General features: G+C 71.3%; 49 protein-coding genes, 3 pseudogenes and 1 riboswitch (1 of these 53 only partly in view). Of the genes and pseudogenes, 31 read left to right on the top strand and 21 right to left on the bottom strand.

The genetic code is table 11. The features are described 5' to 3' along the window. Both AB0F15_RS13155 and AB0F15_RS13150 read left to right on the top strand, forming a co-directional pair. Positions 1–676, top strand: the 3' portion of a protein-coding gene (locus tag AB0F15_RS13155; RefSeq protein ID WP_360269554.1) for a BTAD domain-containing putative transcriptional regulator. 2,279 nt of this gene lie to the left of the window's left edge; the window shows 676 of its 2,955 coding nt (coding positions 2,280–2,955); its start codon lies off the left edge, out of view; its stop codon occupies positions 674–676. Between the two features lie 101 nt (positions 677–777). Next, on the top strand, positions 778–1,287 hold the full coding sequence (locus tag AB0F15_RS13150; RefSeq protein WP_360269552.1) for a hypothetical protein: 510 nt from the start codon (positions 778–780) through the stop codon (positions 1,285–1,287). A 169-nt stretch (positions 1,288–1,456) separates the two neighbouring features. Here the strand turns inward: AB0F15_RS13150 and AB0F15_RS13145 are convergent, their stop codons facing one another. Next, on the bottom strand, positions 1,457–2,446 hold the full coding sequence (locus AB0F15_RS13145) for a WYL domain-containing protein (RefSeq protein WP_360269550.1): 990 nt from the start codon (positions 2,444–2,446) through the stop codon (positions 1,457–1,459). A 113-nt stretch (positions 2,447–2,559) separates the two neighbouring features. On the opposite strand from AB0F15_RS13145, the gene AB0F15_RS13140 reads away from it, so the two are divergent. After that, positions 2,560–3,027, top strand: a complete 468-nt coding sequence (locus AB0F15_RS13140; protein WP_360269548.1) for a VOC family protein — start codon at positions 2,560–2,562, stop codon at positions 3,025–3,027. A 63-nt stretch (positions 3,028–3,090) separates the two neighbouring features. Beyond that, positions 3,091–4,143, top strand: coding sequence for an aldo/keto reductase (locus AB0F15_RS13135; protein WP_360269546.1), 1,053 nt, complete (start codon positions 3,091–3,093; stop codon positions 4,141–4,143). A gap of 81 nt (positions 4,144–4,224) precedes the next feature. Here AB0F15_RS13135 and AB0F15_RS13130 read toward each other — a convergent pair whose 3' ends face one another. Next, a complete protein-coding gene (locus tag AB0F15_RS13130; protein ID WP_360269544.1) occupies positions 4,225–5,382 on the bottom strand; it encodes a mandelate racemase/muconate lactonizing enzyme family protein in 1,158 nt (385 codons plus the stop codon). A gap of 72 nt (positions 5,383–5,454) precedes the next feature. On the opposite strand from AB0F15_RS13130, the gene AB0F15_RS13125 reads away from it, so the two are divergent. The 4 genes from AB0F15_RS13125 (at position 5,455) to AB0F15_RS13110 (ending at position 9,996) form a co-directional block, all read left to right on the top strand. Further along, the gene (locus AB0F15_RS13125; protein WP_360269543.1) at positions 5,455–6,204 is read left to right on the top strand and encodes an FCD domain-containing protein; all 750 of its coding nucleotides are present in this window, start codon (positions 5,455–5,457) and stop codon (positions 6,202–6,204) included. Between the two features lie 47 nt (positions 6,205–6,251). Further along, on the top strand, positions 6,252–6,467 hold the full coding sequence (locus AB0F15_RS13120) for a hypothetical protein (RefSeq protein ID WP_360269541.1): 216 nt from the start codon (positions 6,252–6,254) through the stop codon (positions 6,465–6,467). Positions 6,468–6,562: 95 nt separating this feature from the next. Then, entirely contained in the window at positions 6,563–7,987 is a 1,425-nt protein-coding gene (locus tag AB0F15_RS13115; RefSeq protein WP_360269540.1) for an extracellular solute-binding protein, read from the top strand. Then, the gene (locus AB0F15_RS13110) at positions 7,984–9,996 is read left to right on the top strand and encodes an ABC transporter permease subunit (RefSeq protein WP_360269539.1); all 2,013 of its coding nucleotides are present in this window, start codon (positions 7,984–7,986) and stop codon (positions 9,994–9,996) included. The genes AB0F15_RS13115 and AB0F15_RS13110 overlap by 4 nt, the downstream gene beginning before the upstream one ends. 9 nt (positions 9,997–10,005) lie before the next feature. Here AB0F15_RS13110 and AB0F15_RS13105 read toward each other — a convergent pair whose 3' ends face one another. The 4 genes from AB0F15_RS13105 to AB0F15_RS13090 all read right to left on the bottom strand — a co-directional run bounded on the left by AB0F15_RS13105 (position 10,006) and on the right by AB0F15_RS13090 (position 13,226). After that, positions 10,006–10,746, bottom strand: coding sequence for a ribonuclease activity regulator RraA (locus AB0F15_RS13105; protein WP_360269538.1), 741 nt, complete (start codon positions 10,744–10,746; stop codon positions 10,006–10,008). A 123-nt stretch (positions 10,747–10,869) separates the two neighbouring features. Further along, entirely contained in the window at positions 10,870–11,328 is a 459-nt protein-coding gene (locus AB0F15_RS13100; RefSeq protein ID WP_360269536.1) for an N-acetyltransferase, read from the bottom strand. Between the two features lie 762 nt (positions 11,329–12,090). Beyond that, complete coding sequence (locus AB0F15_RS13095) at positions 12,091–12,489, bottom strand: hypothetical protein (protein WP_360269534.1); 399 nt, start codon at positions 12,487–12,489, stop codon at positions 12,091–12,093. A 188-nt stretch (positions 12,490–12,677) separates the two neighbouring features. After that, a complete protein-coding gene (locus tag AB0F15_RS13090) occupies positions 12,678–13,226 on the bottom strand; it encodes a hypothetical protein (RefSeq protein WP_360269532.1) in 549 nt (182 codons plus the stop codon). Positions 13,227–13,292: 66 nt separating this feature from the next. Between AB0F15_RS13090 and AB0F15_RS13085 the strand changes: the two genes are divergently transcribed. Beyond that, entirely contained in the window at positions 13,293–16,037 is a 2,745-nt protein-coding gene (locus AB0F15_RS13085) for a BTAD domain-containing putative transcriptional regulator (protein WP_360269531.1), read from the top strand. A gap of 291 nt (positions 16,038–16,328) precedes the next feature. Further along, on the top strand, positions 16,329–17,780 hold the full coding sequence (locus AB0F15_RS13080; protein WP_360269530.1) for an MFS transporter: 1,452 nt from the start codon (positions 16,329–16,331) through the stop codon (positions 17,778–17,780). Between the two features lie 30 nt (positions 17,781–17,810). Here the strand turns inward: AB0F15_RS13080 and AB0F15_RS13075 are convergent, their stop codons facing one another. From AB0F15_RS13075 to AB0F15_RS13060, 4 genes are read right to left on the bottom strand one after another with little or no spacing between them, the layout of a single operon-like run. Further along, positions 17,811–18,875, bottom strand: coding sequence for a DNA polymerase ligase N-terminal domain-containing protein (locus AB0F15_RS13075; protein ID WP_360269529.1), 1,065 nt, complete (start codon positions 18,873–18,875; stop codon positions 17,811–17,813). Between the two features lie 55 nt (positions 18,876–18,930). Continuing rightward, entirely contained in the window at positions 18,931–20,943 is a 2,013-nt protein-coding gene (locus tag AB0F15_RS13070; RefSeq protein ID WP_360269528.1) for an ABC transporter ATP-binding protein, read from the bottom strand. Continuing rightward, complete coding sequence (locus AB0F15_RS13065) at positions 20,940–22,673, bottom strand: ABC transporter ATP-binding protein (RefSeq protein WP_360269526.1); 1,734 nt, start codon at positions 22,671–22,673, stop codon at positions 20,940–20,942. The genes AB0F15_RS13070 and AB0F15_RS13065 overlap by 4 nt, the downstream gene beginning before the upstream one ends. Continuing rightward, positions 22,667–23,329, bottom strand: a complete 663-nt coding sequence (locus AB0F15_RS13060; protein ID WP_360269525.1) for a TetR/AcrR family transcriptional regulator — start codon at positions 23,327–23,329, stop codon at positions 22,667–22,669. Before AB0F15_RS13060 ends, AB0F15_RS13065 begins: the two co-directional genes overlap by 7 nt. A 393-nt stretch (positions 23,330–23,722) precedes the next feature. Here AB0F15_RS13060 and AB0F15_RS13055 point away from each other — a divergent pair, with 393 nt between their 5' ends. From AB0F15_RS13055 to AB0F15_RS13020, 8 genes are all read left to right on the top strand, one after another. Then, positions 23,723–25,021 (top strand): ATP-binding protein, encoded by a 1,299-nt coding sequence (locus AB0F15_RS13055; RefSeq protein WP_360269523.1) that lies wholly within the window; start codon positions 23,723–23,725, stop codon positions 25,019–25,021. Further along, positions 25,018–25,455, top strand: coding sequence for a roadblock/LC7 domain-containing protein (locus AB0F15_RS13050; protein ID WP_360269522.1), 438 nt, complete (start codon positions 25,018–25,020; stop codon positions 25,453–25,455). Before AB0F15_RS13055 ends, AB0F15_RS13050 begins: the two co-directional genes overlap by 4 nt. 86 nt (positions 25,456–25,541) lie before the next feature. Further along, the gene (locus tag AB0F15_RS13045; protein WP_360269520.1) at positions 25,542–25,925 is read left to right on the top strand and encodes a DUF742 domain-containing protein; all 384 of its coding nucleotides are present in this window, start codon (positions 25,542–25,544) and stop codon (positions 25,923–25,925) included. Further along, entirely contained in the window at positions 25,900–26,526 is a 627-nt protein-coding gene (locus AB0F15_RS13040; RefSeq protein WP_360269518.1) for an ATP/GTP-binding protein, read from the top strand. The genes AB0F15_RS13045 and AB0F15_RS13040 overlap by 26 nt, the downstream gene beginning before the upstream one ends. Positions 26,527–26,549: 23 nt before the next feature. After that, positions 26,550–27,776, top strand: coding sequence for a styrene monooxygenase/indole monooxygenase family protein (locus AB0F15_RS13035; protein ID WP_360269517.1), 1,227 nt, complete (start codon positions 26,550–26,552; stop codon positions 27,774–27,776). Between the two features lie 95 nt (positions 27,777–27,871). After that, positions 27,872–28,756, top strand: a complete 885-nt coding sequence (locus AB0F15_RS13030) for a Ku protein (protein WP_360269515.1) — start codon at positions 27,872–27,874, stop codon at positions 28,754–28,756. Between the two features lie 181 nt (positions 28,757–28,937). Then, the gene (locus AB0F15_RS13025) at positions 28,938–29,270 is read left to right on the top strand and encodes a metalloregulator ArsR/SmtB family transcription factor (protein WP_360269513.1); all 333 of its coding nucleotides are present in this window, start codon (positions 28,938–28,940) and stop codon (positions 29,268–29,270) included. Further along, positions 29,267–29,920 carry a cation transporter gene (locus AB0F15_RS13020; protein WP_360269511.1) on the top strand — a complete coding sequence of 218 codons (654 nt, stop codon included), beginning with the start codon at positions 29,267–29,269 and terminating at the stop codon, positions 29,918–29,920. Before AB0F15_RS13025 ends, AB0F15_RS13020 begins: the two co-directional genes overlap by 4 nt. Positions 29,921–29,950: 30 nt before the next feature. On the opposite strand, the gene AB0F15_RS13015 is transcribed toward AB0F15_RS13020, so the two are convergent. The 5 genes from AB0F15_RS13015 to AB0F15_RS12995 all read right to left on the bottom strand — a co-directional run bounded on the left by AB0F15_RS13015 (position 29,951) and on the right by AB0F15_RS12995 (position 33,939). Further along, positions 29,951–30,106: a hypothetical protein gene (locus AB0F15_RS13015; RefSeq protein WP_004559113.1), complete on the bottom strand. Its 156-nt coding sequence runs from the start codon at positions 30,104–30,106 to the stop codon at positions 29,951–29,953. A gap of 121 nt (positions 30,107–30,227) precedes the next feature. After that, positions 30,228–31,688 carry an adenosylhomocysteinase gene (gene ahcY, locus AB0F15_RS13010; protein WP_360269509.1) on the bottom strand — a complete coding sequence of 487 codons (1,461 nt, stop codon included), beginning with the start codon at positions 31,686–31,688 and terminating at the stop codon, positions 30,228–30,230. A gap of 83 nt (positions 31,689–31,771) precedes the next feature. After that, positions 31,772–31,850: riboswitch (S-adenosyl-L-homocysteine riboswitch) on the bottom strand. A 31-nt stretch (positions 31,851–31,881) separates the two neighbouring features. After that, entirely contained in the window at positions 31,882–32,289 is a 408-nt protein-coding gene (locus tag AB0F15_RS13005) for a GNAT family N-acetyltransferase (protein WP_360269507.1), read from the bottom strand. Then, positions 32,286–32,993, bottom strand: coding sequence for a hypothetical protein (locus AB0F15_RS13000; protein ID WP_360269505.1), 708 nt, complete (start codon positions 32,991–32,993; stop codon positions 32,286–32,288). Before AB0F15_RS13000 ends, AB0F15_RS13005 begins: the two co-directional genes overlap by 4 nt. A gap of 55 nt (positions 32,994–33,048) precedes the next feature. Beyond that, positions 33,049–33,939: a diiron oxygenase gene (locus tag AB0F15_RS12995; protein ID WP_360269504.1), complete on the bottom strand. Its 891-nt coding sequence runs from the start codon at positions 33,937–33,939 to the stop codon at positions 33,049–33,051. Between the two features lie 86 nt (positions 33,940–34,025). On the opposite strand from AB0F15_RS12995, the gene AB0F15_RS12990 reads away from it, so the two are divergent. Then, positions 34,026–34,697, top strand: coding sequence for a TetR/AcrR family transcriptional regulator (locus AB0F15_RS12990; RefSeq protein WP_360269503.1), 672 nt, complete (start codon positions 34,026–34,028; stop codon positions 34,695–34,697). 32 nt (positions 34,698–34,729) lie between these two features. Here the strand turns inward: AB0F15_RS12990 and AB0F15_RS12985 are convergent, their stop codons facing one another. Together AB0F15_RS12985 and AB0F15_RS12980 are read right to left on the bottom strand one after the other, a co-directional pair. Next, a complete protein-coding gene (locus AB0F15_RS12985) occupies positions 34,730–35,758 on the bottom strand; it encodes a DNA polymerase IV (protein ID WP_360269501.1) in 1,029 nt (342 codons plus the stop codon). Positions 35,759–35,773: 15 nt separating this feature from the next. Then, positions 35,774–36,037, bottom strand: coding sequence for a DUF3040 domain-containing protein (locus tag AB0F15_RS12980; protein WP_360269499.1), 264 nt, complete (start codon positions 36,035–36,037; stop codon positions 35,774–35,776). Between the two features lie 295 nt (positions 36,038–36,332). Between AB0F15_RS12980 and AB0F15_RS12975 the strand changes: the two genes are divergently transcribed. Next, complete coding sequence (locus AB0F15_RS12975; RefSeq protein ID WP_360269497.1) at positions 36,333–37,394, top strand: cobalamin-independent methionine synthase II family protein; 1,062 nt, start codon at positions 36,333–36,335, stop codon at positions 37,392–37,394. A gap of 126 nt (positions 37,395–37,520) precedes the next feature. Then, positions 37,521–38,132: a GTP cyclohydrolase II gene (gene ribA / locus AB0F15_RS12970; protein WP_360269755.1), complete on the top strand. Its 612-nt coding sequence runs from the start codon at positions 37,521–37,523 to the stop codon at positions 38,130–38,132. On the opposite strand, the gene AB0F15_RS12965 is transcribed toward ribA, so the two are convergent. After that, positions 38,129–38,659, bottom strand: a complete 531-nt coding sequence (locus tag AB0F15_RS12965) for a MarR family transcriptional regulator (RefSeq protein ID WP_360269496.1) — start codon at positions 38,657–38,659, stop codon at positions 38,129–38,131. The genes ribA and AB0F15_RS12965 overlap by 4 nt on opposite strands. A gap of 85 nt (positions 38,660–38,744) precedes the next feature. Between AB0F15_RS12965 and AB0F15_RS12960 the strand changes: the two are divergent. Both AB0F15_RS12960 and AB0F15_RS12955 read left to right on the top strand, forming a co-directional pair. Next, a pseudogene (locus tag AB0F15_RS12960) lies at positions 38,745–39,614 on the top strand (MBL fold metallo-hydrolase); the annotation flags it as partial. Further along, positions 39,611–39,907: pseudogene (locus AB0F15_RS12955) on the top strand (FAD-dependent monooxygenase); the annotation flags it as partial. The pseudogenes AB0F15_RS12960 and AB0F15_RS12955, both read left to right, overlap by 4 nt. A 108-nt stretch (positions 39,908–40,015) precedes the next feature. On the opposite strand, the gene AB0F15_RS12950 reads toward AB0F15_RS12955, so the two are convergent. After that, complete coding sequence (locus tag AB0F15_RS12950; protein WP_360269494.1) at positions 40,016–42,229, bottom strand: discoidin domain-containing protein; 2,214 nt, start codon at positions 42,227–42,229, stop codon at positions 40,016–40,018. 476 nt (positions 42,230–42,705) lie between these two features. On the opposite strand from AB0F15_RS12950, the gene AB0F15_RS12945 reads away from it, so the two are divergent. Both AB0F15_RS12945 and AB0F15_RS12940 read left to right on the top strand, forming a co-directional pair. Continuing rightward, positions 42,706–44,412 (top strand): discoidin domain-containing protein, encoded by a 1,707-nt coding sequence (locus AB0F15_RS12945; protein WP_360269492.1) that lies wholly within the window; start codon positions 42,706–42,708, stop codon positions 44,410–44,412. Then, a complete protein-coding gene (locus AB0F15_RS12940) occupies positions 44,409–47,330 on the top strand; it encodes a glycoside hydrolase family 3 C-terminal domain-containing protein (RefSeq protein WP_360269490.1) in 2,922 nt (973 codons plus the stop codon). Before AB0F15_RS12945 ends, AB0F15_RS12940 begins: the two co-directional genes overlap by 4 nt. Here AB0F15_RS12940 and AB0F15_RS12935 read toward each other — a convergent pair. Next, positions 47,273–48,319, bottom strand: a complete 1,047-nt coding sequence (locus tag AB0F15_RS12935; protein ID WP_360269489.1) for a LacI family DNA-binding transcriptional regulator — start codon at positions 48,317–48,319, stop codon at positions 47,273–47,275. The two genes, AB0F15_RS12940 and AB0F15_RS12935, sit on opposite strands and share 58 nt — an antisense overlap. An 82-nt stretch (positions 48,320–48,401) precedes the next feature. Next, on the bottom strand, positions 48,402–51,467 hold the full coding sequence (locus tag AB0F15_RS12930; protein ID WP_360269488.1) for a discoidin domain-containing protein: 3,066 nt from the start codon (positions 51,465–51,467) through the stop codon (positions 48,402–48,404). Between the two features lie 277 nt (positions 51,468–51,744). Here AB0F15_RS12930 and AB0F15_RS12925 point away from each other — a divergent pair, with 277 nt between their 5' ends. The 6 genes and pseudogenes from AB0F15_RS12925 to AB0F15_RS12900 all read left to right on the top strand — a co-directional run. Beyond that, a complete protein-coding gene (locus AB0F15_RS12925; protein WP_360269486.1) occupies positions 51,745–52,500 on the top strand; it encodes a sulfite exporter TauE/SafE family protein in 756 nt (251 codons plus the stop codon). Positions 52,501–52,531: 31 nt separating this feature from the next. Next, positions 52,532–54,796, top strand: coding sequence for a xanthine dehydrogenase family protein molybdopterin-binding subunit (locus tag AB0F15_RS12920; RefSeq protein WP_360269485.1), 2,265 nt, complete (start codon positions 52,532–52,534; stop codon positions 54,794–54,796). Beyond that, a complete protein-coding gene (locus AB0F15_RS12915; RefSeq protein WP_360269483.1) occupies positions 54,793–55,263 on the top strand; it encodes a (2Fe-2S)-binding protein in 471 nt (156 codons plus the stop codon). Before AB0F15_RS12920 ends, AB0F15_RS12915 begins: the two co-directional genes overlap by 4 nt. Continuing rightward, on the top strand, positions 55,260–56,078 hold the full coding sequence (locus tag AB0F15_RS12910; RefSeq protein WP_360269481.1) for a xanthine dehydrogenase family protein subunit M: 819 nt from the start codon (positions 55,260–55,262) through the stop codon (positions 56,076–56,078). Before AB0F15_RS12915 ends, AB0F15_RS12910 begins: the two co-directional genes overlap by 4 nt. Positions 56,079–56,182: 104 nt before the next feature. Next, positions 56,183–56,860, top strand: a complete 678-nt coding sequence (locus AB0F15_RS12905) for a flavin reductase family protein (protein WP_360269479.1) — start codon at positions 56,183–56,185, stop codon at positions 56,858–56,860. Between the two features lie 87 nt (positions 56,861–56,947). After that, positions 56,948–57,144, top strand: a pseudogene (locus AB0F15_RS12900) (HNH endonuclease); the annotation flags it as partial.

Raw genomic sequence — 57,144 nt, 5'->3', positions numbered from 1 at the left:
GCAACTCGGCTCACTCGCCGAGGACGTCGGCGACGTGCGCGGCGCGGTCGAGAGCTTCGAGGTGAGCATCCTGCTCGCCCGGGAATGCGACGACGGCCGCTGGCACGACCAGGCCGCGAAGCGCTACGCCGACGTCCTGCGCCGCCACGGTGGCCACGACCAGGCGGCCGACCTGCTCACCGGCGCACTCGGCGGGGCCGTCCGCACCCGCGAGCGGCACTGGGAGGCCCACGTCCTGCGCAGCCTCGGCGACCTGCACACCGACGCCGGGGAACTCGCCGACGGACAGCGCTGCCTGACGCGGTCGCTGGCGCTGTTCGAGCAGATCGGGCACCGGCACGCCGCCGCCTACACCCACCGCAGCCTCGCCGAAGCCCGCCGCCGCGCGGGCGACCCGGCCGACGCCCGGCGGCACCTGCTGCTCGCGTTGGACGTGTTCCGCGAGCTGCGCGACCGCCGCGGCGCCGGGTACGCCCTGCTCAGCCTCGGGCGGACGCAGGCCGAAGACGGCGCCGCCGTCGAGGCGGCCCGGCTGCTGCACACCGCGGCCGGCTTGTTCCGGGAGCTCGGGTTCCCGCTGTGGGAACTGCGGGCGCTGCGCGAAATCAACGCCGTCACCAGCGAATCCCCGGACCGGGACCGGACCCGTGAAGTCTTGACGAAGATCAGGACCTGAGCGGCGCCCGGCCCGGCGCCCGCCCACGGCGTTTGGCGAAGTTATGGCCGTCCCGATTTGGCTCACCGGCGTTCGGATCGTCACAGGCGAGGAGGCAAGTCATGCCGGGACAACGGATGCTGGCGCGGGTGGCACTGGGGCTGGCCGCATCCGCCGCGACGGCGGTGTTCGCCACCATCGGCACCGCGTCGGCGAGCGTCGAGGTCACCAAGCTCACCCAGGCGCAGGCCGCGTCGCAGCTGTCGGCGGCGGGGGTGACGCACTCGTCGAGCGGCGGCTGCACCAACCGGAACGTCTCGACCTGCACGTCCTACGAGCAGATCAACCAGAGCACGGTCAGCGGGGTCATCACGCTGAAGCGGGCCAGCGGCTGCGCCGTCAACATCACCGGGGGCACCGAGACCGGGCACGCGTCCGGCACCTACAGCCACTGGAACGGCTACAAGGTGGACGTCGCGCACAACAGCTGCATCGACGCCTACATCAAGAACAGCTTCGGCTACATCGGCCTGCGCGGCGACGGCTACCCGCAGTGGAAGGCGGCGTCCGGCAACCTGTACTGCGACGAGGGCAACCACTGGGACATCACGTACTACACCTGCGGCTGTTGACCTGCGGGTTTTCACGGTTTCCGGGCTGATCCGGCGGTAGCGGACCGGCGTCATCCAGCGGCTTCCCGTAGGGCTGTGCCCCACGCTCTGCCCCACGGGAAGCACCGCCCTCGACCGCGCGGAGGGTGGTGTTGTTCTCGAACTCGTCCTGGCTCCCCGGACAGAACACCTAGCCGGTCCCCGCGGCGCGGCCGGCGCGACGGGACAGCTCCGCGAACGCCGCACGCAGCTCCGGCGGGGCGACCACCTCGATCTCGGTGCCGAAGCGGGCCAGCGCCGCCGCGAGGGCGGCCCAGGACCAGGACCCCGTCGTCAGCCTGGTCCGGGTGGCGCCGAGTTCCTCGACGACACCGTCGCCGGCGAACGGCGCCACCTCCGCCGCGGGCAGGTCGAGGATCACCTCACCGCGGCAGGGCCAGGCGTCCGCGCTCTCGGAGCCCTTGAACCGGGCCGCCAGGAAGGCGGCCACGTCGCCACCCGGCACTTCACGGGGAACGAACCGTGGCCCGGTCGGGACCCGCGGTGTCATCCGGTCGGCACGGTAAGTCCGCCAGCCGTCGCGGTCGGGGTCCCAGCCGATGACGTACCAGCGCCCGGCCCGCACCACGAGGTGGTGGGGCTGCACCCGGCGGGGCGGGCGCGGCTCGGCGTCCTCGGGACGCCCCGGCGAGCGGTAGTCGAACCGCAGCTCCTCCCCGGCGCGGACCGCGGCGCTCAGCGTGAGCAGGACACCGGTGTCGACCTGCGGATCGGCGCCGCGCCCGGCCGCGCTGATTTCGATGGCATCGACGCGCTGCCGCAACCGTGACGGCAACACCTGCCGCACAGTGGCCAGGGCCCGCGCGGCCGCCTCCTCGATGCCCGCCCCCGTCCCGACGGCGATCCGCAGCGCCACGGCCAGCGCGACCGCCTGCTCCTCGTCGAACAGCAGTGGCGGCAGCTGACTGCCCGCTTCGAGCCGGTAGCCGCCGTCGGGGCCCTTGACCGCCTGCACCGGGTAACCCAGCTCGCGCAGCCGGTCGACGTCGCGGCGCACCGTCCGCTCGCTGACGCCCAGCCGCTCGGCGAGCAGGCCGCCCGGCCAGTCACGGCGCGCCTGCAGCATCGACAGCAGTGACAGCAGCCGGCTGGAGGTCGTCGTCGAGGAGGCGATCGGCATGTCTTCACCCTGCCACAAGTAGCGGACGTTCCCTGACCGGTACTGCTGCCATCGTGGTTCTTGTCGCCGGAAGCCTCCGGCGACAAGAACCACTCGTGAAGGACCGGAACACCATGTCGCTCAACGCTGTCGCCCACCTGAACTTCCACGGCCAGGCCCGCGAAGCCCTGGAGTTCTACCAGTCGGTGTTCGGCGGGCAGCTCACCCTCGCCACCTACGCCGACTTCGGGATGCCCGCCGAACTGCCCGGCGCCACGAACGTCGTGTTCGGCCAGGTCGTCGCCGACAACGGCTTCCGGATCATGGCCTACGACGTGCCCGGCGAGCACGCACCGGCGGCCCCGGGCGCGCCCAGCACGCGTCGCGAAAACGGCACCACGATCACCAAAGAACAGTTCTTCCTCTCCGTGCGCGGCGAGAGCATCGACGAGGTCACCCCCGTGTGGGAGGGCCTCGCCACCGGGGCGACCGTGATCGAGGCGTTCGGCCCCGTCCAGTGGGCGCCCGCCTTCGGGATGCTCGCCGACCGCTTCGGCGTCACCTGGATCGTCGACGTCGCGGCCGAGTACGCCCAGGCCTGACCTTCCCCGCGAGGAGTGCGGCCGGTCCCGGCCGCACTCCTCCACCGCACAGGAGAAACCTCCATGCAGACCCGCCCGCTCGGCCGGACCGGCATCCAGGTCAGCGCCTACGCCCTGGGCACGATGATGTTCGGGCCGTACGGCAACCCCGATCCCGGCGACTGCGTGCGCATCGTCCACCGCGCCCTCGACGCCGGCATCAACGTCATCGACACCGCCGACGTCTACGGCGGCGACGGCGAATCCGAGAAGATCGTCGGGAAAGCCCTGCGCGGCCGCCGCGACGACGTCGTCCTGGCCACGAAGTTCAGCGGCCCGATGGGATCCGGCCCCAACCAGCGCGGCGGTTCCCGCCGGTGGATCGTTTCCGCCGTCGAAGGATCGCTGCGCCGCCTGGGCGTCGACCACATCGACCTCTACCAGGCCCACCACCCTGAACCCGGCACCGACGTCGAGGAAACCCTCGGCGCGCTGACCGACCTGCTGCGCGCGGGCAAGGTACGCGCGATCGGCCACTCCAACCTGCCGGCATCGGACATCGTCGAAGCCCAGTGGGTGGCCGAACAGCGCGGGTTGGCCCGCTTCCGCTCCGAGCAGCCGCACTACTCGATCCTCAACCGCGGGATCGAACGCGAGATCCTGCCGGTCTGCGAGCGCCACGGGCTGGGCGTCCTGGTGTGGAGCCCGCTGGCGATGGGCTTGCTCGCCGGTCGCCTCCGCAAGGGCAGCGCGGAAACGGCGTCGGCCGGCCGCCTGCACTGGGCGCGGCAGCACATGACCGACGAACGCAAGCACGACGCCGTCGAAGCACTCGCCCAGCTCGCCGAACAGGCCGGGCTGTCGCTGCCCCACCTCGGGCTGGCGTTCGTGACCGCCCACCCGGCGGTCACCTCGGCGATCATCGGCCCACGCACACCCGAGCAGCTCGACGACCTGCTCGCGGGAGCCGGCACGCTCCTCGACGACAGCTTGCTCGACCGCATCGACGAGATCGTGCCGCCGGGAACCGACGTCGGACCGGTCGATGTCGCCTACGTCGCTCCGGCGCTCGCGCAGCCGGAACTCCGCCGGCGCACTACCCGAACCCGGGCAGCGCGCCGAGAGACACCAGCTTGAGCGGAACCAGGCGTCGCTCGGAGACGCCCAGAGTGATTCGACGGCGACCTCGCCGTCCGCCTCCTCGCCGCGACTGCTCCGCTACTCGAACACTCCGTAGCCCGCGACGGCGTGGGCCCGGACGCCGTCCATGTCGAGTTCCACGCCGATGCCAGGGGTGTCGGGCAGCGTGATGTAGCCGTCCTTGACGATCGAGCCGCTTCCGTCGGGGGCGTGGACGTAGCTGTCCCACACCGCGCGTTCCTCGAGGGCGTGCCATTCCTGGACGAAGAAGTTGGGGATCGCCGCGCACTGGTGGGACGTGGCCATCGTGCCCAGCGGCGTCGACACCAGGTGGGGTGCGAAGGGGATGTAGTGCAGCTCCGCGAGGTTGGCGATCTTCTTGGCCTCGGCGAGACCGCCGCACTTGGGCACGTCCGGCTCGATGACGTCCACGGCGCCGCGTTCGAGCAGTTCGCGGAATCCCCAGCGCAGGTAGAGGTTTTCGCCCGCGCAGATCGGCGTGCGGGTCTGCGCGCGCACCCGCACCAGGGCGTCGACGTTCTCCGCCGGTAGCGGCTCCTCGAGCCACATCAGGTGAAACGGCTCGAGCTCCCACGAGATCCGGCACGCGCTCGGCACGTCGTAGCGGGCGTGCAGGTCGATGGCCAGGTCGACGTCCGGGCCGATCGCGTCCCGGACGGCCGCCACCCGGTCGGCCATCGAGCGCAGCTCGGCGGCGTTGATCGTGTGGTTGAAGGCGTCGAACTTGGCCGGGTGGTGCAGGTCGTCGATGTCGAACTTGAGGGCGGTGAAGCCTTCGGCGACCATCCGGTGGGCCCGGTCGACGCACCCGGCGATCGAGCCCGCCGGGTCGTCGCCGTCGCCGCAGTCGGCGTAGAGGCGGATCCGGTCGCGGAACTTGCCGCCGAGCAGCCGGTAGACCGGCTGGCCCGCCGCCTTGCCCGCGAGGTCCCACAGCGCGAGCTCGATCCCGGACAGGGCGATGACGAACACGCCGCCCTGAGGGCCCGCGAAAACCTTGCCGCGGCGCAGCTTTTCCCAGCACCGCTCGACGTTGCGCGGGTCCTCGCCGATCAGCAGCGGGGTCAGGTCCTTGATCATGCCGACGACGGCGCCCGCGCCGGCATCGGGATTGGCCTCGCCGAACCCGCTGAGACCCTCGTCGGTGTCGATCCGCACCAGCGTGGCCTGACCGTGGTAGCTCACCACCGCCGTCGTGACGTTCACGATCCGCATTGCTCTCCCGCCGCAGGGTCATGCAGATGAACGGACTAACGTGAGGTCCAACTTGTCCGATAAGCTGATGAGATGCCAAGGAGACAAGAGTCTCCGGATGCTGTCAAGGTCCGGACCCTCCCGGTGCAGGTGGCGGCCCACCTGACCCGGCGCATCGTCAGCGGCGGCATCGAGGGCGCCCGGGCCCCGTCCGAACTCGAAATCACCCAGGAGTTCCGGGTGTCCCGCGTGGTGGCGCGGGAGACGCTCAAGATCCTCGCCTCGCTCGACATCGTCGACGTCGCGCAGGGCCGCCGCGTCGTCGTGCGCCCCCGCGCGGAATGGGACTACCTGAGCCCGTTGCTGATCGAGTGGCTGCCCACGGAGATCGTCGACGAGCTGTTGCAGGAACTGCACCAGATGCGCGTACTGCTCGAGCCCGAACTCGCCGCGATGGCCGCGGCCAGCATCACCGACGAGACGCTGGCGCGGCTCTCCGGCGAAATCGCCCGCATGTCGGCGCTCGAAGCGGATCCCGAGGCCTACCTCGAGGTCGACCACGAATTCCACATGGAGATCTGCCGGGCGGCCGACAACCGCATCCTCGACCGGATCATGTACTCCGCGCGCTGGCTGGGCACGGCCAGCCGGCGCCTCACCAACGAGGCACCGGCCGGGCTGCACCGCGCCACCGCCCAGCACACGGAGATCTACGAGGCGCTCGTGGCGCGCGATCCCTCGGGCGCCCGCGCGGCGATGCGCAAGCACCTGAGCAACAACTACTCCACGCTCCTCGCGGAGAAGGAGCAGCGAAGCAAGCGGGCCGCCCCGCGGCGGCGTTAGCGCACTGCACGACCGAGTTCCGCACCGATGACGAGGACGGACGAGGCATGGCAGCACCGGCGATCCCGGCGATCCGGCCGGGGCTGATCGGCCCACCTCCGGACCCCGCGCGCGAGCCGGACCCCGCGCGCGAGCCGGACCCCGCGCGCGAGCCGGTCCCGGCCGGAAGCGCCCTCGGCCACCACCACGCGTCCGCCTTCGCGGGCGGCCCCGAACCCCTGCCAGGACAACGCATCAGCAGTTCGGCGTCCTTCGCCGCATGAACGACCCGCAGCGCGGCGCTCGCCTCGCTGTCCCGCCGGTTGCACCGTCGCCCCGTCGGTACGCGTCCGCTCGATCGGACGCGAGAGGAGTTGTCATGGAAGAGAAAACGGATCTGTCGAGGCGCACGTTCCTCGGGGTGAGCGCGCTGGGCGTGCTGGGCCTCGCCGGATGCGCGAGCGGCCCCGCACCCGCGCCGCAGGTCGACGTCCAAGTGCCCCAGGCGCTGCTCGACCAGGCCGCCGCGCTCCGCGGCGGGTCGGTGGGGATGCTCTCGCAGAAGCTGTACTCGGAGGCCGCCAACAAGGCGCTGGACAAGTCGCTGCAGGTGTTCGCGCAGGCCACCGGCACCACGATCCGCAACGACCTGGTCTCCGGCGACGCCGGCGACATGGTCGCGAAGATGGACGCCGAGGTGAAGGCGGGCACCAACCGCGATCTGGCCTTCATGAGCGACCGGCGGTTCGTCGGCCAGCTCCACAACCTCGGCGCCCTCACCGACGTCACCGACGTGGTCCAGGAAATGAAAGCGCTCTACGGAGAACCCGCGACCGAGGCGAACGACTACTGCGTGTTCGACGGGCGCTGGTTCGCGATCCCGTACCACTTCATCGCGTCCGCGATGTACCTGCGCAAGGACTGGTACCAGGAAAAGGGTCTCCCGCTCAAGCCCCACTACTCGTGGGAAGAGCTGCGCGACAACGCGTTGGCCGTCTCCGACCCGGCGAAGCGGCGCTTCGGCTGGGGGCTCACGGTGAACCGCTCCGGCGACGCCAACGGCTTCATCGCGAACGTCATCAACACCTACGGCGGGGCGATCGCGGACAACACCGGCACGAAGGTGGTGTTCAACTCGCCGGAGACCGTCGAGGCCGTCGCGTTCATCGGCGACATCTACACGAACCCGAAGTACAAGCCGATGCTGCCACCCGGGATCGGCAGCTGGACCGACTCGAGCAACAACGAGAACTGGCTGGCCCAGATCCTGGGGCTCACGCTCAACCAGTACAGCGTCTACGCCGACTCGAAGACCAAGAAGAACCCGGTCTACGCCAACACGCACCCGTTCAACGGCGCCACCGGACCGGCGCTCGACCGGCCGCTCGCGTACGGCGAGTCCAACTCGTTCGTCGTGTTCAAGGGAGCGAAGAACCCGGCTCTCGCGAAGCTGGTGGCGAAGTTCATGGTCGGCGGCAGCGCGCTGCTCGGGGTCGCGAAGGAAGCACCGTGCCTGGTCAACCCGTCGTGGAGCAAGGTGTGGGACTCCGACCCGTACTACACGAGCGGTGATCCGGCCTTCGCCGCGTTGCGGGAGCAGACCCGCGCGCAGCTCCCGGTGACCACCAAGACCGGCTACGCGTTCCCCCAGACCCCGAGCCCCGGCGAGCAGGCCGCCACCGCCGCGTACCTGCTGACCGACATGATGCAGTCGGTCATCCAGGGCACCCGGCCGGCCGATGCCGTCGCCGCGACCCACGGCCGGATCGTCCAGATCTTCGAGCAGCAGGGCTACCGGCAGTGACCACCCTGCGTCCGCGTCCGGCGCCGGTCCGCCCGGCGCCGGGCGCGTCGTCCTCGCTCACGCGAGCGCAGCGGCGGTTCGGGCGTGACTGGCGCCTCGCCGCGGTGTTCATCGGGCCGACGCTGCTGCTGGTCGCCGGCCTGATCCTGGTCCCGATCGTCAGCTCGATCTTCACCAGCGCCACGGAACGCCACGGCGCGGAGACGGTCTTCGTCGGGCTGGACAACTACACCGCCCTCGTCGACGACGCCCTGTTCCACAAGGGCGTGCTCAACTCGTTCGTCTTCACCGCGTACGCCGAGATCTTCAAGGTGACCTTCGGACTCATCGCGGCGCTGATGCTGCACCACCTGCGTCGCGGCAAGGCGATCATCGCCGGGATGATCCTGCTGCCGTGGGTGATCCCGACGGTGGTCACGGCCTTCACCTGGCGGTCGTTGCTCGACCCGATCTTCGGCAGCGTCAACGTCCTGCTCACCGACTCCGGGATCGGCCCCGGGCTCGCCGCGATCGGGCTCGTCGACAAGTGGCCCGCCGAGTGGCTGTCCGATCCCGCGCTCGCGATGCCGGCCGTCATCCTGGTCAACGTCTGGAAGGGCATCCCGTTCTTCACGGTGACGTTCCTCGCCGGGCTCAAGGCCATCGACAGCGGTCTCCACGAGGCGGCCATGGTGGACGGCGCCTCGCCGTGGCAGCGCTTCGTGCACATCACGTTGCCGGGGCTGCGTCCCGTCATGATCGTGACGGTGCTGCTGTCGTCGATCTGGACGTTCAACAACTTCGACCTGATCTGGCTGATGACCCAGGGCGGCCCTGGAGACGCCACCGCCCCGTACGTGATGGTGGCCTACTCGAAGGCCATCCAGCAGCTGCAGCTGGGCGCGGGCGCCGCGGTCACGCTGGTGATGCTGCCGGTCATCGCCGTGCTCGTGGTGATCCTCGTGCGGATGATGCGCCGCAGCGACCTGCCGGGCGCGGCCGGCCTCGGGCGGGGCAGGTCACTGACTCCCGCTCAGCGCAAGGCGCTGCCGTGGGTGATCGTCGTGGCCTCGGTGATCGTGCTGGTCTGGGCGTCCCCGCAGATCGTCTGGAAGGCCGCGCTCGTGCTGGGCGTGTTCGTGGTGCTGGCGGCCGCCGTCGGCCGGGTCGTCTCCGTGCTCGCGACGCGGGGCAACCGGCCGGCCGCCCGCCTGGTCGGCGGCACCGGCAGCGGAGTCGCGCTCGTGGGCTTGCTGGGCTTCGTGCTCGCCCCGCTCTACTGGATGACGGTCACGGCGTTCAAGTCCGACGACCAGATCGTCGCGCGCACCGACGACCTCTGGCCGACCCCGTGGAGCACCGAGCAGTTCACCAACCTGTTCACCGGGCGGGCGTTCGGCACCTGGTACGTCAACACGATCCTGGTGTCGGTGGCGTCCACCGTGATCGCCGTGGTCTGCGCGGCATTGGCCGGCTACGCACTGGCCCGGCTGAAGTTCCGGGGCTCGGAGAGCTTCACGGTGACGATCCTGCTCACCTACGTGATGCCGGGCGCGCTGCTGTTCATCCCGCTGTACCAGCTGATGAGCGGGATCGGGCTCAACGACTCGTTGTGGTCGCTCGTGCTCGCCTACCCGACGTTCACCCTGCCGTTCGCGACGTGGCTGCTCGTCGGCTACTTCAAGTCGATCCCGGCCGACCTCGAGGAGGCCGCGCTGGTCGACGGCTGCACGCGGTTCGGGGCGTTCCGCCGGATCGTGCTGCCGCTGGCCAAGCCGGGGCTGCTCGCGGTCGCGCTGTTCACGCTCACCAACGCGTGGAACGAGTTCCTGTTCGCCTTCGTGTTCATCACCAAGGACGACTACAAGACGCTGCCCGTCGGTATGCAGTCGATGATCTTCGGCGACGTCGTGCCGCAGGGGCAGCTGGCCGCGGCTTCGCTGCTGATCAGCATCCCGGTCGTGCTCATGTACGGGTTCGGGCAGCGGTTCCTGACCGAGGGCCTCACTGCGGGGGCCGTGAAGGGGTGAGCACGCCCGTCAGTCCCGGCTCCGCTCGGCGCGCCACCGCTCGTACTCGGGCCGGGCCTCGTCCGACAGCGGGTAGTACCGCCGCAGGTCACCGCCTTCGGACAGCCGGATCCGGGAGAACTCCTCCCATTCCGCGTGATCCCGAGCGGCCGCCACCAGGGCCGGCGCGAGCTTGACCGGCACCACGACCGCCCCGTCGTCGTCGGCGACGACGATGTCGCCCGGCTCGACGAGCGTGCCACCGCACGCCACCGGCACGTTGACGGCGGCCGGGACGATGCCGGTCTGGGCGTGGAAGTTCGGCGTGGCGCCCCGGATCCACAGCCCGAGGCCGAGCTGCTTGGCCTCGCCGATGTCGCGCAGGCAGCCGTCGATCACCACGCCGGCGCCGCCGCGGCCCCGGAAGTAGGTCAGCATCATCTCGCCGAACACGCCACTGGTCATGTCGCCACGCGCGTCGACGACGATCATGTCGCCGGGCCGGGCGTGGTACATGACGTGCCGGTGCAGCTGGTTCTCCGGTTCTTCGTACTCGTCGACGGGGTAGAGGTCTTCCCGCTTGGGCATGAACTGCAGTGTCAGCGCCGGCCCGGCGACGCGCACGCCGGGGGTCACCGAAACCGGGCCGCGGATGAACGCGCTGCGGATGCCCAGGCGGCTGAGCTCGCCACTGGCCGTGGCGCTGCCGATGGCCGCGAGAGCCGCACTGAGTTCGGCGGGCGGGCGGACGATGTCGTGCGTCTCGACCACGTCGGTGGCTCCCTCGGATCCGCGCTGACCGTGCCTGTCGACCTCGATCCGAGCGTAGTCCGGCGAAGGTGCATCCGCGATGTCATGCGAGCGCGCGAACAGGCCCCGGTCACCTGAGGGGAGTCAGCGACCGCAGCGATCCACACGCTTCCAGGGCCAGTCGGTGGTGAGCCAGCGTGCGACAGCATCGGCGACGGCCGGGTCGAGGACCGCTCTGTCGGCCCGCACCCAGGACTGCACCGTGACGTCCCACTCCTCGGAGGCCGAGGGATACAAGTAGACGCAACCGATGACGTCGTTGCCGGCCGGGTCGAGGACAGTGAAGGTGAAACCGGCTCCACGCGTGAAGTGGTCGGCGTGGCGGCGAAGGTCGGCGAGGTTCTGCTCGAGCGTCATGCCGTGGCGCGGTGGCCAGTCACCGTCGGGATAGCCGGGAGTGGCGCGGATGTGCTCGATGCTCGACATCCAGGCGGCATGATCGGCCTGGTTGTGCTGCGGCCCCAGCGGTTCGAGACGGAACTGGCGGGTGGCGAGCGAGGTCGGCGGTTCGAACCCGGCAGGCACGAATTCATCCGAGATCATGGCCGGGATCTTATGGGCTGACCAGACCACCTGCACCCGAGTTTCCATCGGCGGCTACCAAGACTGGGCGTCGGCTTGCGCTGCCGGCCGATGTGGGCTGCGGAAATGGTCGAGATCCGGGGGGCAGCTCGGCACGGGTGAACTGTCCGGTGTGGTGCGAGCGGCGTTCGGGGAGCGTGCACTGGTTTCGGCGGAACGGCTGCGTGGTGGTTCCAAGAAAGGTGTCTACCGGCTGGTGCTGGATGACCGGACGACCTGCATCGCATATGTGGAACGCGGATGAGAACTACTGGCCGGAAGCGGCGTCGCCGGATGAGAGCGACCCGTTCGGTCATGCCAGTGGTCTCGACCTGTTCGAAGCCGCTCATACCGCCCTGTCCTCGATCGCCGTCCGGATTCCGCGGGTGGCGGTGGCACGCTCGAAGCCCTGGGTGAACGGGACCGGCGGCGAGCCGCGCGTGTGCTGGCTCGCCTCGGCGCCATGGTCCGGGCGATGCACGACAGCCGGCGCGATCGATACGGTCGCCCGGGCGCCGACCGTGCCGGCGGCACCGATCCGGTGGAGCAGATCCGGACCCTGGCGCAGCTTCCCTGAGAACCCGTGTGCGCGTGGGAGACAGCGTGAGCTGAGGGCCGGTACCCCGCCGCGGATGATCTGCGGCGGGGTACCGCACGCGGCCCGCACCTACCGCTGCTGACAGGCGGCGCAGAGCGGGCGGTGTCGAGTGAACACGACAAACGGTGTCCCCGCACGATCAGTGCTCAGCTCTGCGGGGGCTCCCACCACGACGCGATGAGGTTCCCGGCGGCGTCCCGCACCTCGAACAGGACCCTGTCGGCCCCGCCGGGGATGTTCGCTTCGAGTTCGATGTGGATCTTGCTGTCCACGCATTTCAGGCTGGTGCTCTTGCGGTCGAGCCGACGGCTGGGGCCCGCGTACGTGGAGGCGTAGATGCGCACGCACGTGTCGGTGTACAGGAAGCCCTCGACCAGAGCGGAACGCGCGTACAAGTAGGTCGTGTGGGGGAAGTCGATCGCGGCCTCTTCGGCGGCGCTGTGGGCAGCGGTGCTGGAGCTGGTCGCCACTTGGCCGGCCGGGGCGGCGCTGGCCGCCGGGGCTGCGGCGAAGAGCGTGGCGGCCGAGGCTGCTACCGCGGCCAAGACAACCCCGGCCTTCCTCACGCGTCGCGGTGCTGACGGCTTGTCGAGAAGTTCAACCATGATGAGTAACCATCCGTTTCTTGTGAGATTGGCTGCACGCTGATCGGCAATGCCCTGCCACTGTGGGGAGTCTGCTTGTTGCCGGCTTTCGCGGCGTTCCGGCCGGGGAGCCGGGTGCGGTACTCCGGTCACGGGTGTGGGTAGCTCTCCCAGTCGCGGGTGGCCCCGGTCTCGTCGTCGAATTGGAGCAAGACCCTTGACGCGCCTCCTGGGACGTCCACCGGCACATCCATGGTGTCGGTTTTGGTCGTGTCGCACACCGTCCGGTAGTTGAATCCGCGCAGAACGTCGTTGTGGTCGTAGCCGAACGCCCACAGCGTGCGGCAGCCATAGGCTTTGATCGAATAGTCGACGTCGACACCCCGCGCGTGCCAGCGTATGTAGCCAAGGGCGTAGCTCGCGCCGTACCTGAGGGGCTCGAATCTGGTTCTGGGATCCGCCGCGAGCGCGGATGGTGCTGCTGAGGTGCCCGAGCCGGAGGCGGCTGCCGCCCACGTCGGGTCAGCCGCGGAGGCGGCGCCGGCCGACGGTGCCAGCACGGTGCCGGTGGCGACACCGGCCACCGTGGCCGCAAGAGCCACCGCGGAGCGAATCCTGGACATATGCACTTCTCCCTTCGATTCGATCACCACCGGTGCGGGTGACCGAACGAGCACCACGCTGCCGAGAACCGTCATCGCCTTGTCATGTCGCCGTCCTCCCGCAGGTCAATGCGCTAAAGTGCGACTTGGGGGAGGGAGCCGATGGACTTCTGCGTTCTGGGAACACTGGAGATCTGGACAGCTCAGGGGCGGCTGGCGCTGCCGGGCACCCGGCACCAACGGGTGCTGGCGACGCTGCTGCTGGCTCCGGGCGCGGTCGTGCCGATGACGCGGCTGATCGAGTCGACGTGGGACGACGAGCCGCCGGCGACCGCGACCAAGCAGGTGCAGAACTGCGTGTCGGCGTTGCGGGACCGGCTGGCCGACACCGAGCAGCGGCTGATCGTCACCGACGGCCCGGGCTATCGGCTCGTCGTCACTGACGAGCAGCTCGACCTGCTGCGGTTCACCAAGCACGTCACCGAGGCACGACGGCTGGCCAACGAGGGCGCGCTGCGCGACGGAGTGCGCGAGATCCGGACGGCGCTGAAGTTGTGGCGTGGCCCGGCCCTCGATGGGCTCGCCGCCGGCGTGCTGGCCGGGCGCGCGGCGCGGCTGGACGAGCAGCGCCTGGACGCGTTCGAGTCGTGCGTGGATTGGCAGTTCGCGTTGGGGCAGCACCGCGCGGTCATCGACGAACTGGCCGAGGTCGTGGCCGAGAACCCGCTGCGAGAACGGCCGCACGCCCAGCTCATGCTCGCCCTCGACCGCGCCGGCCGGCAGGCCGACGCGCTCAAGGTGTTCCAGCAGCTGCGCGTCAGACTGGCCGAGGAGCTGGGCGTGGACCCCGGCGCAGACGTCTGTGAACTGCACGAACGTATCCTCCGCGGCGAGAACCGGCCGCGGCGCGCGAAACCAGCCGCTACCGACGGCCTGGACCGCGCGGCCAAGGAGCTTGCGGCAGCAATCGCCCGGCAGTGGACGGCCGAGGCCGAGATGCGGTCGCTGCGGCGGCCGAAGCCGGTGCCGCTGCGCTGGTCGAGCACCGAACGCGAGGTGGCGGCCGCGGCGTCGGCGGTGCTGGGTGACCCTCCCGGCTACGGCCCGGAGCGGTTGGTCCTCAGCGGCGACCTGACCGACGTGGTGGCCAAGTTCCGCCAGGTCCCGTCGCGGCAGCTGGTGGTGCTGGGCGAGCCCGGCGCCGGCAAGTCGGTGCTGGCCATCCTGCTCACCCTCGGCCTGCTCGCCGACCTCCCGCCGGGCGAGCCGGTGCCGGTGCTGCTGACGATGGCGTCGTGGAATCCGCATCACGAGCACTTGGACGCCTGGCTGGCCCGGCGGCTGGTCGAGGAGTACCCGGGGCTGGCCAACACCGCCATCTATGGCCCGGATGCCGGGCTGCGTCTGGTGCTCGAAGGCCGGGTCATCCCCGTGTTGGACGGGCTGGACGAGACGTCGCCCGGCCTGCATACGGCCGCGATCGACGCCCTCGACCAGGCCGTCGGCGCCGGCCGGCCGCTGGTGGTGACCTGTCGCGGGGCCGAGTACGAGCTCGCGGTGCGGGCGGCGGGCTCGTTCCTGGTCAGGGCCGCCGTGGTGGAGATCGAACCGGTGGAGATCGAGGACGCCGTCGAGTTCCTGACCGCGCGTCGACGTCCTGGCGAGACCCGCTGGCATCCGCTGGTCGAGCGGCTGCGACAGGAGCCGGCCGGGGTACTGGCCCAGGCACTGCGCACCCCGTTGATGGTCGACCTGGCCCGAAGCGCCTACGCAGACCCGGCCACCGACCCCGGCGAACTCTGCGACACCGCACGGTTTTCCGACCGTGCGGCCATCGAACGGCACCTGCTCGACACGTACCTTCCCTCCGTGTACACGCGCCGGCCGTCCCCGCCGGCCCGGCTCGCCCGGCCGCGCGACTACAACCCGGAGCACGTCGAGCGCTGGTTGTCCTTCCTCGCCCGGCGGCTCGAACGGGACCGCACCCGCGACCTTGCCTGGTGGCGGCTGGACCAGGCGGTGCCGCGTTTCGTCGTTGGCCTCTACCTCGGTCTGCCGCCGGCGTTGCTGTTCGTGCTCACCGGTTTGCTGGCCGCCGACCCGGTCACCGCGGTGATTTACGGCGTCTCCGGCGGCGCCGCCGGCCTCGTCACGCACAGCATCGGCCGCCGACCAGGTCCACAGCGGGTCGAGGCGACCTTCACCGGGATCTCCGGCCGGTTCGCGCGCCGGTTCGCGGTCGGCGCCACGACCGGGACCTGCCTCGGCTTCGGCTGGTCGCTGCCGATCGGGGTCATCGGGCTCGTCGCGGTGGTGTTCGGCTTGGCCGTCGGCGTGCACGTCTGGCTGGGCACTCCGCTGGACGTCAACCGGGTGTCCAGCCCTGACACCGTATTGCGTCAGGATCGCGCCGCCGCCTTGTCGTTCACGTTGGCGTTCACGGTGTCGATGGGCCTGTTCTACGGCCTCGCGCTGCGCCTCACTCAGGACGAGCCGACCGTCCAGATCCTGGACAGCAGCTTCGACCTGGTACTGAGCGTGGCTGGCGGCATCGCCGCCGCCCTGCTCGGCCGGTATTTCGCGCCGAAGCCCGGCACTGTCGCGTACGGCGTCGCCGGGGCGCTGATCGGCGGCCGGGTGATCCAGGACATGTCCAGCGTAGCCCACGCGGTGGTGGCGGGCGGTCTGTTCGGGCTGGCCGTCGGGCTCAGCGTCTGTCTGTCACGGGCGTGGGGTGCGTTCGGCTGCACGCGGTTGTGGCTGGCCGCTCGTGGCCAGATTCCCCTGCGGTTCATGGCTTTCCTCGACGACGCGCACCGCCGCGGCGTGCTGCGTCAGGTCGGTGCGGTCTACCAGTTCCGCCACGCCCGGTTACAGGAGCGGCTCGCCGACTACGTGCCTGCGTGAAGACAGCCGTGCCTGGGAGGGCGGCGAATGCAGGCGCAACGCGGCGCGAGCGCGCCATACGCGCTCTCCCTGACCAGCGGGTGCTGAGCACCGGCCGGGGCCTGCCTGCTTCGAGGGCTGCGGCCCGGCTCCGGTCACCCGGTGCGACGGGCCCGGCTGTGCCGGACCACAGCGGCCGCGACGGACGTCCCGGCGCTCCGGGGGAGCATTCCGCAGCGGGGGAGAAGAGCCGGTCGCCTCCTGATTCGTACGGTCGAGACCCACCCGAGTGGATCGGCACAAGGAGCGCGGATGACCCTCGCAGAATCGGCGCGGCCGGACTCGGCCGCTCGCCCCGCGGACCCCCGCCGGTGGGCGGCGCTCATCCTGCTCTGCACCGCCAACTTCATGGTGATCCTCGACGCCCAGAGCGTCATCATGGGTGTCCCGCTCATCGCCGCGGATCTGGGGCTGTCGCCGGTCGAGGCGCAGTGGATCCTGTCCGGCAACCTGCTCACCTTCGGTGGGCTGCTCCTGCTGGGCGGCCGGGCCGCCGACCTGCTGGGGCGCCGCAAGGTGTTCATGCTCGGCACCGCGCTGTTCCTGCTCGTCTCGGTGCTGTCCGCGCTCGCCACGGCCGGCCCGCTGCTGCTGGCCGCGCGGGCCTTGCACGGCGTATCGGCCGCGTTGATGGCCCCGACGGCGCTCTCGATCCTCACCGACATGTTCCCCGAGGGCCGCGAACGGAACCGGGCGCTGGCCGCGTGGTCCGGGATCGCCGCGATGGGGGCCACGATCGGCCTGCTGCTCGGCGGCGCGCTGCTCGGCTGGTTCGGCTGGCCGTCGCTGTTCTTCGTCAACGTGCCGGTGGCGCTGCTCATGCTGGTGCTGAGCCCGGTGCTGCTGCGGGAAAGCCGGGACGCCTCGGCGCACCGCACGCTCGGCGTCGCGGGCGCGGTCCTCAGCACCGCGTCACTCGGCCTGCTGGTGTACCTGCTCGTCGAAGCGCCCGGACTCGGCTGGACCAGTTTCCCCGTCGTCGGCCTCACGGTGGTCTTCCTGGCGCTGACCGGGGTGACGATCGCGGTCGACCGGCGGTCGGCGGCGCCGATGCTGCCCGCGCGGCTGTTCCGGTCGCCCACCGTGCTCGGCGGCAACGTGCTGACCGCACTGACCGCCATGCTCGCCTTCGGCTTGTCCGTCGTGCTTTCCCAGTACTCCCTGGGCGTGCTGGGCTACACGCCGATCCGGTTCGGGCTGAGCCAGTCGGTGATGCCGATCGCCTCGGTCATCGGTGCGTACGCCGCGCAGAAGGCCTTGGTGCACCGCGCTGTCCGCCCGCTGGCCGTCACCGCGTTCGTGCTGCTCGCGGTCGGCAGCGCCCTGCTGATCGGTATCTCACCCGGTGCCGGCTACCTGACGACGGTGTTCCCCGGACTGGTCGTGTTCGGCCTCGGGCTCGGCGTCGGCCCGGTCGCGCTGACGGCGGCGGCCCTGACCGGCGCGACCCCGGCGGACGCCGGCATCGCGTCCGGGATCAACGTGGCCGCGTTCCAGGTCGGCGGGGCGCTCGGCGTGGCGGTGGTTTCGACGATCATCGCGACGAACATCGCGGCGACGCCGGGGCCGGACGGCGCGCTCGCCGGGTTCCACGCGGGCATGGCCGCCTGCGCCGCGATCGGGGTGGCCGGGGTGGTCGTCGCGCTCGCGTTGTTGCGGCGGGGCCGCCGCGGGAACCTGACGGCGGTGCCCCGCCCGCACTGAGCGGCCGGGAACCGGCCGGGCGGCCGGGGCTCAGGTTTCGATGAGCAGCCAGTCGCCCGGGCCGCCGCCCGGCCGGTACGGGCTGTCCGCCCGCTTCGCGACGATGCCGGGGAGGCCGTGCTGGCGGCCGGCCCCGGCGACGGCCTCTCCGCCGCCCAGGAAGTAGCGGGGCACCTGCCAGTGCCGGTCCTCGATCGCCAGCCCGTCGAGGAGCTCCCGGCGTTTCGTGTAGGGCAGGTCGAGGGTCGGCCTGCCGTCGAGGTGCAGGACGTCGGAGGCGAAGTAGAAGACCGGGCAGCTGGCCTTGAGCCGCTTGGCGGCCGCGTCGTCGGCCCGGCGGCGTTCGTCGAGGCCCGCCGGGTAGGGCTTGCCGTCCTTCACCACGACGACTTCGCCGTCCAGCAGCACTTCGGTGGACCCGAACTGCTCGCCCAGTTTGTGCAGCTCGGGGTAGCGGCCGGTGACGTCGGCGCCGGTCTCGTCGTGCGCGGTGACGCGGCCGCCGCAGACGAGCAGCATCGTGCGCAGGCCGCCCCAGGCGAATTCGTACGCCCAGGCGTCGTCGTCGGCAGGCAGTGCGCCCGGGACCGCCGTCATCGGCTCCAGGAACTCCGGCGCGTCCTCGTGGCCGGGTGCGGCGGGGTCGAGGCGGCGCAGCGTCCAGTCGCGGTCGTCGTCGTGCCGGTTGAGGAAAAGGTACTTGCCACGCGCGCGTTCGCCGTGGAAGACGACCTCGACCTTGTGGTCGTTCCAGTGCAGCGTTTCGTACTTCCCGGTGTCCCACACGGTCATCCGGCCGCCGCCGTATTCGCCCGCGGGGATCTCGCCTTCGAAGGTGAGGTACTCCATGGGGTGGTCCTCGGTGTGCACCGCGAGCCGGGGCACGCCGGGGGAGAGCGGCAATCCCTTCGGGACCGCCCACGACACGAGCACGCCGTCGCGTTCCAGCCGGAAGTCCCAGTGCAGCCGGGTGGCGTGGTGCTCCTGGATGACGAAGAGGTCGTTGTCGCCGGGGGACGGCGGGCCGTCCGGCCAGGGCTCGGAGGTGCGCTCACGGGCCCGCTTGGCGCGGTATTCCTCGAGTTTGTCCGCCATCGTCGCCCCGGTCCCCCGTCCGCTCGGGAGCGTCCAGGGTACCGGGGCGACGACGTCAGTCCGTCTCCGCCATGGCTTCGGCGAACTGCGCCGCGTACAGCCGCGCGTACGCACCCCCGCTGTGCAGCAGCGTTTCGTGATCGCCGTGCTCGACGATGTGGCCGTTCTCCATCACCAGGATCACGTCCGCGTCGCGGATCGTCGACAGGCGGTGCGCGATGACGAAGCTCGTGCGGCCGCTGCGCAGCGAGTTCATCGCCCGCTGGATGAGCACCTCGGTGCGGGTGTCGACCGAGCTGGTCGCCTCGTCGAGGATGAGGATGACCGGCTTGGCCAGGAACGCCCGCGCCACCGTGATCAGCTGCTTCTCACCCGCGCTGACCGTGCCGCCTTCGTCGTCGAGCACCGTGTCGTAGCCGTCCGGCAGCGTCCGGACGAAGCGGTCCACGTACGTCGCCTGTGCCGCCTCGATGATCTCCTCGCGGCTCGGGTCGTCCGCGCCGTAGGCGATGTTCTCCGCGATCGTGCCGCCGAACAGCCACGCGTCCTGCAGCACCATGCCGGTCTGGTCGCGCAGCTCCTCGCGGTTCATCTTCGCGATGTCGACGCCGTCGAGCGTGATGCGCCCGCTGTCGAGTTCGTAGAACCGCATGAGCAGGTTGACCAGTGTCGTCTTCCCCGCCCCGGTCGGGCCGACGATCGCCACCGTCTGACCGGGCTCGACGGTCAGCGAGAGGTCGTCGATCAGCGGCTTGTCCGGCAGGTAGCGGAACGAGACGTCCTGGAATTCGACGCGCCCGCGGACCACGGACGGCCGTTCCGGGTGTGCCGGCTCCGGCGCCTGCTCCTCGGCGTCGAGCAGTGCGAACACCCGCTCGGCCGAGGCGACGCCGGACTGCAGCAGGTTCGCCATGCTGGCGATCTGCGTCACCGGCTGGCTGAACTGGCGCGAGTACTGGATGAACGCCTGCACCTCGCCGAGGGTGAGGTTGCCCGACGCGACGCGCAATGCGCCGATCACCGCCACCAGCACGTAGCTCAGGTTGCCGATGAACATCATCGCCGGCTGGATCATCCCGGAGATGAACTGCGCCCGGAAGCTTGCCTGGTACAGCGTTTCGTTCTGCTTGTCGAAGATCGCCGCGGACTCTTCGCCGCGGCCGAACACCTTGACCAGCGAGTGCCCGGTGTACATCTCTTCGACGTGCGCGTTGAGCTTCCCGGTCGTCGACCACTGCTTGATGAAGTTCGGCTGCGCCCGCTTCCCGACCTTCGCCGCCACGACCGCCGACAGCGGCACCGTGAGCAACGCGATCAGCGCCAGCAGCGGCGAGATCAGGAACATCATGACGAGCACGCCGACGACCGTCAGCAGCGACGACACGATCTGCGACAGCGTCTGCTGCAGCGACTGCGCGAGGTTGTCGATGTCGTTGGTGACGCGGCTGAGCACCTCGCCGCGCGGCTGGCGGTCGAAGTACTTCAGCGGCAGCCGCGCGAACTTGTCCTCGACCTCCTGGCGCAGCCGGTACACCGCCTGCTGCACCAGGGTCGTGGTCAGCCGGGCCTGGATGAGCCCGAAGAACGACGAAATGACGAACAGCGCCAGCACGGTCAGCAGGATCTGGCCGACCTTGTCGAAGTCGATGCCGACGCCGGGCACGAGGTCGACCCGGCTGTAGATGTCGGCGAGCGTGCCGTCGCCGCGGGCCCGGAGGCCGGCCACGATCTGCTCCTTGGTGACCCCCGGCGGCACCTGCTTGCCGAGCACGCCGGCGAGGATGGCGTCGGTCGCCTGGCCGAGGATCTTCGGGCCGATCACGGTCAGCGTGACGCTGGCCGCGCCGAGCACGAGCACGCCGATCAGGGCGGCCCGCTGCGGCCTGAGGAGGTCCAGCAGCCGCTTGAGCGACCCCTTGAAGTCGAGGGCTTTCTCGGGTGGCGCGCCGCCGCCCATCCAGCGGGCACCCGGCCCGGCGGCCGCGGCCCCGGTGTTGCGGTGCCGCTGGGCGGTCGGCCGTTCGCCGGCCTCGGTGACGGCGGCTTCGGGCGATTCCGTGGTACTCACGCCGCCTCCTGTTCGGTGAGCTGGGAGAGCACGATCTCCCGGTAGGTTTCGCTGCCGTCCATGAGCTCGTGGTGGGTGCCGGTGCCGACGACGCGGCCTTCGTCGAGGACGATGATCCGGTCGGCGCCCCGGATGGTGCTGACCCGCTGCGCCACGATGACCACCGTCGCTTCCGCCGTCTCCGCCACGAGCGCGCGGCGCAGGGCCGCGTCGGTGGCGTAGTCGAGCGCCGAGAACGAGTCGTCGAACAGGTAGATCTCCGGTTTGTGCACGAGCATCCTGGCGATCGCGAGCCGCTGCCGCTGGCCGCCCGAGACGTTCGTGCCGCCCTGGGCGATCGGCGCCTCGAGGCCCTCGGTCATCGCTTCGACGAAGTCCTTGCCCTGCGCCACTTCCAGCGCGTGCCACAGCTCTTCGTCGGTGGCGTCCGGGTTGCCGTACCGCAGGTTGCTCGCGACCGTGCCGGCGAACAGGTACGGCTTCTGCGGCACGAGCCCGACCGCGCGGGCGAGCACCGCCGGGTCGAGGTCGCGCACGTCGACGCCGTCGACCTTCACCGTGCCGGCAGTGGCGTCCATCAGCCGCGGGATCAGGTTGAGCAGTGTGGTCTTGCCCGTGCCGGTCGACCCGATCACGGCGGTGGTCTCACCCGGCCGCCCGATCAGCGAAATGTCGCACAGCACCGGTTTTTCCGCGCCGGGGTAGCGGAACTCCACACCGGAGAGCTCCAGGTGCCCGTGCACCGCGCCGGGGCGGATCGGCGACACCGGCGGGCGGACGCTCGTCTCGGTGTCCAGGACTTCGCTGATCCGCTCGGCGCTGACCTCCGCGCGCGGCACCATCATGAACATGAAGGTGGCCATCATGACGGCCATCAGGATCTGCAGCAGGTAGGAGAGGAACGCCGTCATGGCGCCGATCTGCATGCTGCCGGAGTCGATGCGCTGGCCGCCGAACCACAGCACGGCGACGCTGGACACGTTCATCACCAGCATCACGATCGGGAACATCAGCGCCATCAGCCGCCCGACCCGCAGCGACACGGTGAGCAGCTCGTCGTTGGCGACGTCGAAGCGCTGCCGTTCGTGCTTGTCCCGCACGAACGCGCGGATGACCCGGATGCCCATGATCTGCTCGCGCAGGATCTGGTTGATCCGGTCGATCCGGACCTGCATCAGCCGGAACGCGGGCCGCATCTTCGCGATGATGAGCCCGACGGAAACCGCGAGCACCGGCACGATCACCAGCAGCAGCGAGGAGAGCGGCACGTCGAGGTTCAGCGCCAGGATGATGCCGCCGACGCACATGATCGGCGCGGACACCATCAGCGTCAGCGTCATCAGCACCAGCATCTGGATCTGCTGGACGTCGTTGGTGGTGCGGGTGATCAGCGACGGCGTGCCGAACTGGCCGACCTCGCGGGCCGAGAAGTCCTGCACCCGGTGGAAGACGCCGGCGCGGATGTCCCGGCCGATCGCCATCGCCGTGCGCGCGCCGAAGTACACCGCGCCGATCGAGCCGACGATCTGGGCGAGCGTGACGGCGAGCATGATCGCGCCGATCCGCAGGATGTAGGGCATGTCGCCCTTGATCAGGCCGTTGTCGACGATGTCGGCGTTCAGCGTCGGCAGGTAGAGCATCGCGATCGTCTGCACGAGCTGCAGTCCGACGATCACCCACAGCGTGCTCCGGTACGGGCGCAGGTGGCTGCGCAGGAGCTTGACTAGCACAACGATTCCCCCAGTGGAGTGGTGGCGTTCGATTCGGGTTTCGGTGCGGTGCCGCCGGTCAGGGTCGGCATCCCGGCGGCCAGCTCGTCCAGCAACCGCTCCAGGGTCGGCAGGAGCGGTTCGCCTTCGGTGAACCAGTTCACGAAGGCGACGCGGACGGCGCTTTCCACCGAGGAGGCCATCAGCCGGCACAGCAGGTGGTCCACACCGCCCACCCGTTTCGCGATCGTTTCGGCGAGGACCCGCTCGACCGCCGCGTGGGCGTTCAAGAACTCGCCACGCAGCATGAGCTGGCCCATCAGCTCCCGGGTACGCGCAACATACGCGCGATCGGGCTCGCCCTCACGTGAATATTGCTCGAGCACCGCCTGTTTGACGGACTCCCAGAGCGGCTCGCCCTCCGGCCGGGCGAGCAGGGCTTCGCGCATTCCCTCGTGGCGGTCGATCACGACCGAGCAGACCGCCTGCTCCTTGCTGGAGAAGTAGTTGTTGAATGTGCGGGGGGAGACGCCCACTTCGGTGGCGATGTCCTCCACCCGGACGTTCTCCAGCCCGCGGTCCAGCGTGAGCCGCAGCGCGGCCTGCGCGAGCGCCCGGCGGGCTTCGCGTTTCTTCCGCTCCCGCAGGGTCAGCGTGGGTGGCTCTTCCGGCGGCATGAGCGGAGTGTAGCGAAAAACTTGCGTGGCCCGCAATTTTTTGCGGGCCACGCAAGTTTGGGATGAATCGGGCACCGTCGGCGATTTCGCGGTCGGCGGCCGCTTCGGCTGTGGGATCGATGGCTCGGTGCGCAGTGTTGCGGACGGCAAATTGCAAAATTGCACCGAATGGCCTAATCCGCTGCGTTCACCAGCAGCAACGGTGCGCGATCATGGTCACGCGGCGCGATCGGACGGGGACCGGCTGTGGACATTCCACGAACCTTTCTGCTTGCATGTCCCGCAGCCCCGCCGGGGGCGGGCGCACCGCAGCCGTTGGCAGCACAGCCGTTTCCGCAGTGAGCAAGTCCGCATTGGGCAAGTCCGCACTGAGCAAGGAAGAAGTGGGACCACATGGCGAGCCGGGCCCGGGAACTCCTGGATCGATCACGCGTCCTGCTGGACCGCTCGCGGGTGGCCGCCGCGCAGTTCCTCACCGCGCCCCCGAAGCATCCGCTGTACCCGGCCGCGCCCGCGGCGGGACCGGCGATCGCGGAGCTGCCGGTGGCGGTGGCGGCGCCGGCGGGCGAAGGGGTGCTGGCCGAGATCTGCGCCAGCGTCGCCCTGCGTGACCTCAACCTCCTCGACCAGCTCCTGGCGCGGCTCGAGGAGCTGGAGGCGGGGGAGGAGGACCACCACCGCCTCGCCGAGCTCTACCAGCTCGACCACCTCGCCACGCGGCTGCGGCGCAACGCCGAGAACCTGCGCGTGCTGGCCGGGCAGGACACCGCCGGCGGCGCCGTCCGCGCGACCTCGGTGCTCGACCTCGTCCGCGAGGCGATGTCGTCGATCAACCACTACGCCCGGATCACCATCGGCCGGGTGGTCAACCTCGGCGTCGTCGGCTTCGCCGCGGAAGACCTGGGCCGGGTGCTGGCGGAGCTGTTCGACAACGCCGCCAACCAGTCTTCGCCGAGTTCGCCGGTGCACGTCAGCGCGCACCTGACCGAGCAGGGCAGCGTGCTCGTCCGGATCGAGGACGAGGGCATCGGCATCCCCGCCGACCGCGTCGGGGACCTCAACGCCCGCCTGGCCGCGGGCGGCGACCTCGACGACGCCGCGGCGCGGCACATGGGGCTCGCCGTGGTCGCCCGCCTGGCCGCCCGCCACGGCGTCACCGTGCGGCTCGACCGGCGCACCCCGCGCGGCACGGTGGCCACCGTGCTGCTGCCCACCGGTGTCGTGACCGAACTCGCCGAGCCCGCGTGGTCGGGCACCCGGACGGTCTTCAGTTCGGGGGTCCGGGTGGCGGAGCCCCCGACGCGGGGCGGAGCCCCGGACGGCGCCGTCACCATCGAACCCGCCGGTGTGGTTCGCGAGCCCGCCGGCGTCGGCGGGTTGCCGCGCCGCCGCTCCGGCACCCTCCCGCGGGAGGAGCGGGAGCCGGCGCCGCGCAAGCCGAGCCCCCGGCCCCACCCGGTCGAGCGGGCCGCCGGCGGGACCACGCCGAACGGCCTGCCGCGCCGCGTGCCCGGCAGCATCCGGGGAGCCGCGCCGGAACCACCGCCACCTCCGCCGCCGGCCCGGGAGACCGCCGCGTCCGGCCACGAGCGGCTGCTCGCCGACCTCGGGGCGTTCGCCGATGGCGAGCAGGCGGCCCTCGCGGAGCGCCGGACCCGGCAGGACGAGACGCCCGGAGGAACCGCCCGGTGAGCGCCCCCCACCCGGCCACGGCGAACTTCACCTGGCTGCTCGACGACTTCGTGCGGAAGGTCCACGGCGTCAGCCACGCGTTGATCACGAGCGTGGACGGCTTCCCGCTCACCGCGTCGGACTCGGTCGGCGAGGCCGAGGCCGAGCAGCTCGCCGCGATCGCCAGCGGCCTGCTCTCGCTGGCGGGCAACAGCGCGGCGCTGTTCGGGAAGGGCGCCTGCGAGCAGATCATCATCCGGCTCACCCACGGCTACTTCCTGTTCATGGGCATCGGTTCCGGTGCTGGGCTCGCGGTGCTGACCTCGGGCGAGGCGGACATGAAGGTGGTCGCCTACGAGATGACGCAGTTCATCACCAACGCGGGCCACGCGCTCACCCCCGAGGTGCGCGCGGAGCTGCGGCAGGTGCTGACCGCGCGCCGGCCGCGGAGGTGACGGACGTGCCGGAACTCGCTTCCGGAGGTCCGGGTGGCGGAGCCCCCGGCGCGGGGCGAAGCCCCGGATTGCCCGACGAGGAAGTGATGCCAGTGTCCACAGCGTCCACGCCGGACACCCCGTTGCCGCGTCGCAGCCGCCGGATCCGCGCGTACGCCCTCACCGGCGGTCGCACCGGCACCCGCTACCAGTTGCTGGTGGAGACGCTGATCTCGGTGCCGCGGTACGACCCCGCGCTGAGCGACACGCTCATGCCCGAGTCGCGCTCGCTCTACGAACGCGCCCGCGTGCGGTGCTCGGTCGCCGAGCTGTCGGTCGGGCTGGACCTGCCGCTGGGCGTGGTGCGGGTGCTGCTCGGTGACCTCGCCGCCCAGGGCGCGGTGTTCGTCCACCCGACCGCGCACGCCTACCACCACGACACCGACGTCCTCGAGAGGATCCTTGATGGGCTCAAGCGGCTCCCCGCCTGAGGGTGATCTGCTGACGATCTCCGCGAAGATCGTCGTCGCCGGGGGCTTCGGTGTCGGGAAGACCACGTTCGTCGGTGCGGTCTCCGAGGTGCCGCCGATGAGCAACGAGGCGTGGATGACCGAGGCCGGGCAAGGCGTCGACGACCTGCCGCCGGGCACCAAGTCGACCACCACCGTGGCGATGGACTTCGGGCGGATCACGCTGCGCCAGGACCTGCTGCTGTACCTGTTCGGCACGCCGGGGCAGGCGCGGTTCTGGTTCCTGTGGGACGACCTGAGCCGCGGCGCGCTCGGCGCGGTCGTGCTGGTCGACACCAGCCGGATCGACGAGTCGTTCGCGGCGATCAACTACTTCGAGAACGACTCCGAGCTGCCGTTCGTCGTGGCGCTCAACCAGTTCGAGGGCAAGCCGGTGCACGACCTCGACGAGGTGCGTGACGCGCTGGCGCTCGACCCGGCCGTTCCGCTGGTGACCTGCGACGCCCGGGACCGCGCGTCGACGATCGCCACCCTGACCGAACTGGTCGGCCACACGCTGTCACTGGCGGTGCTTTCCGGCCCGGCGGGCCGCGAACTCGCCGTCGGCACCCCGCACGCCTGAATCCCCCGGAAGGTGAAGAGCCGATGCGCAAGGTCCTGGTCGTGGGCGCCGGGCAGTCCGGTCTGCAGCTGGCCCTCGGGCTGCAGGCGAAGGACTACGACGTCACGGTGATGTCCGCGCGGACACCGGAGGAGATCCGGGCCGGGCGGGTGATGTCGACGCAGTGCATGTTCCACCACGCGCTGCAGCACGAGCGGGACCTGGGGCTGAACCTGTGGGAGCCCGAGGCCGTCGACGTCGAGGGCATCGGCGTTTCGGTGGCCGCGCCGGACGGCGGCCGCGCGCTCGACTGGTTCGCCGAGCTGGACCACCCGGCGCAGTCGGTCGACCAGCGGGTGAAGATGGCCGGCTGGCTGGAGCTGTTCGAGGACCGCGGTGGCAAGCTCGTCATCCACGGCGTGATGACGTCCGAACTGGACGCGCTGGCCCGGCTGTACGACCTGGTGATCATCTCGGCCGGCAAGGGCGAGCTGGTCCAGCTGTTCGACCGGGTGCCCGAGCGGTCGCCGTACACCCAGCCGATGCGCGCGCTTTCGCTGGTCTACGCCCACGGGGTCACCCGGCGGCCGGAGCACCCGGACCAGGCGGGGGTGCGGTTCAACATCGTCCCCGGCGTCGGCGAGCTGTTCATGATCCCGGCGTACACGCTGACCGGGAACTGCGACATCCTCTTCTTCGAAGGGGTGCCCGGCGGGCCGCTGGACTGCTTCGGCGACCACCCGGGCCCGGAGCAGCACTTCGCGCGCGTGCTCGACCTGATGCGGCAGTTCGTGCCGTGGGAGTACGACCGCTGCCGCGACGCGGAGCTGACCGACGCGAAGGCGACCCTGGCCGGCGGGTACACCCCGGTGGTCCGTCATCCGGTCGGCACGCTGCCGGGTGGGGCGATCGTGCTGGGCATGGCCGACGTCGTCGTGGCGAACGACCCGATCACCGGGCAGGGCTCCAACAGCGCGAGCCACTGCGCGGCGACCTACCTGGACGCCATCGTGGCCCACGGCGAGCAGCCGTTCGACGCCGCGTGGATGGAAGCGACGTTCGAGCGCTACTGGGAGTACGTCCGGCACGTCACCGACTGGACCAACGCGCTGCTCCTGCCGCCGCCCCCGCACGTGCTCCAGATCCTCGGGGTGGCGCAGCAGAACCCCACCGTGGCGAAGCGGTTCGTGAACGGATTCGCCGATCCCACGGATTACCGCCACTGGTTCATGGACTCCGCACGCTGGGAGAAATACCTGGCAGAGGTCTAGATCGCGGTGGCGCCGCACTGTCGCGGAGGGACGATTCGGGCTACGGTTGTCACGTAGCGTGAAGACGACAGGGTGGCACACCGGAGGTGCGTGGCATGCGGGCGATGTGGAAGGGCTCGGTGTCGTTCGGGCTGGTCAGCATCCCGATCCAGATGTACGCCGCCACCGAGAACAAGAACGTCTCCCTGCGGCAGGTGCACGAGGCCGACGGCGGCCGGATCCAGTACAAGCGGTTCTGCACGATCGACGGCCAGGAAGTGCCGTACGCCGAGATCGCCAAGGGCTACGAGCTGCCCGACGGCGAGATGGTGGTGATCACCGACGCCGAGATGGCCGAGCTGCCGCTGTCCAGCCAGCGCACGATCGACGTGCTGGAGTTCGTGCCGCTCGAGTCGATCGACCCGATCCAGTACGACCGGACGTACTACCTGGAACCGCAGAAGAACGCGGTGAAGCCGTACATCGTGCTGCGGGACGCGCTGCACAAGTCGAGTCAGGTGGCCGTCGCGAAGGTCGCGGTCCGCCAGCGGGAGAGCATGGCGGTGCTGCGGGTGCACGCCGACGTGCTGGTGATGACGACGATGCTGTGGCCGGACGAGGTCCGCGAACCCGACTTCCCGTTCCTGCGCGACGACCCGCCGCAGATCCGGCCCCAGGAGCTGACCATGGCCGGGTCGCTGATCGACTCGCTGGCCGAGCCGGTGTTCGAGCCGGACAAGTACCGCGACCACTACCGCGAAGCCCTTGAAGAGATGATCGAGGCGAAGGTCGCGGGGGACGAGACGACCAAGCCCGCGGCGGTCACCGCCAAGGCCGACGTCGTCGACCTGATGGCGGCGCTCCAGGCCAGTGTGGACGCCGCGAAGAAGTCGCGGCGGCCGGCGGACTCGGCGGAGTCCATTTCGGAGGCGTCCGATGAGGACGCCAAGCCGGCGAAGAAGAAGCCGGCCGCGCGCAAGCGTGCGCCGAAGTCCGCCTGACGCCCGTGCGGCCGTCAAGGGCCTGACACGATCGTGTATGCAGCCGTGTACACCGGCTTGGCAATGTGCTAACACTAACGAGGTCCTTCGGCTCTCCCTCCCCCTCGGAGCCGGAGGACCCCTTTCGTTCCCGGGCGGTGTCCGGTGTGGATATGTCAGCCCTCGATGTACAGTTCATCCCATGGTGACCTGTGAGACGCGGGAGTCGGCGCTGGCCCGCATCGGGCGCGCCCTGGCCGACCCGACCCGCTGCCGCATCTTGACCACGCTGCTCGACGGCCCCGCGTATCCCGGGCGCCTCGCCGCCGAGCTCGGGCTGAGCCGGTCGAACGTGTCGAACCACCTGTCGTGCCTGCGGGGCTGCGGGCTCGTCGTGGCCGGCTACGAGGGCCGTCAGGTGCGGTACGAGATCGCGGACGCGCGGCTGGCCCGCGCGCTGGCCGAGCTCGTCCAGGTCGTCCTGGCGGTCGAACCGGGGGAAGCCTGCGAGGATGCGCCGGTGGTGGCGCGGTGAGGCCGAAACCGGTCGCGGACGCCTGTGCCGACGGCTGCTGTGCGCCGGCCGCGGTGGGCCCGGATCGCCGGCCGGCGCTGGTGCGGCGGGTCCGGCTGCTCGTGGCGGCGACCATCACCTACAACGTCGCCGAGGTCGTCGCCCTGACGGCCGGCGCCGCAGCTTCGTCCGGGGCGCTGATCGGCTTCGGGCTGGATTCGGTGATCGAGGTCGCCTCGGCCGTCGCCGTCGCCTGGCAGTTCTCCGGACGCGATCCGGAGGGTCGCCAACGACGGGCATTGAAAGCGATCGCGATTTCGTTCTTCGTGCTCGCGATTTACGTGACGGGCGAAGCTGTCAGTACGTTTTTCACCGGCCGTGCGCCGGAAAGCTCCCGGACCGGAATCGTGCTCGCGGCCATTTCCCTCGTGGTGATGCCCGCGCTCTCCCGGGCTCAGCGCCGCGCCGGAAGGGAACTCGGATCCACCAGCGCCGTCGCGGATTCGCGGCAGACTTTGCTCTGTGCTTGCCTTTCCGCGGTCCTGCTGGCGGGTTTGCTCCTCAACGCCCTGTTCGGCTGGTGGTGGGCCGACCCGGCGGTCGCGCTCGCGATCGCGGGGGTGGCGGTGCGGGAAGGCCGAACGGCCTGGCGCGGCCAGCATTGCTGCTGACGCGCCAGGCCGTCCGAAGGGGTCCCGGGATCAGTACCAGTGCGCGCGGCCACCGATCCGGCGGCCGGTGCCGCCCAGGATGGCCAGTGCCACGCCGGCCACCGCGAGAATGATACCGATGGTGTACAGCACCGGGATGCCCACGATGAACCCGATGACAAGAAGAATCACACCGAGAATGATCACTTGACACACTCCTTCGCATGAGACCCGGCCCGGCTCCGTGCCGTCCGGGCGGATGCGCTCTCGAGGGAAGGATGGCCAGTTTCGGGATAAACCAAACTACGGCGAATGGAGCAATCTTGGATCAGTACCGATAGTGATCGAGCTTGTACGGACCTTCGGCGTCGACCCCGATGTACTCCGCCTGCTCCTTCGTGAGCTTGGTGAGCTTCACGCCGAGCGCGTCGAGGTGCAGGCGGGCCACCTTTTCGTCGAGGTGCTTCGGCAGCCGGTGGACGTCGGTGGCGTACTCGCCGGGCTTGGTGAACAGCTCGATCTGCGCGATCGCCTGGTTGGTGAACGAGTTCGACATCACGAACGACGGGTGCCCGGTCGCGTTGCCCAGGTTCATCAGCCGCCCCTCGGACAGCACGATGATCGCGTGGCCGTCCGGGAACGTCCACTCGTGCACCTGCGGCTTGATCTCGTTCTTCGTGACACCCGGGAGCTTCGCCAGCCCGGCCATGTCGATCTCGTTGTCGAAGTGACCGACGTTGGCGACGATCGCGTTGTGCTTCATGCGGCTCATCTGGGCGGCGGAAATGATGCCGAAGTTCCCGGTCGTGGTGATGAAGATGTCGGCGGTGGTCACCACGTCGTCGAGCTCGACGACGTCGAGCCCGTCCATCGCCGCCTGCAGCGCGCAGATCGGGTCGATCTCGGTGACCGACACCCGGGCGCCCTGGCCGCGCAGCGCCTCCACGGCGCCCTTGCCGACGTCGCCGTACCCGCAGACGACCACGCGCTTGCCACCGATCATGACGTCGGTGGCCCGGTTCAGCCCGTCCACAAGGGAGTGCCGGATGCCGTACTTGTTGTCGAACTTCGACTTGGTCACCGAGTCGTTGACGTTCATCGCGGGGAAGAGCAGCTCGCCGTCCTTGGCCAGCTTGTAGAGCCGCTTGACGCCGTTGGTGGTTTCCTCGGTGACACCGCGGATCTCCTTGGCCATCCGGGTGAAGCGGTCGCCGTCGGCCGCCAGGCTCGCGCGCAGGGTGCCGAGGACGATCCGGTACTCTTCCGGGTCCTCTTCGGACGGTTGCGGCACCGCGCCCGCCGCCTCGAACTCGACTCCCTTGTGGACGAGCAGGGTGGCGTCGCCCCCGTCGTCGAGGATCATGTTCGGGGCTTCGCCGCCGGGGAAGGCGAAGAGCCGGTCGGTGCACCACCAGTACTCGTCGAGCGTCTCGCCCTTCCACGCGAACACCGAGGTGCCCGCCGGGGCGTCCGCGGTGCCGTCCGGGCCGACGACGACCGCGGCGGCGGCTTCGTCCTGGGTGGAGAAGATGTTGCAGGACACCCACCGCACCTGCGCGCCGAGCGCCACCAGCGTCTCGATGAGCACGGCGGTCTGCACCGTCATGTGCAGCGATCCGGCGATGCGGGCGCCCTTCAGCGGCTGGGCGGCGGCGTACTCGCGGCGGATCGCCATCAGGCCGGGCATCTCGTGCTCGGCCAGCCGCAGCTGGGTGCGGCCGGCGTCGGCCAGTGCGAGGTCGGCGACGGCGAAGTCGAGGCCATTGCGGGTCTGCAGTTTGTCACTCATGCTCGGGTGCACTCCGGAGTTCGTCGGGATGCGCTCGGGAGGCAGCACGGAAGTCCACGGGGACAACGAGAAAGGCACCTCCCTCACGGGAGGCGCCCTTGGAGTCGTGGTCACGGGCCGAGCGTGGCGGAAGAGAATTCCGTCGCAGCGCCTCTCGGCCCGCAACCAGGATGGCAAAGCCGCCGCGAGGCTGTCAAGCGAGCGAGCGGGCCATGAGAACGTCGTCGACGTCCTCGCCGTCGATGCGGAATTCGCCCCGCAGCACGCCTTCGGTGACGAACCCGCAGCGCTCGTAGACCCGGCGGCCTCGACGAGGTGGCGCGATGCCCAGCCGCTGCCGGTCCGGGTCGACGGCGAGCCCGTCGACCACCAGCACGTGCCGGTGGGCGGGGATGCCGAACCCCTCGCCGAGCCGGACGTACCCGGCGACGGCGCCGTCCTGCTCGGCGACGAGGACATCTTCGGGCCGCGTTCCGCCGTCGAAGAACGGCGTGCCGGCCGGCGGGGCGGGAGCGGGGGACACGGCCGGGGTCCAGGTGCGCTCGTCGATCTTCGCGAGGACCGCTTCGTCCTCGGCGCGGGCCGTCCTGGTGGTGATCATCCCGCGAGCTCCCGCCAGGCCTGCTCCACGATCGCGGCCAGCTCCCGCGGGTCACGGTTGCCTTCGGAGCTCAGGCTCCGCAGCGTGACGGTCAGGCCCGGGCCGGTGCGCTGGCAGTTGGTGACGACGATCTGCTCGGGGTCCGGCGTCGACCCGGCGGGCGTGGAAGGATTGTGCCGCAGGCACTGCACGGCGCCGACGCGCACGAGTTCGGTGCTCGGCGCGGCCAGGCCGAGCGCCTCGGTGTCCTCGTAGGGCGCCACGAGCTCGGGGGAGGACGCGCGCACGGCGACCAGCTGGACCGCGCGTTGCAGTCCGGAGTCCTGGTACTGCTGGGCGATCGCGCCGGCCCCGCCGTAGGCCGCCGACACGCGGGCCGCGGTCTCCCGGTCGGTCTTCTCGATGCGGGCGATCATGGGCTGCCCCCTGACCTTGTCGAGCTTCGCGATCGCCTCCTGGGCCCGGTCGAGCGCGCCCAGGGTGGCGGGTGCGGACAGCGGCCGCCCGCTCGGGCCGCCGCCGAGCAGGCTCAGCACCAGCCACGGCACGCCGACCAGCAATGCGCCGGCCAGGAAGCCGATCAGGCCGGTCACGGCCGGCCGGGCCAGGAGCGCGCGGCGCGGTAGCGGGTTCCCCATCGGCGGCCCGGGCGCGGGTTCGAGCGGGAACTGCTGCGGGAATCCCTGCGGCGGGTCGGCGGTCACCACGCCATCGTGGCGCAGTCCGGAACGACACGGAAGAGCAGTTCGCCCCGCGGCGTCAGAGCAGGTGCGCGCGCCGCCAGAGGCCCTCGGAGCGGCCGCCGATCAGGCCCGCGTCGCGGAGGAACGGCACGATCTTCCCGGCCATCCAGCGGCGCGTCTCGTGGAAGTGCGGGTTCGCCAGCGCCGCGGCGCGGCCTTCGCGGGGGTCGATCCCGACGCTGCGGTAGATCCGCGGGTCGACCATGCTGTCGATGACGCCGTACGCGACCAGCGCGGTCCGCAGCCGGTGCCGCCGCAGCGCCGCCTTCGACAGCTTCGGCGTCTCCCGCAGCACCTCCTCCTTGGCGAAACGGACGTGCCGGGCCTCCTCGACCACGTGGATGCGGTTGACCGAGCGGATCAGCGGCTGGATGCCGTCGTCGTCCATCATCGACCGCTGCAGCCGGTCGGTGGTCTCCTCGGCGACCAGCACGCTCGCGAACATCGACGGCCCGGAGGCGGTCGCGCCGAACACCTTCGCGGCGCGGTGCACCACTTTCGGGACGCCGTAGCGCGGGACGCCGAGCCGCTCGGCGGTGCGGGCGAACATCACCGAGTGCCGCGTCTCGTCCCCGATCTCGGTGAGCGCGTACTGCGCGTGCTCGGTGCGCGCGTCGAGGTCGAAGACGTACCGGGCGAGCAGGTGCATCAGGACGATCTCGAACCACAGGCCGACGCTCATGATGCTGGCGATCTCGTGCTTGGACAGCTCGATCCGCTGCTCCGGCGTCAGCCGCGCCCAGAGGTCCGTGCCGTAGAGCGAGAGGCGTTCCAGTGGCATGTAGGCCTTGCCCTCGGCCAGGGGTGCGGCCCAATCGACGTCGACGTAGGGGTCGTAGGAGTTCTTCGCGGAGCTCTTGAGCAGGCGAGCCGCGGTGACGTCCCGGTTCTGGGCCTCGACGCCCATGGCGGCCTCCGGAAGTAGGGGGTACGCGATGTACTAGCTAGATTGGGAGCGTACACCGCCCGGCGGTGCCTGAGTAGGCTTTCGCCGTGACCAAGGTCGACGGACGGGCGACGCGCTGGGCGGGCCAGCAGGAGCGGCGGCGCGCCGGGTTCGTCGACGCCGCGCTGGCGGCCATCGCCGAGCACGGCCCGGACGTCTCGACCGAGCAGATCGCCGAGCGCGCCGGCGTCGCTCGCACCCGCCTGTACCGGCACTTCGACGGCGCGGCCGACCTCCAGCGCGCGATCGCCCAGCGCGCGGCCGAGCTGGTGACGGCCGACCTCGCGCCGCTCTGGCACCCCGAGGGTTCCCCGAACGAGATGATCTCCACGGTGATCTCGACGCACCTGCGCTGGCTGACCGAGCACGCCCACCTGCACCGCTACCTCACCCGGACGCTGCCGGGCGGCCCGGACGACCGCCCGGACGTCCGCGGCGCCATCGCCCGGCACCTCAGCCGGCTGTTCACCGGCTACCTCACGGCGTTCGGCCTCGACCCGGCCCCGGCGGACACGATCGCGTTCGGCCTGGTCGGCTACGTCGAATCGGCGACGACCCGCTGGCTCGACCACCCGGGCACGCTCAGCCTGGCCCAGCTGACCGGCCAGCTCACGGGCACGATCTGGGCGATGCTGGACCACACGCTGCGCGCGGGCGGGGTGGAACTGAACCCGGACCGGCCCCTGCCGCTGCCGGATGACCTCGCGCCGCGGTCGTGAGTAGTAATCAGGGTTCTAACCCGAATTGCCACTCACGACGGCTCGCGCGGGAATTCGGCTCGCACGCCCAGCAGCCGCACCGCCCTGGTCAGGGCGAACCTGCCGAGCACCTCCTGGGCGGCGCGGTCGATCTCGGCGGCGTCCGACGTCGGTTCCGGCAGGGTGACGCTGTGCGTGTGGGTCAGGAACGGCACGAACCGCACCTTGACCGCCACCCGCGCCGCCGGGCGGCCCTCCTCGACGACGTCCTGACCGACCCGCTTCGCCAGTGCCGAGACCTCCGCCGCCATCTCCGCGGGGTCGGTCAGGTCGTGCTGGAACGTCGTCTCGCGGCTGCGCGAGCGGGCCACCCACGGCGTGGCGCTCACCTCGGCGTCGCTGATGCCGCCGCCGAGCAGCCGCAGCCAGGGGCCCGTCTTCGGGCCGAACCGCGCGGCCAGCTCGGCCGGATCCGCGCCGGCCAAATCCAGCACTGTCCGAATGCCCAGCTCGGCCAGCTTCTTCGCCGTCTTGCCGCCGATGCCCCACAGCGCGTCGGTCGGGCGGGCCGCCATCACGTCCCACCAGTTCTCCTGCGTCAGCCGGAAGATCCCGCCCGGCTTGCCGAACCCGGTGGCGAGCTTGGCCCGCAGCTTGTTGTCGCCGATCCCGACCGCGCACGACAACCCCGTTTCGCGCGCCACCGCCTCCTGGATCGAGCCGGCCAGCGCCTCCGGGCCATCGGTTTCGGCCCCGGCGAAGGCTTCGTCCCAGCCCAGCACCTCGAGCACGACCGGCAGTTCCCGCACCGCCGCCATCACGCGCGCCGACACCTCGAGGTAGGCGTCCGGGTCGCTGGGCAGGAAGACGGCGTCCGGGCAGCGCTTGGCGGCGAGCCGCAGCGGCATGCCGGACTGGATGCCGAACTCGCGGGCCTCGTAGGACGCCGTCGCGACGACGGCGCGTTCGGCCGGGTCGCCGTTGCCGCCGACCACCACGGGTTTCCCGCGCAGCTCCGGGTGGCGGGCGATCTCGACCGCGGCGATGAACTGGTCGAGGTCGACGTGCAGGACCCACTTCACGCCGCCCAGTCTGCCTCAGATCCGGTGCCGCGCCACGTGGGTCCAGACGGTGGCGGTGAGCGCGAGGATCCCGCACAGCGTGACGCCGGGGTCGGGCAGGACCAGGCCCAGGACCAGGAGCGTCACGGCGGTGATGTCGAAGAAGAGCAGCAAGGCGCCGCGGAACGTGCGCGACTTCGGGCACTTGCCCTCGCGAAGCGCAGCAGCCAGATCCGGGTCGCTGAGCTCGAGACTGCGCTCGATCTTCTCGAGTTCGGTGCGGTCGTGGTGACTGAGCATCGGGTCACTCCTTCGGCGCCGGACTCGCCGTGTCGCCTGAGCGAATACCCAATCGTCCGCCGAACGAACCGCCGAACGTCTGCTGATTTCGTGCTTTTTACTGCGCCGACCGGGTGATCCGCGCTCAGTGATCGGGTCCGGCCACGTTAAGTTGCCTCTCGAACGTGGCCGGTGACGGCCCGGACGACGGAGGGGACGCCCGCGCGGGCGGCCGTTGGGGGCCGGCGTGGTCCCGGCTTCCCCGCGTGCGTGCCGGGTCGCGCCGGCCGGGCCCTTCAAACAGCCGGAGGACTTGATGACCCTGCCCACCGAACCGATCGGGAGCATCCCGCGGCCCGGTTACCTCGTCGAAGGGCTCGGCGAGTTCGCTGCCGGCCGGATCGACGCCGCCGCGCTCGCCGAGCTCGAAAGCCGGGCGCTGGCGGACACGATCCGCCGGTTCGAGGAGACGGGTTCACCGGTGCTGAGCGACGGCGAGCAGGGCAAGCCGAGCTTCGCGACGTACCCGCTGGCCGGGCTGGCCGCGCTGGCGCCCGACGGCGTCGTCATCCCGTTCGCCGACGGGCACACCCGGCAGCTGCCGCGGCTCACCGCGGGCCCGTTCCGCTACGCCACCCACGCGGACTCGTACCTGACCCGGGCGAAGGCGCTGACCACCCGGCCCGTCAAACAGGCGGTGATCGCCGCGTCCGCGCTCTCGCTGATCTACCCGGGCGACGGCATCGAGGGCTATGCGCAGGAGCAGTTCGTCGCCGACCTGGTGGACGAGGCCGAAGCGGACATCCGGGGCAGCCTCGACGCGGGCGCGGACAGCGTGCAGCTCGACTTCACCGAGGGACGCCTGTCGCTGAAGCTCGACCCGTCCGGCGGGCTGCTGCGGCAGTTCGTCGAGCTCAACAACGCCGTGCTCGACCGGTTCACCGCCGAGGAGCGCGCGAAGATCGGCGTCCACACCTGCCCGGGCGGCGACCAGGACTCCGTGCACAGCCTCGACGTCGACTACGCGGGTCTGCTGCCGGCGCTGTTCGACCTCCGGGCCGGCCGCTTCTTCGTCCAGCTGGCCAGTGAAGCCGACCCGGAGCGCGCGCTGCGGGTGATCGCCGATCACCTCCGGGCGGACCAGCGGATCTTCGTCGGCGTCATCGACCCGATCGACCCGCGGGTGGAGACCCCGGAGGAGGTCCGGGACCGGGTGCTCACGGCGGCGAAGTACCTGCCGGCCGACCGGCTGGGCACCTGCGACGACTGTGGGTTCTCGCCGTTCGCCGACGACACGTCGACCTCGCGCGACATCGCCTTCGCGAAGATCGAGGCCCGGGTCGAGGGCACTCGGCTGGCGTCCGAGGTGCTCGGCTGACGACGGCGTGGGCCCGGGGGTGCCGCCCCGGGCTCACGCCGTTGCGGCGGTGGTGCCCGCGACGGCCGAGTTCGAATTTGAACTTCGTGTAGGGTCGATCTTGTGGGTGACTCCAGGGGTGACGGCATGACGGCCGAGGTGCGGACGCGGGTGCGGATTCCGCTGCGGCTCGGCGGCGGCGTCGCGGTCGACGCCGAAGCCGTCACCTTCCGCGGCCTGGCCGACGGTGGTGAGCACCTGGCGTTCGTGCTGGGCACCCCCGGCGAGGTACCGCTGGTGCGGCCCCACTCCGAGTGTCTCACCGGCGACGTCTTCGGGTCCGCGCGCTGCGACTGCGGCCCGCAGCTGGCCGAGGCCGTCGCGCGGATCTCCGAGACCGGCGGCTACCTGCTCTACCTGCGCCAGGAGGGCCGGGGGATCGGGCTGTACAACAAGCTCGACGCGTACGCCCTGCAGGACGGCGGCCTCGACACCTACGCCGCGAACACCGCGCTCGGCCTGCCCGAGGACGCCCGTGACTACACGGTCGCCGCGCAGATGCTGGGCGCGCTCGGGGTGGACCGGGTGGACCTGCTGTCGAACAACCCGGACAAGGCGGCGCAGCTGCGGGCGGCCGGGATCGCCGTGCGCGGCCAGGTCGCGACCGGTGTCTTCGCGACCGAGAACAACGTCCGGTACCTGCGGGCGAAGGCCGAGCTGACCGGGCACACGCTCACCCTGCCGGGCATCGCCAGCTAGGTCAGGCGCTGAGCCGCGGCCGCCGCGGGGCCCGTCGTCAGCTTTTCCAGCAGTCCGATCAGGACCGTGCGTTCCGCGGGGGTCAGTGACGCCGCCCAGGCCTGCTCGCGCAGGTTGTGCTCCTGGTAGGCCTCCGCGACGGCTGCGTGGCCCGCTTCCGTGAGCGCCAGCTGCACCGCGCGGCGGTCGCGGGGAACCGGGGCGCGCGTCACCAAGCTGTCCCGTTCCAGGGTCTTGACCAGCGCCGACACCGCCGCGCGGCTCATCCCGGCGAGCCGGGCCGCGTGCCGGGACTCGAGCGGGCCTGCCAGCCACAGGACGAACAGCACGCGGAAGCCGCCCCAGCTCCAGCCGCGCGGCCGGTGGACCGTCGACTCCCAGTCGTAGACCAGCGCGCCGGCCAGCCGGTGCAGCGTCAGGCCGAGGCGCATCGCCACCGGGTCGACCGCGGGCAGCTCGGCCTGCGTCTTCCCGATCGCGTAGTCGACGAACGAGAGGTAGTCGAGGTCGGCCGGTCGGTCGGTCATGCGGCCCAGGTTAGGGGACGGAGGGTTCCGCGCGGGGGTCCGGCGGCGCTAGCCTGGACCGTCAGATGGTCAATCCTTTGACGATCAAGGCGACCCGAACATCGGCGCGATCGAAGGCGAGGACTTCCTCGTCTGCTTCGAAGCGCTGGCCACGCCCGTGGCGGCCGGCGACTGGCTCGCCACACTGCGGGAGCACACCGACAAGCCCGTGCGGTAACTGGTGCTGAGCCACTACCACGCCGTGCGCGTACTCGGCGCCTCCGCGTTCGGCGCCGACGTGATCGTCGCCCACGAGAACACCCGCACCCTGGTCGCCGAGCGCGGCAAGGAGGGCTGGGAAAGCGAGTTCGGCCGGATGCCGAGGCTGGCGAAGGGCGCGGAGTCGGTGCCGGGACTGACCTGGCCGACGCTGACGTTCTCCGACCGGCTCACCATCGATCTCGGCGGCGACCGCGGCGACCTCGTCCTGCAGTACTGCGGACGCGGCCACACCGAGGGCGACATCGTCGCCTGGCTGCCCCGCGAGAAGATCCTCTACGCCGGCGACCTCGTGGAAGCCGAAGCCGCGCTGTACACCGGCGACGCGTTCCACCGCGACTGGGCGTCGTCCACTTTGGACCGGGTGGCCGCGTTCGACGCCGAAGTGCTGATCGGCGGCCGCGGAGGCGTGAGCCGCGGCCGCGAAGCAGTCGCCGCCGCCATCGCGCAGACCCGGCACTTCCTGACCACGATGCTCCGCGAGGCCGGCGCGGTGCACGCCGCCGGTGGCATGCTCAAGGAGGCCTTCGAGCGCACGCACGCGGCCTTGCACGAGCAGTACGGCCAGTGGCCGATCTTCGAGCACTGCCTGCCCTTCGACGTCTCGCGGCTGTGGGACGAGCTGTCCGGCATCGAGCGGCCGGTGATCTGGACCGCCGAACGCGACCGCGAAGTGTGGGGCCGGCTCCAAGGATGAGAGCCGCGGTCCTCGGCAGCGGCCCGGTCGGCCGGACGGCCGCGCTGCTGCTCGCGCGCTGGGGCGTGCCGGTGGTGCTCGTCGACGAGCACGAGCGGCGCGTTCCCGCGGGGTCCAAGGCCATCTGCCACCAGCGGGACACCCTCGACGTCTGGGCGTCGCTCGGCGCCGGGTGCCTCGCCGGGGAAGGGCTGACCTGGACGACCGCGCGGACGTTCCACCGCGACCGGGAGCTGTTCTCGCTGACCCTGCCGGACGCGGGCTCCGCGCTCCCGCCGTTCGTCAACCTGTCGGTGGCGGCCACGGGAGCCCGGACGGTCGAGATCCCGGTGGGCGGCGCCCTGGGCGCGCGTCCGGGCGAAGCCTGGCTGGTCCGCCCGGACGCGTACGTCGCCGCGGTGTTACGGGTAGGAGACGAGCGGGCTCACCTGGTGCCCGGTGTTCGCGGGGTCACCCGTGTCGTCGACGACGTGGGCGATCGTGCCGACGCCGCCGAGTGACACGGACACGACGTTGTGGAGCCGGACCCCGGGCGTGTTCGGCACTTCGAACGAGTGACTGGCCACAATGGACGGATTCGTGTCGAAGAAGCAGTAGCTGCCCAGGCCCCAGCCTTCGTGGCTGGTCACCGAATCGGCCACCTTGTACGCCGCCCAGCCCTGCCGGCCGCCGCCGCTGGACCAGGACGCCTGGTCCGGCGGGTCGTACGGCAGCTCGTTCTGGAAGAAGTACGTCCGCCCGCCGTTGCCGTTCCAGAGCACCTCGTACTGCTGGTAGTGCTCGACGAACAGACCGTACATCGTGACGTGCGCGCCGTTGACGACCAGGCCGTTGGCCGCGGTGTTGACGTTCCAGCCGACGCCGTTCGAGTGGTCGCCGCGCCACAGCCACATGTGGTCGCCGAGGACGTTGTTCGAATTGACCACCAGCGTCTGTGTCGCCTTCCCGACGGCCGCGCCGCCGATCCGGAAGAACACGTCGTGCAGGGACGTCGGGTCGGCCGCGTGGTTCGTGGCCGAACCCGGCTGGCCGACCTGCACGAGCACCGGCGAGTTCACCGCGCCCGCGTCGATCAGCAGCCCGGCGATCTTCACCCCGTCCACATCGGACGTCGTGATCGCCGCGGTCCCGTTGGTGGGCATCAGCGTCGCCAGGCCGAGGCCGAGCACCACGGTGTCCGGGCGCGTGACGTTCAGCGCCTGGTCGAGGTGGTACACACCGGGCGTCACGAGCAGGTGCTTGCCCGCGGCCAGTGCCGCGTTCAGCATCGCGGCCGAGTCCGACGGGTGCGCGACGTAGAACTCGCTGAGCGAGATCGACTGCCCGGCCGGCGCGCCGTGGCCCCAGCTGGTGCCGGACGAGTTCTGCCGCACCGCCGGGACGAAGACGTTGTAGCTGCCGGAACCGTCGACGTAGAGGAACGGCTTCTCGCGGATCACCGGGGTCTGGCCGACGACCGTCTCCGGCGGGTTCGGGAAGGACGCCGGCGGCGTGCCGGTCGAGCCGACGAACACCATGTTCCAGACGCCGCCCTGCCAGCCGCCGAGCTCGCTGTTGCGGGTGAGGAACTGCTGCTGAGAACCGGAAACGGCGACGCCGTCGATCTTGCTGTCGGCGATCAGCCCACCGCTCGCCCAGCCGTCGCCGCCGTTCCACAGCTGGATCTGGCTGCCCTTGAGGTGCATCCGGCGGTAGGGCGCGGCCTGCGCGACGGCCCACCGCTCGACCTGGCCGGCCGGCAGCGTCACCGACAGGTTCTCGGCCGACCGCCAGAAGTTCTGCGTCGCGTTGCCCTTGTTGGCCGGGTTGTCACCCTGCTGCAGCCAGTCCGCCTCGACGCGGACGTGGCCGTCGAGGTTGACGTCGTCGGGGGAGAGGCCGAGCCCGGCGACCTGCTCGTAGAAGCCGAGGTTGACGTCGGCGTCGTAGCTGCCCGGCTTGAAGAGCACCGCATAGCGCTCATTGCCGAACTGGTTGGTGTGCTGCTGGTCCGCGAGCTGCGTCAGCCGGTTCTGGACCGTCGCGGCCGGGGTCGAGGGGTCGAACACCGACACGTTCGGCCCGAGGTCCGGGTTGCGTGGATCGGTCGGCGGGATCGGGGTGGTGCCGCCGGTGCCGTGCGCGGCGACCTCCCACAGCGAATAGCCGTACTGCGTGGCCCGCTGGGTGCCGGTGATCCGGAGGTATCGGGCGGTCCCGGTGACGGGCACGGTCTGCGTGCCGCCGGTGCCGGTGGTGGTCGAGTACGCCGTGGTCCAGCCGGTGGCGTCGGCGGACAGCTGGACGGTGAACGCCTTCGCGTAGGCGGCTTCCCAGCTGAGCACCACGTCGCAGAGCTGCTGCGCGGAGCCCAGGTCGACCTGCAGCCATTGCGGGTCGCCGAACGCGCTGGACCAGCGCGTGCCGGTGTTGCCGTCGACCGCGGCGGACGCGGGCGTCCCGCCGTTCTCGGTGGACGACGCGGTCGCGGCATGCCCCTGGGCGAGGTTCGTGGTGCCGCACGCGGCGGCTTGGGCCGGTGCGGAGCCGACCACTGCCGCGGTGGTGACCGCGGTGACCAAGGTGGCGGCGATGACGAGGAGGCGGTGTACCGGGGAGAACGTCGTTGATCTCATGACCCTGCCTGCTGAATCGGGAGGACGGCGAAAGGCGGCGGACCGGGCGAGCCCCACAGCTCGCGCCGGCGTCGGGTGGTGCGACGGGTTCGCGCCGGGTCACCCACCGGCACCGTGAGCCGGAGGAGCGGTACCGGGGGTGAGCAGGTGCGAACCGGTCAGCCCGAAAGGTGCTTGTCGCGGCGGAACTGCTCCGGGTGGCGGTCACGGAACCGGTTCCGTCGATGAGTTCGCAGTTAACAGCGCCGGGTTCGGCGGAGTCAAGGTTCCGGCGCGGATTCTCCTCGCCCGGACCAGTCTTCCGCGTGGTCCGTGACCGTCCGGCGCAGGACCGTTGACATTTTACGGTCCTTTATTTATATCTTGAACTAAGAGCGTGCCGAAGGCCGGGAACCCCACACCCGCGCCGAGGACCACGTGAGCCGATCCGCACCGGGGCAAGGCCGCCCCGGTGCCGGTTCGCCGTGGAGGTGCCCATGCAACGCCGCATGCCGAGGACCCGGGTTCTCGCCGTCCTCGCCCTGACCCTGGCCGCCCTGCTGACCGCCCCGGTCGCGCAGGCTGCGCCCCTGCTGCTCTCCCAAGGCCGTCCGGTGACGGCGTCCTCGACCGAATCCGCTGCCTTCCCGGCCTCGGCCGCGGTCGACGGCGACCCGGGTACCCGCTGGTCCAGCGCTTTCGGCGACCCCCAGACGCTGCAGGTGGACCTCGGCTCGACCCAGCAGCTGTCCCAGATCGTCCTCAACTGGGAAGCCGCCTACGCCAAGGCTTTCACCATCCAGGCGTCCACCGACGGCGGTACGTGGAGCACGCTGTATTCGACCACCACCGCGTCCGGCGGCACCCAGACGCTGAACGTCACCGGCAGCGGCCGGTACGTCCGGCTCACCGGCACCCAGCGCGCCACGCAGTACGGCTATTCGCTCTGGGAGTTCCAGGTCTACGGCGGGGGCGGCACGACCCAGCCCGGTGACGTCCTGCTGTCCTACGGGAAGCCCGGCACGGCGTCTTCGTCCCAGGACGACGGCGCCTGCCCTGGCTGTCTCCCGGCGAAGGCGTTCGACCACGACCCGGCCACGCGCTGGGCGACCAGCGCGACCACCGGCTGGGTCGACCCGGGCTGGCTCACCGTCGACCTCGGCGCGCCCGCCGCGATCCACCAGGTCGTCCTGCAGTGGGACCCGGCCTACGCGGTCGCCTACCAGCTCCAGGTGTCGAACGACAACGCGAACTGGACCTCGATCCACTCGACCACGACCGGCAAGGGCTTCAAGGAGACGCTGACCGTCAACGGTTCCGGCCGGTACGTCCGGATGTACGGCACCGCCCGCTCCAACGGCTACGGCTACTCGTTGTGGGGCTTCGACGTCTACGGCACGGGAGGCAACCCGACCCCGCCCCCGGCCACGCCGCCGGCGCCGCACTTCCCGGGCACGCTGGTCTGGAGCGACGAGTTCAACGGCGCCGCGGGCGCGACCCCGGACGCGAGCAAGTGGACCGCCGAGACCGGCGCCGGTGTCAACAACGAGCTCGAGTACTACACGAACAACAACAACGCCAAGCAGGACGGCCGCGGCAACCTCGTCATCCAGGTCCGCCGCGAAGCCACCCCGGGCAGCGCGTGCCCGGTCGACCCGATCAGCGGCAGCGGCACCTGCCAGTACACCTCCGGCCGGATCAACACCGCCGGCAAGTTCAGCTTCACCTACGGCCACGTCGAGGCGAACATCAAGGTGTCCGGCACGCAAGGGCTGTGGCCCGCGTTCTGGCTGCTGGGCGCGAACTTCTTCAGCGGCACGCCGTGGCCGAACTGCGGTGAGATCGACATCATGGAGCACGTCGGCAAGGCGCCGAACCTCGCCTACTCGACGATCCACGCCCCGGCCTACAACGGCGCGGGCGGCGTCGGCGCGCCCTACGACCTCGGCCAGGACGTCTCCGCGGGCTTCCACCGCTTCGGCCTCGACTGGGACGCGTCGCACATGACCTTCTCCGTCGACGGAAACGCGTTCGAGACGATCAATCGCGACACCGTGGAGAGCACGCGCGGGCCGTGGGTGTACGACCACCCGTTCTTCCTCATCCTCAACAACGCCATCGGCGGTGACTTCCCCGGCCCGCCGGGAGCCGGGACCGTGCTCCCGCAGGACATGGTGATCGACTACGTCCGGGTGTACCAGTGAAGCGGCTGGCTCTCGGCGCCGTGGTCGCCGCAGGCCTGCTCACCGCGCCGCTGTTCACCGCCCAGGCAGCCCCGGCGCTGCTCTCGCAAGGGCACGCCGTGACCGCGTCCTCCACCGAGAACGCCGCCTTCCCGGCTTCCGCCGTGGTCGACGGCGACCCCGGCACCCGCTGGTCGAGCCTGGCCGCCGACCCGCAGACGCTGCAGGTCGACCTCGGCGCGTCGCACCCGCTCAACCAGGTCGTGCTCCAGTGGGAGGCCGCCTACGCCAAGGCGTTCACCATCCAGGCGTCGGCCGACGGCAGCCAGTGGTCCACTGTGTACTCGACGACGACGGGCACCGGCGGCACGCAGACGCTGCCGGTGACCGGCAGCGGCCGGTACGTCCGGCTGACCACCACCGCGCGAGCCACCCAGTGGGGCGTGTCGCTGTGGGAGTTCCAGGTCTTCGGCGATGGTGCCACCCAGGCGTGCGGCAGCGCGAACGCGGCGCTGCGGCAACCGGCGACGGCCTCCAGCGTCCAGTCCGGCGCCTTCCCGGCTTCGGCGGCGTTCGACGGCGACCTCGGCACGCGGTGGTCGAGCCTGGCCGCGGACCCGCAGTCGATCCAGGTCGACCTGGGCAGCGCGCGACCGGTGTGCGGCGTCGACCTGACGTGGGAGGCGGCGTACGCGAGCGCGTACACGATCCAGCTGTCCGCCGACGGCTCGTCGTGGACCACCGCGGCGACCGTGACCGGCGCGGGCGGCACCGAACACCCGGCCGTCTCGGGGACCGCGAGGTACGTCCGGCTCAACGCCACCGCGCGGGCGACCCAGTGGGGTGTCTCGCTGTGGGAATTCGCTGTCCACACGTCCGACAGTGCCCCGCCGACGACCACTCCCACCAACCCGGGTGGCTGCCCGTGGGTGGGGTCCACCGCACCGGTCGCCGACCGCGTCAACCAGCTGATGGCGGCGATGACCCCGCAGCAGAAGGTCAAGGTGCTGCACGGCAACGGCGCGACCGGGCCCTACATCGGCAACACCGACGCGGTGCCGGAGCTGTGCATCCCGGCGCTCGGCCTGCAGGACGGCCCGGCCGGGGTCGGCGACGGCCTCGACGGCGTCACCCAGTTCCCGGCGCCGGTGTCGGCCGCCGCGACCTGGGACACCGCGCTGCTGAACCGGTACGGCACCGCGATGGGCGCCGAGTTCGCGGGCAAGGGCGTCGACATCGCCCTCGGCCCGACGATCAACCTGGTCCGCGACCCGCGCTGGGGCCGCAACTTCGAGACCTACAGCGAGGACCCGTACCTCGCCGGGGCGGCCGGGACCTCGACGATCCAGGGCATCCAGAGCCAGGGCGTCATGGCGCAGGCCAAGCACGCGGCCGCGTACAACGTCGAGGCCGGGGCGTCGCGCGGCACGCCGTCGGACAACGTGATCATCGACGACCGGACGCTGCACGAGCTGTACCTGCCCGCGTTCCAGCAGGTGGCGAGCCAGGGCCAGGTCGCGTCGATGATGTGCGCCTACAACCGGATCAACGGCGTCCCGGCGTGCCAGAACGCCGGGGTGCTGACGAACGCGATCAAGCAGGACACCGGCTGGGGCGGCTTCGTCGGCTCCGACTGGGGTTCGGCGACCGGTGGTCCGCGGCAGCTGGCCAACGGCGGCCTCGACATGGAGATGCCCGGCGGCGCCTTCTTCGGCCAGGGCCTGCTCGACGCCGTCTCGCGCGGTGAGGTCACGCAGGTCCGCGTCGACGACATGGTCCGGCGGGTGCTGACCCAGATGTTCCGGTTCGGCGTCTTCGACCGAGCCCGCCGGGGGACGCCGCAGTCGGTCGTGACCACTGCGGCGAACGTCGCCACCGCGCGGGACGTCGCCGCGGCCGGTTCGGTGCTGCTGAAGAACACCGGCGTCCTGCCGCTGACCGCGTCGACCAAGTCGATCGCGCTTTCCGGCGGCGACGGGATCGACCCGCAGAACATCGGCGGCGGCAGCGCCAAGGTCAACCCGTCGCCGGCGTCGGTGAACCCGATCAACGGCATCAAGGCCCGCGCCGGGTCCGGCGTCACGGTGTCCTATGTGGACGGCGCGGGTGAGCACGTGCAGACGCCGGACGTCCCGGCGGCGGTCGCGGCGGCTCGCACCGCCGACGTCGCCGTCGTGTTCGCCAGCTACGGCGAGTCCGAGTCCCAGGACCTCGACACGATCGACCTGCAGAACCAGCAGAAAGACCTGATCGACGCGGTCGCCTCGGCCAACCCGCGCACGGTCGTCGTGCTCAACACGGGGTCGGCGGTGACCATGCCGTGGCTGGGCAAGGTCGCCGCGGTGCTCGAGGGCTGGTACCCGGGCCAGGAGAACGGCAACGCGCTGGCGTCGCTGCTCTACGGCGACGTCAACCCGTCGGGCAAGCTGCCGATCAGCTTCCCGAAGCAGCTCGCCGACCTGCCGACGGCGAACGTCCAGCAGTTCCCCGGCGCGAACGACCGGATCGAGTACTCGGAAGGTCTCGACGTCGGCTACCGCTGGTACGACAGCCGCAACCTCGAGCCGCTGTTCCCGTTCGGCTTCGGGCTGTCCTACACGACGTTCGGGTTCTCGAACCTGGTCGTCACCCCGCAGGGCACGAACGGCACCGCGACCGTGACGGCCACGGTGACCAACACGGGCACCCGCGCGGGCGCCGACGTCGTCCAGCTCTACGTCGGCCAGCCGGCCGGCAACGGTGAGCCACCCAAGCAGCTGAAGGGGTTCAAGAAGGTCCAGCTGAACGCCGGGCAGAGCGCTCAGGTGTCGTTCCCGCTCACGCCGCGGGACCTCGCGCACTGGACCGGCTCGTGGACGACGAACGCGGGCCAGTACCGCGTCTACGTCGGTGACTCGTCACGCACCGTGCCGCTGTCGGCGGCGCTGACCGTCTCCTGAGTCGATTCCCGGATCACCAGCGACGTCGGGACGATCAGCGGGCCGTCCGGGGACGGCGCGCCGGCCAGCCGGTCCAGCAGCAGCCCGGCCGCCGCCTCGCCCATCCGCCGCAGCGGCTGGCGGATCGTGGTGAGCGGCGGCTGGGTGTGCGCGGCCAGGGGGATGTCGTCGAAGCCGACGACGGCGACGTCCCCCGGCACCGCGCGGCCGGACTTGCGCAGGCCGGCGAGCACGCCCGCCGCGGTGAGGTCGTTGTGCGCGAAGACCGCGTCGAACTCCGGGCCCGTTTCCAGGAGCTGGAGGATCGCCGCCTCACCGCTTTCGCTCGTGAAGTCGCCTTCGATGATCAGCCGCGGGTCGAGGGTCAGGCCCGCGTCGCGGACGACGTCGTTGAAGCCGTTGAGCCGATCGGCGGTGCAGCCGAAGTCGTGGGGCCCGGTGACGGTCGCGAACCGGGTGCGGCCGGTGCCCAGGAGGTGCCGGGCCGCGGACGCGCCACCCTGCCGGTTGTCCGTGCCCACCGACGGGAACGCGGGACGGCGGCCGCGGTCGTCGATCACCACCACCGGCAGTCCCGAGTCGTGCAGCACCCGCAGGTGCCGCACCGCGTCCGGCGGTTCCACCAGCAGGAGCCCGTCGAACGCCTTCGCCGAAACCTGGCGCGAGAACTCGCCGAGGGAATCGGCGCCGCGGTTGGCGGTCGACAGCAGCAGGCCGTAGCCCTTCGACTCCACGACGTCGGCGACGCCCTGCAGCACCTCGCCCATCCACGGCCACGTCAGCCCCGGCACCAGCATGCCGACCGTGCGCGTCACCCCGCGGGCCAGGCCGACCGCGCCGGCGCTCGGGATGTACCCGGTCGCGGCGATCACCTCGCGCACCCGGATCGCGGTGGCCGCGTCCACGTCGGCCTTGTTGTTGAGCACCCTCGACACGGTCGTCTTGCTCACCCGCGCGCGGCGGGCGACCTCGGCGATCGTGACGCGCATCCGTCCTCCCGAGCGGGGGGTGGCAAGCCCTGTGGTGCCAAGGTACCCGCCCGCGGGCCCGCTGGGACCGGTGCGAGATCGATCAAGTCCGCACGGACAGCCGGGTGAGGCTCGCGTCCCCGGTCCGCCAGTTCGTGCGAATGGCGACGTACCGGGCCGGCCCGTCGGCCGCCGTCCGGTAGGTGACGCCGTCGACGCTGGTTTCCACCGTCGCCGCCGGTCTGCGCCCGGGCGTCCAGGTCAGTTCGACCGCGGAAACCGCCGTCACCGCCCCGAGGTCGACCACCAGCCGGCCGTCCGGCCCCGGCCGCCACGCCGTCGTGGGGTCGTCGTCGACGGCGGCCGCGGGGCTGGACATGCCCGGCGGCAGGGGTTCGGCGGGGAAGGTGGTCCGGCCGAGTGCGTGGTCGGCCAGCGGGTACGGGCGGACATCGCCGAAGACGACCGGCACGGTCCGCCCTGGTGGCAGCAGCACCGGCCGCGCGCGACCACCGGCCGGCGTCACGGTGACGAGCACCGGCAGCACCCCGGCCGGGGCGGTGAGCTCGACCCGGCTCGCGTCGCGGACGACGGCTTTCAGCCCGGCCGGGCCCCGCACGGTGAACCGCGGCGGTTCGATGCGCCCTTCCGCCGGAGCCAGCGCGTAGGACAGTTCCGTGCCCGTCCGGGTGACGGTTTGCTCGCCGCGGTACAGCCGGGTTTCCCCCGGGAGGGTCACGGTGCCGCGCACCGCGGCGCCGCCGAGGTTCAGCAGCACGAGGAAGCCGTCGGTGACGGTGGCTTCGACCGCGGTCGCGCCGGTGGTGACCCGGCCGGAAGCCTGCGGCGGACCGGGGCGCAGCTCGGCGACGAACGGGGCGGCCGGGCCGCCGGAGAGCGTGACGCGGTCGCCGGTGACGGTGATCGGGTTCGGGCCCGCGACGGTGATCCCGGCGCGGCCGTCGATGTCGAGCCTGCCGCCCGTGCTGCGCAGCGCGGGCACCGGATAGCTCGCCACGGACGTCCAGGTCACGCCGTCCGGCGACGTCTCGATCCGGTACTCCCGCCCGGCGGCGGCCTCCCAGCTCAGCCGCACGCGGTCGACGGCCCTCGGCGCGCCGAGGTCGACGGCCAGCCAGCTGTCCGCGCGCGGGCGGTCCGATGTGGACACCGCCCAGCGGGTCGCCGCGTTGCCGTCGACGGCGTACTTCGCCTCCTTGCCCGCCGACGCCGACGAGGCCGCTGCCGTCCCGGTCCCGGCCAGGTCCGGTCCGTCGCCGTCGCGGACCTCGAACGCCCAGAGCGAGTAGCCGTACTGCGGGTCCGGTTCGACGCCGAGCATGCGGACGTGCCGCGCGGTGACCGGGGTGAACGTCAGCTCGTCGGTCCGCGCACCGGCAGGAGCGGCCGCCGCTTTCACCGTCACGGTCCCTTCGGCGGCGGTGTAGGTGCGGTCGCCGTCGAGGCCCGGCACGCCGGGCATCACGAGGTTGTGCACGTTCAGCACGCCCTCGCGCGCGGCGACGCCGGTGCTGGCGTAGACGGCGGCACCGGTCGGCAGGGTGGCGAGCGCGGCACACCCGCTGTCGAAGCGCAGGACGCCGACCGTGCCGTCGAAACCGTCGCGGACCTCCGTGAACGTGGTGGCGTGCCGTTCTCGCACGACGAGGTTCGTGGCCGGGAGCAGCATCGGGTTCGCGCCGCCGAGCACGAACAGCCAGTCGTCGTGGTGCGGCTGCCAGGCGAACTTCACGAAGCCGGGCTTGCTGACCGTCCCGGCCCAGGCGGCGGGGGAGCGGTGGGCCAGCAGGCCCGGCCCGGCACCGAAGTCGGCGACCCCGGCCGCGTGGGCGGCGAACTCGCGCTCGCTCACGGGGACGACCGGGCCGCCGTGGGCGGCGCGCCACTCGTGCAGCAGGTAGCTGATCGCGAGTTCGGCGCGGGCCTCCGGCTCGTACTTCGGTTCGCCGGAGAACTTCGTGAGCCGGTCGGCGGGCGCGTAGGCCTGGTAGGGCTCGAGACGGGCCGCGAGGTCGGCCTCGGCGCGGGCGGCGTGGCGGTCGCCGAGCACCTGGGCGCGGAAGGCGAGCGGGATGACGTCGCGGCCGTAGAGGTGCTCCCGGTCCGCGACCATCGGCATCAGCGGTTCGCCGGCGTCACTGGTCATCAGCAGCATCGTGCGCCACAGCAGTTCGCCGTTCGGCTGCGCGGTGAGCACCTCCGGCAGCGGCGTGCCGGCGGCGAGGAAGTGCATCGCGTTGCGGCCGGACGTGCGCCAGAGCTCTTCCTGGTAGTGCGGGCCGAACGAACCGTGGTTTTCGACGAGGAAGGTGTCGTAGAGGTTGGTGGCGGTGTTCGCGCTGATCGGGCGGCCGTCGACGAGCCGCGGGTTGGCCAGGTCCGCGGCAGGCAACCCGGCCTCGTTGCGGCTCCACGCGCCGAAGGCGTCCCGCCATGCCGCCGCCCGCGGATCGGCCGGTGCCCACGCGAGCGCGGGGGCCAGCGACTGGGCGTAGACGCCCATCTCTTCGAGCTTGGTGTCCCCGATGTGCCCGCCGAGCAGGCCGTCGGGCGTCCAGCCGCCGGACTCCGGGTCGTCGCCGGTGCCGAGGGCGGTGGTGTAGGCGGCCTGTCCGGTGGTGATGTGCTCGACGTCCTGGTGGGTGGCCTCGTCGAGCTCCGTCCACAAGAGACGGGACGCGAGCACGAAGTAGGACTGGAAGGTGGTGTCGAAGAAGAGCTTGCGGCCCCACTCGGTACCGCCGGCGAGCCGGTTCGACGCGGCGAAGTGCCGGATCGTGGCGAGGGTGTGCTCGCGCAGGGTGTCCCGGTCGACGCCGGCGATCGCCGGGTCGTAGCCGTCGCGGGTGAGCAGGACGGCGTTGCCGAGCACCACGGCGAAGGTGAAGTCACGGGCCGGGTAGTGGCCGGCGACCGGGTCGAACTGCTGCTCGGCCCAGCGCGTGTGCCGCAGCAGCACGCGCAGGTAGGTCGCGGCGACCGGATCGGGCGGTCCGCCGGGCGCCGCCGTGCCGTCCGCTGTCGTGCCGGGTACCGCCGTGTCGTTCGCCGCCCGGGCGAGGCCCGGGAGCAGGCCCGACGCCAGGGCAGCCGCCGCTCCGCCCGCGCCCAGGAGGCGGAGCGCCCGCCGCCGGTCCAGCTCGCCCATGCCCCGGCCTCCGCTCGTTGACAACCTTGTCAGCGCGGATTCTGGAACGCCGTCATCACCCCGGGCAAGCCCGGCGCCGGATCCCGTCCGGTTTCGGACACGGCCGAAGTCCGTATAACGACCTATACCAGCGATCGTAGTGCCGGTGGTGGACAGGCACCGGAAGCGAAGAGCGCCTCGGGGCACCGCGTCGAAACGGTGGCGGAGCTGAACGCCGGGCCGGCCCGAACGGTGGCGGCCTGCCTGGACAGCCGCGGCGGCGTGATGAGATGACAACGTGATCACCGACCCGTGGGTGCTGCTCCTGCTCGTGCTGGCCGGGGTCGGCGCCGGCCTGACCGGAGCGACCGCCGGGCTCGCGTCGCTGGTGTCCTACCCGGCGCTGCTCGCCGCGGGACTGCCGCCGGTGACCGCCAACATCACCAACACCGTCGCCATGCTGGGCACCACCGCCGGTGCCGCCGCCGGGGCACGGCCCGAGCTGGCCGGGCAGCGGCGCCGCCTCGTGCCGCTCTGCGCCATCACCACCGTCGGCGGCGCGTGTGGCGGCCTCGTGCTGCTGCTGACGCCGTCCGGCGCGTTCACCGTCATCGTGCCGTGGCTGATCGGCGGGGCGTCGCTGGTGCTGATGGCCGGTCCCCGGCTGCGGCGGGTGGCCGAAGGGGCGGACCGCCACGGCCTCAGCCCGGTGACCGGGCTGATCGCGTTCCTGATCGGCATCTACGGCGGCTACTTCGGCGCCGCCGCGGGCGTGCTCATGCTCGCGCTGCTGGTCACGGTGTGGAGCCAGCCGCTCGCCCGGACGAACGCGGCCAAGAACCTGATCACCGGCTCGGCGAACCTCCTCGCCGCGATCGTCTTCGCCATCACCGGAAAGGTCGTGTGGCCGGCGGCGCTCGCCGTCTGCCTCGGCTCGCTCGGCGGCTCGTGGCTGGGATCGGTCCTCGTGCGGCGGCTGCCCGCCACGCCGTTGCGGATCGGGATCGGCATCGGCGGACTGGGTCTGGCGGTCGTCCTCGGCCTGAGGGCATGATCGGCGGGGTTATCGGCGAGCAGGAGACCAGATGAGCATTGTCGGGACCAGGGTGGTCCGCCAGGAGGATCGCAATCTGATCACCGCGGGCGGCACCTACGTGGACGATCTGCGACCGGAAGCGCTTTCCGGTGCCGCGCACGCGGTTTTCGTGCGCAGTCCGATCGCGCACGCGCGGATCGGGGGCATCGACGTCAGCGCGGCGAAGGAGGCACCGGGCGTGCTCGGCGTGTTCACCGCCGCGGACCTCGGGCTCGCTCCGCACCCGGCGGGGCCGCTCCCGGAGCCGTGGCTGGCCGATGGCCTGGTGCGCTACGTCGGCGAACCCGTCGCGCTCGTCGTCACCGAAGAGCGTTACCAGCTGGCCGACGCGGCCGAGCTGGTCGACGTCGACTACGAGCCGCTGCAGGCCGTCGTGACCGTCGACGCGGCCCTGGCGGGCGAGACGCTGCTGTTCCCGGAGCACGGCAGCAACGTCGTCCAGGTCCACGGCGCGGCGGAGTTCGACGACGCGATCTTCGACGGCTGCGAAGTCGTCGTCACCCAGACCGTGCTCAACCAGCGCGTCGCGCCCGCACCGCTCGAAGTGCGCGGCGCCGCCTGCGCGTGGGGCGAGGACGGCAGGCTGACGGCCTGGCTGTCCACGCAGAACGCCCAGATGGCCCGGGGGCAGCTGGCCGCGAGCCTCGGCGTCGGCGAAGAGTCGGTGCGGGTGATCGCGCCGGACGTCGGCGGCGGGTTCGGTGCCAAGATCGGCGCGGACCCCGAGGCCACTGTGCTCGGCTGGGCCGCCAAGCAGCTCGGGCGGGCCGTGCGCTGGGTCGAGTCGCGCAGCGAAAACCTCACGGCGATGACGCACGGCCGGGCGCAGCAGAACACCGTGACCATCGGCGGGAAACGCGACGGGACCGTCCTCGCGTACCGCCTCGACGTCATCCAGGATGCCGGCGCGTACCCGCGGTTGCTGATGCTGCCGACGCTGACCGAGCTGATGGCCGTCGGCGTCTACCGGTTCCCCCGGGTCGAAACGCGCAGCCGCGCCGTCGTCACCACCACCACGCCGATCGGGGCCTACCGCGGCGCCGGCCGTCCGGAGGCGACGGCCGCCGTCGAACGGGCGATGGACCGCTTCGCCGCCGAGATCGGGCTGGACCCGGCCGAGGTCCGCCGGGTCAACTTCATCCGGCCCGAGCAGTTCCCGTACCAATCGCCGACCGGGGCTTCGTACGACACGGGCGAATACGCGGCCGCTCTGGACAAGGTGCTCGACACCGCCGGGTACGCGGAACTGCGGGCCGAGCAACAGCGGCGGCGGGAGGCGGGCGACCCGGTCGAACTGGGCCTCGGGATCGCCGCCTACGTCGAGATCACCGGCGGCGACGGTGCCGGGGAGAGCGGCCGCGTCGACATCCACCCCGACGGCTCGGTCGTCGCCTGGACCGGCAGTTCGCCGCACGGGCAGGGCCTCGGCACGTCGCTGGCCATGCTCCTGGCCGACCGGCTCGGCGTGCCCCTGGACAAGATCACCGTCCGCCACGGCGACACCGACGAGGTGCCGAACGCGGTCGGCACGTTCGGCTCGCGGTCGCTGCAGCTGGGCGGCTCGGCGATCCGGCAGGCGGCCGACGAGGTGATCGCCCAGGCCCGCGAGCTGGCGGCGGAACTGCTGGAGGCCGCGCCGGACGACCTCGAACTGGATGCCGGCCGCGGTGTCTGGCAGGTCCGCGGCGCCCCGGCGAGCACGGTGCTCAGCTGGGCGGAGGTCGCCGGCCGGGCGGCCGGGGGCAAGCTGTCCGCCGACGTCTGGTTCGGCGACGGCAAACCGACCTTCCCGTTCGGCGCGCACCTCGCGGTGGTCGAGGTCGACACCGAGACCGGCAAGGTCGAGCTGCGCCGGATCGTCGCCGTCGACGACGCCGGTCCGATCGTCAACCCGCTCACCTTCCGCGGGCAGCGCCACGGCGGGCTCGGCCAGGGCGCGGCGCAGGCCCTGCTGGAGGTCGTCACCTACGACGAGGACGGCAACCCGACGACGGCGACCCTGGCGGACTACTCGTTCGTCACCGCCGCCGAACTGCCGGACTTCGAGCTGGTCGACATGGTGACGCCGACCGACCGGAACCTGCTGGGCGTCAAGGGAATCGGCGAGGCGGCCACGATCGGCTCGACCCCGGCGGTGCACAACGCCGTGATCGACGCGCTGAGCGCGCGCGGCGTCAAGCACCTGGACATGCCCACGACTCCGATCCGGGTGTGGGCGGCACTGGAAGAAGCGGGAAAGGGAAGCGCGCAGTGAAGGTCTCGATCGAAGTCAACGGGCGGACGGTGACCGACGAGGTGCCGGACCGGACGCTGCTGGTGCACTTCCTGCGCGAAACCGCCGGGCTCACCGCCACGAACATCGGCTGCGACACCACGTCCTGCGGCGCCTGCACGGTGCTGCTGGACGGCGAGTCGGTCAAGTCCTGCACGGTGCTGGCCGCGCAGGCCGACGGCCACGCCGTCACCACCGTCGAAGGACTGTCCGGTGCGGACGGTGACCTGCACCCGGTGCAGCGGGCGTTCCGCGAGCAGCACGGCCTGCAGTGCGGGTTCTGCACGCCGGGGATGATCATGGCGTCGGTTTCGCTGCTGGCCGACAACCCCCGGCCGACCCGCGACGACGTCCGGGCCGGGCTCGAGGGCAACCTGTGTCGCTGCACGGGTTACCACAACATCGTCAGCGCCGTGATCGACGCTTCGGGACAGGAGGTGGACCGGTGATCCCCGCCGAGTTCCGCTACGAACGGGCGTCCACAGTGGACGAGGCGCTGGCGTTGCTGGCCACGCACGGCGACGAGGCCAAGGTGCTGGCGGGCGGGCATTCCCTGCTGCCGCTGATGAAGCTGCGGCTGGCCGCGCCGGAGTACCTGGTGGACATCGGGCCGCTCGGCGAGCTGCGGTACGTCCGGCTCGACGGCGGCGACGTCGTGGTCGGCGCGCTGTCCCGGTACAGCGACCTGGCGCGGGACCCGGTGCTGCGGGAGCACGCGCCGCTGCTGGCCCACGTGTCCGGCGAGGTCGGCGACCGTCAGGTCCGCCACCGCGGCACGATCGGCGGATCGCTGGTGCACGCGGACGCGGCGGCGGACCTGCCCGCGGCGGTCTTGGCGTCCGACGCGGTGCTGGTGGCCCGCGGCCCAGCGGGGGAGCGCCGCATCCCGGCGGCGGAGTTCTTCCTCGGCCCGTTCACGACGCCGCTGGCGGCGGACGAGCTGCTGACCGAGGTCCGGTTCCCGGCCCAGACGGGACTGGGCTGGGGCTTCGAGAAGTTCACCCGCCGCGCGATCGACTGGGCGATGGTCGGGGTGGCGGCCGTCGGTGGCCGCGTCGGCCTGGTGAACATGGGCGGCGTACCGCTGCGCGCGACGGCGACGGAGGAGGCACTGGCCGCGGGGCGGTCGATCGAGGACGCGGCGGCCCTGGCGGCGGAGGGCACGAACCCGCCGGACGAACCCCACGCGACGGCGGAGTACCGGCGTCACCTGGCGAGGGTGCTGACCCGGCGGGCGCTGACGCAGGCGGCTTCGCGGACCTGAGCACCGGGGCTTTCCCGGTTTCGGGCGGCCATCACGCTTTCGGCGAAGCGTGATGGCCGATTCCCGCCAGCGACGAGTCCCGTGTGGACGGCAGGATCGACCGGGTGAAAACTGTGGCGCACACGGCCATCGAGCCCGGCATCCTGTACTTCGGCACCCCGGTGGTCCTCGTTTCCAGCACCAACGAAGACGGTTCGGCCAACCTGGCCCCGATGTCGTCCGCGTTCTGGCTCGGCTGGCGGGCGATGCTCGGGCTCGGGGCCCGTTCGAAGACCGCCCGGAACCTGCTGCGCACCCGCGAATGCGTCCTCAACCTGCCTTCGGACACCCTCGCCGCCGCCGTCGACCGCCTGGCACTGACGACTGGCTCCGATCCGGTACCGCCGGGCAAGCAGCAGCGCGGTTACCGCCACGTCGCGGACAAGTTCGGACGCGCGGGCCTGACGCCGGTGCCGTCGGAGACGGTGGCGCCCCCACGGATCGCCGAGTGCCCGGTGGCCATGGAGGCGGTCGTCGAGGCAACGCACCCGGTGGCCGACGACGGCGGCATCGTCGCTTTCGAGGTGCGCGTGCAGCGGGTGTTCGTGCACGAGGACATCCGCCTGGCCGGCACCGACGACCACATCGACCCGGACGCCTGGCGGCCGCTCATCATGAGCTTTCAGAAGCTTTACGGTCTGGGGGAGCAGGTTCACCCTTCGACGTTGGCCCGGATCCCTGAGCGGCTTTACCGTGGACCGGATATCGAGCGGGCTCGAGGTGCCGGGGCGCGTGGGCTGTGAAGCTGAGGGTTTCTTGCGAGGCCGCACTGGGCAGTTACGCCCGATCGAGTGATGAACTCCTGTTCGATTCTCGGGTAGTTTGAAGGTATGTCCAGCGACGTGATGCAGCGAGCCGATGCGGTGGCTTTGGCCGACCGTATCGGTGCGCTGCTTGCGTGTATGCGTTCTGCTGAGGCTGAACTTGGTGCTCTGCTGGTGGAAATCGAGCAGCGGGGCGTGCTGGAGCTGTTCGGGTATCGTTCTGTGGCCCGGTTGCTGGAACACCTCGGCGATGTCCCGAAGCA

The organism is Amycolatopsis sp. NPDC026612 (assembly GCF_040638285.1).
GTDB lineage: Bacteria > Actinomycetota > Actinomycetes > Mycobacteriales > Pseudonocardiaceae > Amycolatopsis.
The sequence above is the reverse complement of the archived record's forward strand: the minus strand, read 5'-3'. Positions and strand labels throughout refer to the sequence as shown.

Bases quoted from the DNA above. Each gene is read 5' to 3' on its own strand.
- AB0F15_RS13150 (WP_360269552.1), top strand. From the start codon at position 778: ATGCCGGGACAACGGATGCTGGCGCGGGTGGCACTGGGGCTGGCCGCA.
- AB0F15_RS13145 (WP_360269550.1), bottom strand. From the start codon at position 2,446: ATGCCGATCGCCTCCTCGACGACGACCTCCAGCCGGCTGCTGTCACTG.
- AB0F15_RS13140 (WP_360269548.1), top strand. From the start codon at position 2,560: ATGTCGCTCAACGCTGTCGCCCACCTGAACTTCCACGGCCAGGCCCGC.
- AB0F15_RS13135 (WP_360269546.1), top strand. From the start codon at position 3,091: ATGCAGACCCGCCCGCTCGGCCGGACCGGCATCCAGGTCAGCGCCTAC.
- AB0F15_RS13130 (WP_360269544.1), bottom strand. From the start codon at position 5,382: ATGCGGATCGTGAACGTCACGACGGCGGTGGTGAGCTACCACGGTCAG.
- AB0F15_RS13125 (WP_360269543.1), top strand. From the start codon at position 5,455: ATGCCAAGGAGACAAGAGTCTCCGGATGCTGTCAAGGTCCGGACCCTC.
- AB0F15_RS13120 (WP_360269541.1), top strand. From the start codon at position 6,252: ATGGCAGCACCGGCGATCCCGGCGATCCGGCCGGGGCTGATCGGCCCA.
- AB0F15_RS13115 (WP_360269540.1), top strand. From the start codon at position 6,563: ATGGAAGAGAAAACGGATCTGTCGAGGCGCACGTTCCTCGGGGTGAGC.
- AB0F15_RS13100 (WP_360269536.1), bottom strand. From the start codon at position 11,328: ATGATCTCGGATGAATTCGTGCCTGCCGGGTTCGAACCGCCGACCTCG.
- AB0F15_RS13090 (WP_360269532.1), bottom strand. From the start codon at position 13,226: ATGACGGTTCTCGGCAGCGTGGTGCTCGTTCGGTCACCCGCACCGGTG.
- AB0F15_RS13085 (WP_360269531.1), top strand. From the start codon at position 13,293: ATGGACTTCTGCGTTCTGGGAACACTGGAGATCTGGACAGCTCAGGGG.
- AB0F15_RS13080 (WP_360269530.1), top strand. From the start codon at position 16,329: ATGACCCTCGCAGAATCGGCGCGGCCGGACTCGGCCGCTCGCCCCGCG.
- AB0F15_RS13075 (WP_360269529.1), bottom strand. From the start codon at position 18,875: ATGGCGGACAAACTCGAGGAATACCGCGCCAAGCGGGCCCGTGAGCGC.
- AB0F15_RS13060 (WP_360269525.1), bottom strand. From the start codon at position 23,329: ATGCCGCCGGAAGAGCCACCCACGCTGACCCTGCGGGAGCGGAAGAAA.
- AB0F15_RS13055 (WP_360269523.1), top strand. From the start codon at position 23,723: ATGGCGAGCCGGGCCCGGGAACTCCTGGATCGATCACGCGTCCTGCTG.
- AB0F15_RS13045 (WP_360269520.1), top strand. From the start codon at position 25,542: ATGCCAGTGTCCACAGCGTCCACGCCGGACACCCCGTTGCCGCGTCGC.
- AB0F15_RS13040 (WP_360269518.1), top strand. From the start codon at position 25,900: ATGGGCTCAAGCGGCTCCCCGCCTGAGGGTGATCTGCTGACGATCTCC.
- AB0F15_RS13035 (WP_360269517.1), top strand. From the start codon at position 26,550: ATGCGCAAGGTCCTGGTCGTGGGCGCCGGGCAGTCCGGTCTGCAGCTG.
- AB0F15_RS13030 (WP_360269515.1), top strand. From the start codon at position 27,872: ATGCGGGCGATGTGGAAGGGCTCGGTGTCGTTCGGGCTGGTCAGCATC.
- AB0F15_RS13025 (WP_360269513.1), top strand. From the start codon at position 28,938: ATGGTGACCTGTGAGACGCGGGAGTCGGCGCTGGCCCGCATCGGGCGC.
- ahcY (WP_360269509.1), bottom strand. From the start codon at position 31,688: ATGAGTGACAAACTGCAGACCCGCAATGGCCTCGACTTCGCCGTCGCC.
- AB0F15_RS13005 (WP_360269507.1), bottom strand. From the start codon at position 32,289: ATGATCACCACCAGGACGGCCCGCGCCGAGGACGAAGCGGTCCTCGCG.
- AB0F15_RS12995 (WP_360269504.1), bottom strand. From the start codon at position 33,939: ATGGGCGTCGAGGCCCAGAACCGGGACGTCACCGCGGCTCGCCTGCTC.
- AB0F15_RS12980 (WP_360269499.1), bottom strand. From the start codon at position 36,037: ATGCTCAGTCACCACGACCGCACCGAACTCGAGAAGATCGAGCGCAGT.
- AB0F15_RS12975 (WP_360269497.1), top strand. From the start codon at position 36,333: ATGACCCTGCCCACCGAACCGATCGGGAGCATCCCGCGGCCCGGTTAC.
- ribA (WP_360269755.1), top strand. From the start codon at position 37,521: ATGACGGCCGAGGTGCGGACGCGGGTGCGGATTCCGCTGCGGCTCGGC.
- AB0F15_RS12965 (WP_360269496.1), bottom strand. From the start codon at position 38,659: ATGACCGACCGACCGGCCGACCTCGACTACCTCTCGTTCGTCGACTAC.
- AB0F15_RS12950 (WP_360269494.1), bottom strand. From the start codon at position 42,229: ATGAGATCAACGACGTTCTCCCCGGTACACCGCCTCCTCGTCATCGCC.
- AB0F15_RS12945 (WP_360269492.1), top strand. From the start codon at position 42,706: ATGCAACGCCGCATGCCGAGGACCCGGGTTCTCGCCGTCCTCGCCCTG.
- AB0F15_RS12935 (WP_360269489.1), bottom strand. From the start codon at position 48,319: ATGCGCGTCACGATCGCCGAGGTCGCCCGCCGCGCGCGGGTGAGCAAG.
- AB0F15_RS12930 (WP_360269488.1), bottom strand. From the start codon at position 51,467: ATGGGCGAGCTGGACCGGCGGCGGGCGCTCCGCCTCCTGGGCGCGGGC.
- AB0F15_RS12920 (WP_360269485.1), top strand. From the start codon at position 52,532: ATGAGCATTGTCGGGACCAGGGTGGTCCGCCAGGAGGATCGCAATCTG.